The following is a 57,671-nucleotide window of genomic DNA, read 5'->3' on the forward strand; positions in this document are numbered from 1 at the left end:
CAGTGGCAAAATGAAATGGCTCCAGCGAAATCGTTGTTGTTGCCATTGCTTCTCACGTCGCGAAATCATCACTAATGCCACTAATGCAGGCGCGCCGCTCGCCAGCGATAAGCCCAGCGTAAGCCTGGAGGGATAGAATAGCGCCAGTAAGAAGGTGGTCTGCTCCCTTATTGCCAGTGCAAACACCAGAATTATCCAGTCTGCCAGACAAATCAGAAATACCAGATTCAGCCACATTGGTGGCTTTATCCGGCCTGCTTCATCGTAGCAGTGCAAGGGGAGTTTGAGGCGGTCTGATTTCATCGCGCAAATCTACCAGATTTACTCTGTGAATTCGATATGCCCATGCCCCTTAATGTCACTTAGTGTTTATAGCGAAGGTTATCCCACCGCCCACAGAAAAAGCCCTGACCTTATACTGCGAATTCGGTATACTTCGCATCCATTTTTACCCTATGTCTTACAGGCTTTGTACGTATGACCGTAAAAACCTTTTCACCTAACGCCACCACCACGCTGGAAACGCCGGTAAAAACACTGGAGGCACAGCGCGCACCGGTGAGCACCGGCAACGGCAACCGCATTGGCTTCGTTAGTCTGGGTTGCCCAAAAAACCTGGTTGACTCAGAACGGATCCTTACCCAGCTGCGCACCGAAGGTTACGACGTTGTCCCCACCTACGATGACGCCGATCTCGTAATCGTCAATACCTGCGGCTTTATCGATTCTGCGGTACAGGAGTCACTGGATACCATCGGGGAAGCGCTTCAGGAAAACGGTAAAGTAATAGTGACAGGGTGTCTTGGGGTTAAGGAAGATGAAATCCGTGAGGTTCACCCCAATGTGCTGGCGATAACCGGCCCCCACGCTTATGAAACAGTGGTGGAACAGGTGCATACCCACATGCCTGCGCCCCAGTATAATCCCTTTGAAAACCTGGTTCCGGACCATGGGGTCAAATTAACGCCCCGTCATTATGCGTACCTGAAAATATCCGAAGGCTGCAATCACCGCTGTACGTTCTGCATCATTCCCTCAATGCGGGGCGACTTAGTCAGCCGGCCGGTAGGCTCGGTACTCGATGAAGCTAAGCGGCTGAAGGCGGCAGGCGTCAATGAACTGTTGGTTATTTCTCAGGATACCAGCGCGTACGGCGTGGATGTTAAACACCGCACCGGCTTCTGGAACGGTATGCCGGTAAAAACCCACATGCAACAACTGTCAGAGCAGCTGGGTACCCTCGATATGTGGGTGAGACTTCATTATGTTTACCCCTACCCCCATGTGGATGAACTCATTGAGCTGATGAATGCAGGCCGGATCCTCCCCTACCTGGATATTCCGCTGCAACATGCGAACAAGCGCATTCTCCGGCTAATGAAACGTCCGGGCAGCGCCGAGCGCACGCTGGAGCGGATTAAAAAGTGGCGGCAACAGTGTCCTGAACTGATCCTGCGTTCAACCTTCATTGTCGGCTTCCCGGGTGAGACAGAAGACGAGTTCGAAGAGTTGCTCACATTCCTCAGAGAGGCGCAGCTAGACCGGGTGGGTTGCTTTATGTATTCCCCGGTGGAAGGTGCGACAGCCAATAATTTACCTGATCCAGTCCCGGAGGCGGTGAAGCAGGAACGTTTAGCGCGCTTCATGGAAGTTCAGGGCGAAATCAGTGCGGCCAGATTGCAGGCCCGTATCGGCAAAGAATATCAGGTTGTGATCGACCAGGTAGACAGCGAAGGCGCAGTAGGCCGCTCTTATGCAGAAGCCCCTGAAGTCGATGGGGTAATCCATCTCAACGGTGTATACGACGTGAAACCGGGTGAACGGGTCTGGGCCGAAATAATTCATGCCGATGAGCATGATTTGTGGGCCGTGTTATCTGAAGATCAGGACGATTGATACGCAAGCTACACTATGGGCGTCGTTAAGACGCCCACTGCTGACACTGCTTATTGCTTAACCGGTGACGGCAGGAAGAACTGACTGACCGTATTACGGGTATCTTTAGCACCCGCCTCGGCCGCCCCGCCGATTAACCAAATTTTGTCATCTTTGACTACTGAGCCCAGTCCATGACGAGGCAATGGCATCGTGCTGACTTCCTGCCAGGATTTCTTGCGCGGCGAGTAACGCCATACCTCCATAAACACGCCCCCGTCACCGGTGAAATATTCTCCCCCGAACACATAAATATTGCCCTGATAGGCACTGCAGGTGAGACCTGCCTGGGCCTGCGGCAAAGGTGGTAACGCCTGCCATTTACGGGTGGCAGGATTAAACATTTCATGGGTGGGAACATTACCCTCGGCCACTGTACGACCGCCAATCACATGCCAGTTGCCATTGAGTACTGTAGAACAGGCGCTGTTTCGCGGGGTAGGTAATGGCGGCGCTGTTGTCCAGATGCCCGACTGGGGATTGAAAACGCCGTGCCAGTCGGTATCTGTATTATCCAGCCACTGACCATTTTTTGAAGGTGTAGCTGTCCGCCCACCCGCAAGATGAATACCGTCTTTCAGCACTGCCGATACCGTCTCTGAAAGCATCACCGGAATGGCTTCCCGGGAGATCCAGGCTGCCCCGTTGTGGCCAAGAAACAATACACTATTGGTGTTAGTCCACTGCCCTTCGGCGCTTTCGACAAACCCACCGAATGCAAATGTGCCATCCCCGGTGCCCACCAGCATGGCATGATGACGGGCTTGGGGCAGATTAGGCAGTGACTGCCAGTGCTCAGCACCCGCTGTTAACGCCCACACCCGGTTGGTCATCAGCAATGCGCCGTCCTCGCCCAGATACAAGCCCCCGGCAACCAAAATACGATCGTCACTGACGGTAGGGTAAATTTCCTGTACGGGTTGTGGCAGTGAGGGGCCAAGTGCCCATTGGTAGGACTGCGCCTGCGCTATACCACCAACCAGCCACACGCCCGCGAGCCAGGCCCTCACCATGGCAGCGGATCACCATTTGAGTGCACGAAACTGCCGGTATTATCCAGCGACAGTTCCTCTATGCGCGCCAGCAAGCGCGCGGCCGCGGTGGCCGCATCAATGTCACCATTGTTATTGACCATTTCGGTCTGCACATAGCCTGGATGGAACAACCCAACAGCAATGCCCTTGGGTGCCAGATCCCGGGCCAGTGAAACCCCTGCCGCATTTAATGCCGCTTTCGACATTCTGTAACCATAGTAGCCACCTGAGCCGTTATCCTGCATAGACCCCATGCGGCTAGTGATCATAGCCACTTTAGCCTTGTTACTCAGCGCCGGAAGCAGGGTCTGGGTAACCAGTAGCGGGCCCAACGCGTTTACTCTGAACTGATAGTCGATAGTATTGGGATCCCAGTCTTCAAGGGTTTCCCGCCCCAACACCCCGGCGTTGTTAATCAGTAAGTCGATAGCCACGTCGCCGAGCGGAGCCAGTGCCTGAGGCAACGCATCAGGACGTGATACATCCACACCGGTGATGACTGTCGCGCCAGTGGCATTCAGATCATCGCAGCTATTACGACAGGTCGCATACACAGTATCACCACGGGTAATACACGCGTTTACTAACGCCAGACCAATACCACGATTTCCGCCTGTTATGACTACATTCATCGCTTCCTCCCGGGTTTCATGAGTTGCAGTTGTAATTACTTCAGTGAGTGTAGCAGAGCGGTTAAGTCTTCAGGTGTATCAATGCCAACCGGAGGCTCTGCCTCGGCAATATCACAATGGATAGCATCGCCGTACCAAAGTGCCCGTAGCTGTTCTAGCGACTCAATATGCTCCAGCGCGGACGGCGCATAACTTACATACTGTTTCACATAGCCTGCCCGGTACGCGTACAGACCGATATGCCGCAGGTATAGCGACGGATCCGATGGCGACCCGGACTGCATCATAGTACTACGCTCAAAAGGGATCACCGAGCGTGAAAAATACAGCGCAAACCCGGCCTGGTTAGTTACCACCTTTACCACATTCGGGTTACTGATGTCCTGCGCGTGCTGTATGTGAGTAGCCAGAGTGGCCATTGGCACAGTGCCACGCTGGCTCAGGTTTTTAGCCACCTGACGGATATTGGCCGCCGGTACGAAGGGCTCATCGCCTTGCACATTCACGACTATCGTATCGTCCTTAATGCCGCGCAGATTAAGCACTTCTGCAATTCGCTCCGTGCCCGACTGATGATGTGTGCCAGTCATACAGACATCGCTGAATGACGCCGCCACACTGGCAATACGATCATCGTCAGTAGCCACTATAACGGCTTCTGCGCCGGCTTCATTCGCCCGCTCCACCACATGCTGGATCATGGGTTTACCGTTGATATTAGCTAACGGCTTTCCGGGAAACCGACTCGATCCATAGCGGGCGGGGATCACTACTACAAAAGACATACCACTGCCCTATCGTGTAGCGTCAACATCATCAAGAGACAATGTATCGGCTTTTTCTTCTATTAGTACCGGAATGCCATCTTCCACCGGGAAGCGCAAACGATCAAAGCGGCATATCAGAGCCGACTGTTCAGGTAGCCACGCCAGCTTCCCCTTACACACCGGACAGGCCACAACTTCCAGCAATCGTTTATCAAACGCCATAATCTACCTTTCTATTTTTGGTTAAACTGTTTAAGACGCGCCCCGACCAGGGCATAAAAATCATTCGGCAACCGGGCATCTACAGGCAAATACCAACAGTCTTTGTGAGCGAGATGCTGTAGCTTTACCGCATCCTTTTCGGTCACAACCACTGTGCCTTCGGGTATATCGTCTGCCTGATAATGATAGTGATCGGGAAATCCTTTGGTGGTGTTCAGCATTAACCCCATTGCACGTAGTTGACTGAAAAAGCGTTCGGGAGCACCGATACCGGCAAACGCGGCCACCTTTCCAAAATCTTGTGGTTGCCGGGTAATATCCGGTGAGCATACATTTTTAAATGTGCCAGGCTGCAACATCATGGTGTACTGCTCAGGACCATTCATCGTCAATGCAGGCGCCGTGGCTTGCCCGTCATTATGAATAATGGCATCCACCTGCCCTAAACGCCAGTCGCCCTCCCGCAACGGACCCATTGGCATGAGGTGCCCGTTACCGACGCCCCGGCCATCCATCACCACAAGCTCCATATCCCGGTGCAGCGCGTAATGCTGCAGGCCGTCATCACAGATGATTACGTCACACCCAAGTTCTTCTGACAGATACTTTGCGCCTCGCGCCCGTACCGGATCGATGACCACCGGTAAGCCCGAACGTCCTGCTAACAGGCGGGGTTCGTCGCCTACTTGCCCGGCAGGATCATCGGCGTTAACACAACGGGGGTAGTAATCAGATTTGGCGCCGTAACCACGGCTCAGGATACCAGCGGAAATGCCCTGACCGCGCAGATGTTCGGCCAGTGCGAGCACCACCGGCGTCTTCCCGTTGCCGCCCACCGAAATATTGCCCACGACAATGACAAAAGCATTAACCCGCTGGGTACGGAACAGGCCCCACGCATACAAACGGCGACGGAGTGCCGTTATAGCACCAAACAACAATGCGAAAGGTAACAGCAACCACTGTAATGGGTGGCCCTGATACCACATGGTCTGCAGCGCCCGCATTTAGTCACCAAACTGTAGAGCATGCAGTTGGGCATAGTGGCCCTGCTTGTCCAGCAGCTCCTGATGTTTACCCATTTCAAGAATTTGCCCCTGTTCCACCACTATAATGGTGTCGGCATTCTCAATGGTAGAAAGGCGGTGAGCCACTACCACACTGGTGCAACGCTGTTGAAGTTTTTCGAGTGCGTCCTGAATTAAGCGCTCAGACTCCGTGTCCAGCGCGGAGGTGGCTTCATCCAGAATTAGGATGGGGGCATCAGTCAGGATCGCCCGCGCAATAGCAATACGCTGGCGCTGGCCACCAGACAACATCAGGCCGTTTTCGCCAATGATCGTATCCAGGCCTTCCGGTAGCTGCGGAAGAAACTCCGCCACATGCGCCACCCGCGCCGCTTCTTCAATTTGCTCGCGAGTGACCTTGTGCTGTGACCCATAGGCAATATTGTTGGCAATGGTGTCATTAAACAGCGTGACATGTTGGGAGACCAGCGCAAACTGGGAGCGCAGGCACTTAAGATCAATATCGTTAAGAGGAATATCGTCCAGCCGGATCTGTCCTGACTGAGGCGCATAAAAGCGTGTCATCAGTGCTGATATCGTTGACTTCCCACTGCCGGAACGGCCCACCAGGGCGATTGATTTACCGGGTTTAGCGGTAAAACTGATTTCCCGCAGCGCAGGTGTGGTTTTGCCCGGGTACGTAAAGGTCACATCGTCAAATTCCAGCTTGCCTTTAGCGCGGGTCAGTATCACATCACCGGAATCGTCTTCGTCTTTTCTGTCGAGGACTTCAAACACGCTACTGCAGGCAGCCATGCCTTTTTGAAACTCATTATTAATGGTGGTCAGCTGTTTCAGTGGCTTCAACAGCATTACCATACAGAACACCACATTGATGAAGACTCCGGCAGTGAGCTTTTCAAGCATGTCAGGCTGGCTGGCGATAAACAGCACCACGGCCAGCGCCACGGAGGCAATAACCTGTATAGAAGAAACACTCAGGATCTGGGTAACAGCCAGCTTCATGGTTTGCTGACGGTTGTGATTATTTTTCTTTTCAAAGCGCTGCTGTTCAATGTTCTGGCCACCAAACATTAACACCACTTTATGGCCTTTCACGGCTTGTTCTACTGCCGAGGTCAGATTACCCATAGCATGCTGGATACTGCGACTGACCACCCGGAACCGTTTGCTGACATACGACACAATCAGCGCCACTACCGGCCCGATGAGCAAAAATATCAGCGACAGTTGCCAGGAATACCAAAACATTACTCCTAACAGGCCAATCACCAGAGCGCCCTCTCTGACCAGTGTCAGCAAGGCTTTGCCGGCCGCATTGGCAACCTGTTCAGTATCGTAGGTAACCTTACTGATAAGCCCGCCCACCGCATGGTTATCGTGGAACTCCACCGGCAGATGAATATATTTATCAAACAATTGCTGGCGCATACGCATAACCACCCGCGACCCTATCCAGGTTAGCGTATAGGTGCCCATGAAATTAAAGAGCCCGCGCAATATAAATAGCGGCACAATGGCATAGGCCGCCAGACGCAGATAATCGTGGTTATTTTCGCCCAGTGACTCATCAATCATGGGCTGCAACTGTGCAAACACAAACGTGTCGACAGCGGAATAGCCAATCATTCCAATGATTGCCACCAGAAATGGCATCTTATATTCGCGTAAATATCGAAGAAAGCGACGCACCTGAGACGGTGAATACTCAGTTTGCTGCATGGATTACTATCACACCTTGTTTTAATTGCGCACTATTGTACAGGCTCACCGGCAAAACCCCTAATCGACTTACCTCAATAAGCCCCGCAAGTTACTAGTTTAGTGTTTAATTTCCCTCTTCCCGTGGTTAACGATTCATTGTTGTTCAGACAGTTCTTCGACGTTCGGTGGAATTTCCGCTAAGCGCCGCTTTCGGTACCACCGAGGGGCCATATCATCCCGAAAAGTGGTGACATTCACTGGCACATACGGCTGCAACTTAAAGCGCAAATATCCGGATGCGGCGGTACTGTACAGGCCGGTGCCGTGCTGTTGATACCGGCTCACCACGTCGGCAGCCGGAAACCCCCACCGATTCAGCCACCCCGTGGTGAATACCACATGTTTCGCTGCTACTTTCGTTATCCAGGCGCCGGTAGATGACGTTTTACTGCCATGATGCGGGGCGACCATAATATCTGCGGACACATCCGCATTGCGGGTGAGTAAACGGTACTCTGTGCTTCGCTCTATGTCACCGGGCAGTAGTACACGGTGAGATACACCCGACACAGTTACGACACATGAGTGCGCGTTGTCATTGTTGCTATTACCGGTATCCGGCCACAGGTAGGTAAGGTCAAGACCCTGCCAGTGCAACGTGCGGTCTGCAACACACCCGTTCACGGGCGAGTGCCAGAAGGTATCCGGATGAACCAGCGGGCTGTTTTCTAAGTGTGTCAGCCCGCCCGCGTGATCAGTATCGCTGTGACTGACGATAACGCCATCGATATTACGAATGCCCGCTTGCTGCAGTGCCGGTAAAACTTGTTGTTCCATGGCCATGGCACGCCCCTCAAATGCCGGACCGGTATCGACAACGATGGCTCTGCTCCCTCGGGTGATTGCCATAGCGCTACCCTGCCCTACGTCGAACACGTGCAGGTACCAGGCTTCAGCATGATTCGGTAAACCGCTTAACACCAGGGGGATCGTTAACAGGCTCAGCGTTAACCGTTTAAACGGAAATAAGGGCATGATGGCGAGCACAAAAATCAAAATCAGCAGCCCTGACAGCATCCCGCTTAAGGGCATATACCACACCCAGTCGAGCGACTGGTGCAGTGTTTCAAGTAACCTGATCAGCCCATGCAGCAGGGTAATACCTGCGTTAACACACCACCCAGCGCAGGCTGGTAACAGGAAACTGATAATAAATAAGACCAGGAGCACAGGTAATATCAGCATCACCAGGGGCACAACAATCAGATTCACTGGTAACGTACTGAGGCTCAGTACACCAAACCACATAACGGTTAGTGGCAGCAGCAACAGGGTGAGCCCTGCCTGCATGATAAGCTCACTTTGCCATGCCGGTCGGGATTGCAAACGATACCGCCAGATTAGCAACCAGATAGCCAGGACCGCCCCCACGCTTAACTGCATACCGGCAGCAAGTAGCTGTAAGGGGAATAACACGATACAACTGCTGACCATCACCACTGCAACCTGCCGCGCAGACCAGTGATGGCAGGCTGAACGCAATACCATAAATAGTGCCAGTAATACCCAGGCCCTGACGGCAGGCAACGCCGCGCCCGTTACGCCGACATACCCCGCGCACAGCATTAATACCCAGCAAGTGAGGAATGCCCGGCTATTGTAAACAGGCGCCCGGTATCCCCGCAAACGAAGTGCCAGCAAAAGGAGTAACCGCAATGCTACAACAGTACTGACAGCCACTACCCCTACGTGCATTCCCGATACGCTGAACAGGTGGGCAGTCCCGGTCTCCTGCAGCATTTGCCAGTCACCTGGTGTCAGTGCACTACGATCACCGAGCAACAGCGCCCGAAGCCAGCGTGGGTCGCTCTGGGCATGCTGTAGCAAATGGTTGGTGAGGGGTTGTCGCAGGTTGCCAATACCTGCTGACGGCGACAGTATGGTCATCTCTCGAATATAACCGCGAGCGGCGACTCCCTGACTGACGAGGTGGCGGTGATAATCAAAGCCACCAGGGTTGGCCAGCCCGTGCACAGGCTTAAGCCTTGCCACCATATTAACCCGCTGCCCCACCTGCAGACATTGTGAAGGCATCCGTTGCGATAACAGCAGGATGGGCTGGCGTACCAGGCGTGTCTGGCCTACGTGGGTCGCTGCCAGATAAACCCGTTGCCGGGTTTCGTCGCAGTGGGCGCGCTTAATCCAGCCAGTAACCGCAATATCCTCATGAATTTTCCCTGCTGGCAGTTGCCAAAGCGTATACCAATGCCCTACACTCGCCATCCAGATTACGCCAAGGAGCGTGCCCGCGGCGAGAGCGCCGATTCCAAATGGTGCCAGTGCGGACGAACTTTTTCCGCACCTACGCGGTAGAAAAGGAAGACGTATCAGCGACGGGGAGCAGACAACCAGATATGTACCACTCAGGTAAATCAGTGTGGTTACGCCTGGCAGTGCGTGCCACAGCAATGAGGACGCCGCGCCCAGGCAGAACCCAGAAAGATGGAGTGTAACTGAATGTCGCATTCTTTCGCGGGCCTTAGCAAAAGATCGTATAGCCGTTATGCCTAAAAATTTTATTAAGCGATTCCTGCCCGACCATCAAACTATTAAAAATCATCGGTTGCTGCGGGTATTTGGTTCTGTACTGCATGAACCAAACTTATGGCACCTGAACCGGCGCTCAGCCTCCGGTGCGTTTGGGATCGGCTTATTCTTCGCCTTCTGGCCGGTGCCTTTTCAAATGTGGCTGTCAGCGGGCATGGCTATCCCTTTCAGAGCTAATTTACCGTTGTCGGTTGCGACGGTCTGGATCACTAATCCTTTCACCATGCCCCCCATATTCTACGCAGCCTACAAGGTGGGCACGACTGTCCTTGGGACCAGAGCGCAACATTTTGAATTTCAGTTTAGCTGGCAGTGGGTGGTAGAGAGCCTGAGTACTATCGGGCCGGCATTTCTGGTGGGGTGTGCTATTTGTTCTGTATTTGCTGGCGCAGCCGGCTATCTGGGACTGAATTTCGCCTGGCGTTATCAGGTGAGACGAGCGTGGGAGCGCCGCCGGGCAAATCGCCAGCAGCGCTAACAGCAGGTTTGCGCCTGCTATTCGTTATACAAACCGTGCTGAGTCAGTACTTCAAGCAGGCGGTCTTCATCCCACACGGTGACCCCCAGATCCTGCGCTTTCGTCAGCTTAGACCCCGCCTTATCGCCCGCTACCAGGAAGTCCGTATTCGAGGAAACCGAACCGGCCACTTTTGCCCCCAACTGTTGTAGCAGTGCCTTGGCGTCATTACGTGCCATCGCAGTGAGGCTGCCGGTAAGAACGCACGTTTGTCCGTCTAGTGGCTGTTCATCGACCGTCTGACTTTCAACCTGAGGCCAGTGTACACCTTCGTCAAGCAGCGCCGTGACTATGTCGGTGTTATGCGGCTCATTGAAGAAGTTGAAGATATGCTGAGCAACGATGACGCCGATATCGCTTACCTCTTGCAATTGTTCTACGCTGGCCTTCGTGAGGGCCTCGAGGGTTTTAAAATGTAGCGCAAGGTTAGCCGCAGTTGCCTCGCCTACTTCCCGGATCCCCAGCGCATACAGAAAACGGGCAAACGTGGTTTGCTTTGATTTTTCCAGTGACGTCAACAGATTTGAGGCCGACTTCTCCGCCATCCGCTCCAGGCCAATTAAGTCTGATAACGACAGCCGGAAAAAGTCAGCCGGGCTCGCCACCAGCTCTGCATCAACCAGTTGCTCAACGAGTTTGTCTCCCAGACCATCAATATCCAGCGCTTTACGTGACGCGAAATGTTTGAGTGCCTGTTTTCGTTGCGCGGCGCAGATTAACCCGCCGGTACACCGCGCTACCGCCTCGTCTGCCAGCTTTTCCACCTGTGAGTCACACACCGGGCACTGGGTGGGAAACCGGATTGGCGTGACATCCGCTGGCCGGCGGTCGGCTATAACCGACACCACCTGAGGGATGACATCCCCGGCACGGCGGATCACTACATAATCCCCCACCTGTACACCCAGGCGCTCAATTTCATCCTGATTATGCAAGGTGGCATTCGACACCGTGACGCCACCTACAAACACCGGTTCGAGGCGCGCCACCGGAGTAATTGCGCCTGTACGCCCGACCTGAAACTCCACGTCCAGCAGGCGGGTAATTTCCTCCTGTGCCGGAAACTTATGCGCTATTGCCCAGCGCGGCGCTCTGGCAACGAAACCAAGCTGCTGCTGCTTTTCAATGCTGTCGACTTTAAAGACGACGCCGTCGATGTCGTAAGGCAGGCCGTCACGCCGCTCCAGAATTCGATGATAGTACGCCAGGCACCCCTTACCCCCTTGTGCCGTATCAATATCCGGGCACAAGGGAACGCCCCACTGCCTGAGTAAGGCCAGTCTTTCACTGTGCTGTGCGGGAAGCGAATAACTATCCGGTTTGACCACACCCAACGAGTAGGCGTAGAACATCAATGGTCTTTTAGCGGTGATCCGCGAGTCCAGTTGTCGCAAGCTACCGGCAGCCGCGTTACGAGGGTTTGCAAATACTTTGGCACCCGCTTTACGCTGGTTGTCATTGAGTTTTTCGAAGCCGGCTTTCGACATGAACACTTCGCCGCGAACTTCAATACGAGCTGGCAGGTCATCGCCACGTAAGCTCAGCGGGACGTTACCAATAGTTTTTACATTCTGAGTAATATTTTCGCCAACCTGACCATCGCCACGGGTTGCCGCCCGAACCAGTTTTCCGTTTTCATATAAAATACTGACTGCCAAGCCGTCCAGCTTTGGCTCACAGCTGAAGGTTAGCTGACTGGTATCTTTTAGCCGATCGGTAAGTCGCTTCTCAAACGCCAGCAAGGAGTCGGCATCAAATGCGTTATCCAGTGACAACATGGGCACTTCGTGAGCTACCTGCTCAAAGGCATCGAGGACGGCTCCCCCCACCTTTTGCGTGGGCGAGTCAGCGGATTGCAGCTCCGGGTGCGCGGCTTCCAGCTCCCGGAGTTCCTGCATTAACCGGTCATATTCGGCATCCGGCACACTCGGCGCATCGGCGACATAGTACTGGTAATTGTATTCATTAATATCAGCACGAAGCGCGTCAACACGTTCGCGGGTAGCGTCATTCACTGTGGTCATAGCAATCTCATAAAAACGGGCGCAATGATCATTGCGCCGACAGGAATCAATCGTGGCGCGAGATCATGCGCTGGCGTTCAAACTCGCGAATTTTCTCCAGGTACTGCTGCAAGCCCTGTTTGGTCAACACGCTACGACGACCGTCGAGAACCTGCGCATTAAACTCATCAGCAATTTTCCGTGCCGCATTGTGCATCATATTGAACACCTGATGGGGGTCGCCTTCGATAGGCAAAATCATAAACAACGATACCCCGTGGGTAGTGAATGTTTCCAGGTTATCAATATCGAAGACCCCCGGCTTAAACATGTTCGCCAGGCTGAACAACACCGGCCCTTTGCCATTTGAATTAACATGGCGGTGGAAAATGTCCTGTTCACCAAATTTAAACCCAAGGGTAAGTAGCATAGGCAACAGCGCGGCTCCACTGATCGGCTCATCTTCCGGCGCGCGTACGTTTAGTACCAGAACTTCCTGTTCTCCGGCAGGTGTCGCTTTCTCAGTGCGTTTCGGTGCCGGCTCATCGGCTTGTGGGGCCTGCGCTTCCGACTCATCGAAGTCGATCCGCATCTGGTCCTCACCGAAGCGAGGCTCCTGGCGACGTTTAGCCGTCGTCGCCTTGTGTTTCTTGCGACTGACAAAGCGTCGAGCCTGCTCACCTAAGCCCGCGCCTTCTTCTGTCTTTACCTCTTCTGCCGACTGGGGATCCAGACTAAAGTCGTCCACTTCCTGCGATGCGTTGGCGGCCGGCGTGTCTGCGGCGGCTGCCGATGTTTTTTCGTCAGAGGCAGATTGTTCTGTTTTTAACAGAAAGCCTGGCGGTTCAGGAATATCAGCCGGCTCATCACCACCCTCTGACCGTCCTGGTTGCAGATGGGGTTTCGGGTTGGTCACCACCGACCCGTACAGTTTTTCCGCCGGCTCAGCGCGTGGCGCCGCAGCACTGTTTTCATCACTGTCGTCTTCTGATGGCACGTCTGACGAATTATCCTCAGGCTCGTCATGCGCATTATGCATTTCCACCCCAGGCTTCGGCTCAGGCGTAGTCGCTTGCTCATCAGACTCTGACTGGCCGCTGGCTGCGTTACCACGCTCTACTACCCGAACTTTGCCGACACCAAAATCGTCATAGTCAGCGTGCTTGTCGTACTCATCGCCTACGTCCTGCTCATCCCAGGAGACATCGTCTCCGTCCAGCTCACCGGCGGATGGTTCCAGCGTGCCCGGTTCTACCCGTTCTCGCCGGGTTCCAGGCTTGTTTGCTTTGCGAATTTTCCAGATACCATGGGCGAGGACCGCCACTATGAAGAAGGTACCGGCAATGAGTAATGACAGACGTAATTCATCTTCCATTATGTTAGTCGCCCTTTGTTATGCTTCTGCGAAGGCCATTGCTTCATCAACATCTACTGCCACCATTCTGGATACTCCAGGCTCGGCCATGGTCACGCCCGTTAAATGGCTTGCCATTTCCATCGCAATCTTATTGTGGGTGATATAGATAAACTGCACGGTGCGGGACATTTCCGACACCAACTTACAAAACCGCCCGACGTTAGCGTCATCAAGCGGCGCGTCAACTTCATCCAGCAAACAAAATGGTGCCGGGTTCAGTCTGAATATTGCAAAAACCAATGATAAAGCGGTTAACGCTTTTTCTCCACCGCTAAGCAAGTGGATTGTACTATTTTTCTTACCCGGGGGCCTTGCCATAATCGTCACCCCGGTTTCCAGTAAGTCGTCATCGGTGAGGGCCAGATAGGCAGAGCCTCCGCCGAACACCTTGGGAAACAATTGCTTCAGATCATCGTTCACCTGCTCAAACGTTTGTGAAAACCGGCTACGGGTTTCTTTATCTATTTTGCGTATTGCCGATTGCAGGGTATCCAGCGCCTGCATCAGGTCGTCGTGTTGCGCGTCAAGATGTGCCTTGCGCTCAGACTGCGTCTCATACTCTTCTACTGCCGCCAGATTTACCGCGCCAAGCCGGCTAATCGCGTTACTGGTTTTTTCGAGTTCATTCTGCCAGTGCTGCTCGTCAGCATCTTCGGCCAGTGTGTCGAGTACAGCTTTTAGCGACTGGCCCGTTTCTTCTAACTGTTCAATCACCGCGGCGGCGCGCACCCGCCCGCCCTCTATTTCCAGATTGAGCGCATCAATCGCCGTCTGGCGCTGCTGTACCTGTCTGCTTATTCCCTGCTGATCCTGCTCCGCTTCTTTGAGCCATTGCTCAATATCTTGCAACTGCGCCTGCTGTTCGGCGCGCTCGGATTCCAGTGTCTGCTTTTCCGCTAACAGGGTCTGTAACTGTGCCTTTTGGGTTTCCTGGGGCTGGGCCAAAGCGGCCTGCTCTTCCCTCAGTCGCTCTTCTTGTCGGCTGTAGTCTGTCAGCTGAGATTCGTTACGCGTAACCTGCTCAGCGTACAGCGCCGACTGGCTTTGGCATTGCTGTAGTTTAAGCGCCATAGCATGCGTAGCCTGGGTTTCCGCTTCTGCAGTTCGCCGCTGATGGGCTACCTCCTGCTCCAGCGCATCTCGCTGAGCATGAACATCTTCCACATGTGTCTCATGCTCAAGGATTGCGACTTCAAGCGACTCTAACTGCTCTGCCAACACCTCAAGTTGTTGCTGTTCGGTCTCCAGCAACGTTTCCTGAGTGCGCAAATCCTGCAGTAGCTTTTCTGTGCGTGCGTTACTTTGTGTAAGCTGCATATCTACAACATCACGCTGATTTTCCAGCCCCTGGATAGCTGCTCGAACCTGGTCGCGATCTTGTTTGAACCGGTTAAGCGTCTCAGTTGCAGTTGCCAGACTGGCGGTGTGTTCATCAAGACGATGGCGGGTCTCATATACCCGCTCCTCTAACTGCTCTGCGTCCTGTGCTAACCGGGTAAGCTGTGCTGCGCGCTGTAGGGCCCCATCCTGTTCACCTGCAGTGCCATGTATTACGTACTGGTGACTCAACCATGGGCCGTTTTTCACCATCACACTTTGATGTGCTGCCAGTTGTTTTAGCAGTGTTACGGCTTCGGCGCTATTTTCAGCAATATAGATTTCATTAAAACCTGCCGGGAACGTCCCTGTTACTATACTAGCAGCCAAAGTTCCAGGGCGGGCCTCGCTCTGAGCCAGTTGCTGGTAATACACGGGGTGACCTTGTGGCAGGATATCAGCTGCTTCAGTCAGAAAAGCACGGTCATGAGTCTCGGTAACCAGCGGGTGATGCCAGGCAGCCAGCACCCGTTCGACTAACTGTTCAAACCCGCTTTTCACCGTCAGGCTCTGCCACAAGGGACTAATATCGTCTGCGATAGATTCCCCTGCACTACTGTGGGTATTTTGTAACGCCTCCAGCGCAGCGATTTTAGCCTGCACCTGATGCAGCTGGCCGTCTGCCTCTCTGAATTGCCCCCGGGCAGATTCAAGTTGCCGTTCTGCTGTATGCACTTCTTTTTGTGCATGACTGATATCGGTTTCACGGTCTTCGAACTGGTGTTGTGCTTCTTCCAGTCTGGCAGTTAATTCTGCCAATTGTTCCTGAAGTTGATCGCTGTTGAGGGTCTCACGTTCTTCTCTGAGCTCACTCACTCGCTGCGAGGTGCGTAGCTGCATGCTCATCGTTGACTGAATTTTACTGTGGCATGCCTGAACCTGCTGCTTGAGCTCATGATACTGCTGTTCATGCTCACGGCTGTCGCGGTTGAATGTCCGCAGCGCTTGTTCGGCTTCTTCACGGGCGTGTTGCGCCTGTTCCACCCGGGCTTCGGACATCGCCAGCTGGGGTTCAAGAGAGGTTTGCTGAGACTGCGCCTGTTCATAGGCCGCGCGGGCCTCCCGCAGTGATTCTGTCAATCCGGCTTTGCGGTCAGCCAGCTCACTGAGTTCACGGGTTATCTGCTGGCTACGCTGCTTACTGTGTAAGGCATTTTGTTCCAGCCGTGTTATCGACGTGGCCGTGGTAAACAGCTTTTGTTGCAGTGTTTCCAGTTCGTGCTTGCAGACGTCCCGCCGGGTCCGGTGTGCCGCAATACCAGCCTCATCACCGCGCTGGCGGTCAATTAACGCATCAAGCTCTTTTTGCTGAGCCTGGCGGTCACTCTCCAGTCGCGAGAGATGCTCTGAGTGGTTAAGCCAGCGAATAGCCGCCAGTTCTGATTTCAGTCGTCGCTCGGTCTGTTTGAGTGCCTTATACCGCTGGGCAGCAGCGGCCTGGCGCTGTAGCTTGTCCAGTTGCTGGCCCAGCTCCTGACGCACGTCTTCAAGGCGTTCAAGATTGTCCAGGGTATGGCGGATACGGTTCTCAGTCTCCCGCCGACGCTCTTTATAACGGGAAATACCAGCTGCTTCTTCAATGAACACCCGTAGTTCCTGGGGTTTGGACTCTATCAGCCGGGAGATCATCCCTTGCTCGATAATGGCATAACTACGCGGCCCCAGCCCCGTCCCCAGGAACAGATCCGTCACGTCACGGCGGCGACATTTAATCCCGTTCAAAAAGTACGTAGACGTAGCGTCCCGGGTTACCAGACGTTTTACCGCCAGTTCATTATAACTTGCGTACTCGCCGGCTATCCGGCCTGAACTGTTGTCAAAAACCAGTTCGACACTGCATTGTCCCACCGGTTTACGGGCACTGGAGCCATTAAATATCACGTCTGTCATGGCGTCACCCCGCAGATTCTTTGCAGAGCTTTCCCCCAGAACCCAGCGTACTGCATCAATGACATTTGACTTACCGCAGCCATTCGGCCCCACCACGGCCGTCATATCGCCGGGAAAGGGAATGGTCGTCGGATCGACAAACGATTTGAAACCTGCCAGTTTAATTTTCTTCAGGCGCACGGCGAAGCCTCACTGTATGTCACGGTGATGTCCATGCTGGTACCGGTGAAATGGAATTGGCTGTTGATTTGCTGACGTGAAAATTGGCGCAGCATGTAGCGTGCGTGCCTGTTGTTATTATTGTTGCCAGACTCTACCAAAACTCACACGCTGTAACAATTGCCATTTATTCCAGCCCCGCAAATGCTTTATAGTGCAAGCTGATGATTAATAAAGGGGAGCGTATAGTGACACGCAGCGGATTCAGTTATTTCACACAGGGTTTTCAGCTGATCAGAACCAAAGGACTAAAGCGGTTTGTATTTGTCCCCCTCGCCATCAATTTACTGTTGTTTGCCACCGCCTTTTATTTTCTGTACGGGGAAATTGAAGCCGGAATTGCTTTCCTGATCGACATGATCCCCCAATGGCTGGGCTGGGTTAAAACAGCCCTCAGCTTCATATTGTGGCCATTGGCAATCCTCAGCGTACTGCTTATATTCGCGCTTATTTTCGGTACCCTGGCAAACTGGATCGCGGCTCCTTTCAATGGGGTACTGGCAGAAAAAGTTGAACGTCATCTTACGGGCAAACCTTTAGGGGATGAAGGCGTGTTGTCACTGATCAAAGATATCCCCCGCACCCTGGGCCGGGAGCTGTCCAAACTGCTCTGGTATATCCCCAGAGCGATTGGCTTTCTACTGTTGTTTTTCTTTGTGCCGGTTATCGGCCAGGTGTTGTGGTTTATGTTTTCCGCCTGGATGATGGCTATCCAGTATTGTGACTACCCTTATGATAACCACAAAATTGCTTTCACCCGGATGCGCCTTCACCTGGGTGAGCACAAAAGCCGGGCGTTTTCATTTGGCATCATGGTGAACTTGTTTTCACTCATTCCCATTGTGAACTTTATTGTCATGCCGGTAGCAATTTGCGGTGCAACGGCGATGTGGGTGGCCGAACTGCGTGATGAAATGCTGGCCTACGAAGCAAACCAGTCACTAGGGCAGTGATACACCTGCTGTGGTCTTATTGCCTGGCTTGCGGTGTGCCTCATACCGTTTAAGCCAGATATCAGCCTCGGCAGATTGCTGATGGTGATGAAAGGCCTGGAACAGGTTCATATAAATTGGCCGGTGGCTGGTGTTATCTGCCAGTTGCCTGCGCCAGAGCTCCACATATAAGCGGGGGATGACCCCACTGTCATGGTGTTCCATAAAGGTTACCTGAGACGTGGGCTTGTAAGCCTGTGACCCTGTCGCATCGCAGGTTTTGGCGCGATAAATGCCACCGGGTTGCAACGCCTGCCACTGCTGCACACGCTCCACCGGCTGGTAAGTCAGCATTCCATCAAACACCAGATTGGGAATATCGCTGCGGCCACAATATTTTCTTGCTGCACCACGGCTAAGGGGATATTCGTCAGCAAAACCGGAAAAATGTGCCAGTTCATGGACAAACACCGAATATGCGTCGCTGATATCTAAAAACATTACGCCATTGTTGACGTTGGCCTTACCCTGTCTGGAAAGGATGACCGCATGGGTAAAGTCCCGCTGTTTGGCGGCTACTGCCAGTGGCCGGATGTCGCAGCCAAGCCGTCCCTTGCCCTGCCAGTCAGCATCACAGGGGAGCTCGTTTGCGGTCAGCCATACAGGCTTTTGCAGGCAGATGGGTAATGGCTGCAGACGACTGTCCCGTTGAAACTGGCGGTATAGCGCGTCAGCCCGATGAATAGTACTCAGCGACGTCGCAAACAGCTGAACCCGTTGTAAACACGCCTCGTCACTTTCCCAGCGCCCGGCATCGACCCGGGTTAACGGTATTGGCTGGTAGTCTGCAATGACGCTGGTGAACGCCTTGGCTAACTGATGACCCTTGTCCGCCGCCTGTTTGAGATAGTGGCCGCCCTGTTCCTGGTCACCGGATTCCCATAGTAACCGGCCATACTTAAAAGCGCTTTGTGCATCCAGGTCTGCGGTAGCCTTTAACCAGGGGCGCGCCTGCTCGTGCTGCTGATGCAACAGATACCAGTCCGCCAGAGCAGCCTGAGCCGGGACATAGCCCTGCTCTGCGGCTTTGATTAACCACCGCTCACGTACTTCAGGATCCTGGCTGTCCATCGCCATCGCCAGTTGTGCCTCGGGCACATTCCCGGCTGCGGCCAGGCGCATCAATTCATCAGCGTCTGCTTCTGGTCCAGCCATTTCATATAACACCCAGGCAGCATCCGCATTGCCAATATTAACCAACCGATGCAGCCAGTAGGTTTGTTGACGTGCCTTAGCGACGTTTATTAGCTTTTGTTGCGCTACCGGGCTGCCTTGCTGTGACGCTGCCCAAAGCAAAGAGGCAGGCTGGGGAGCCTGCGCTGCGTTCCTAAGCAATTGCGGGAGGTACCGGGAAACGTCGCTGGTAAGCAGCGCCAGCGCCAATATGGCTAAAGTCAGTCCACGCATACTGTTACTGGTCAGTCGTCTCGTGCTGGCGTCTCAGCCGCGACAATTCCATTCGTGCGTAGCGGTGTTCCACGTAATCAAACACATTGGTACTCAGAGCCAGTTTAAAATAGTTGGCGGCTATACCCCGATTACCTCGCATACTGTGCAGCTTACCCAAGTAAAAATACGCTTCACAGAGCCGGTCAGTGAGTTCTTTCTGACTCCCTACCCCATCGATAAGAGAACTCAGAACCTCATTTTCTGTTTTTACACCCAGAAATAAATCAATCAGATTAGTCGCCCAGTGACTGTTATCAAGTTCGCTGCGCACACTGGCGAGGTACTCGCTGCCCTGCTGCTCGCTGATTTCGTGATAAGCAAAGAATGCCCATAGTGCCCGGAACGGGTCACTGACATCTTTTGCCTGAAACGTATTGAGGTCACTCACCGCCAAGTCAGCTCGTCCACCGTAGTAGAGTGCAATGCCCCGGTTGAGGAAAGCGAAGTCGTAGTCAGGGTTAATCTCCAGCGTGGAATCAAATGCTTCGTACGCCTGCACGAACTCACGCTGCTGGATATAATGAATACCCATAGAGTTATACGCCTCGGCCAGGGTTGGGTTTAGCGTGATAGCCTGAGAATAATCAAATTGGGCTAGCCCGCCCAACCCAACACTGTCATACAGCATGCCACGCTGAAAATGCAGATCGGCTTTATCATCATCAGACAATTCGCCATTGCCGAGAATTTGGTTGTATCGGGCAATCGCCAACTGCGAACGCGGATTAACCGGCGCCGGCTCGGCCAGTAACAGGTTCCCCATTTGCGTGGTGTCCTGATTGCCTGAAGTTTGCGCACATCCGCCTAAAATAACGGCTGACAGGGTAAAAAAGAGAGGACGAACGAGTTTATGCATGGTAAAAATGAGGCCACCTAATAAGAACAGTCTGGCTCCCGCCTGAATTCAATGTCGGGCGACGATTGCCGCCAACCATGGCGCATTTGGCTTTTATTGTAAAGCGCAACCGGAGCAAAACGAGGCGAAAAATGAAAAAGACTACACTGACGACACTCATACAGGAAGCTGAGTCAGCACAAAAAAATGCGCATGCGCCCTATTCCGGGTTTAAGGTGGGTGCCGCCGTACTATCTACCAGCGGAACAGTTCATGCTGGCTGTAACGTAGAAAATACCGCTTATCCGCTTGGGCAGTGCGCCGAAGCAACGGCAATTGGCAATATGATCACCGAGGGTGGTTCGCGCCTGGACGCGGTTGTGATCCAGTCACCTACCAACGAGCCTTGCTATCCCTGCGGCGGGTGCCGCCAGAAAATTGCTGAATTTGCAGATGATTCTGTACCGGTAATTCTGGTTACCCGTAGTGGCACCACGCAACAGACTACAGTGGGCGAATTGTTACCCCATGCTTTTCGCTACACCCATCCCACCCAGAAAGCCGGTTAACGGCTAACAGCAATAATGGCAGCACACACCTGTGTGCTGCAAATCTACCAGCGCTGCTTTTATAACAGTTACTTGCGCTGCTGACGTTCGGCCAGCTTGTCCAGCTGTGCCTGTGTTGCCGGTAACTGGTGATTGGCTTTCCATTCCTGATACGGCATCTTGTAGATGACTTCACGGGCCGCTTCATAGTCGAGCTCCTCCCCTTCGTCTGCGGCCGCCGATACATACCATTTAGCAAGACAATTCCGGCAGAAATCAGCCAGTATCATTAAATCTATATTCTGGACATCTTTGTTAGCATCCAGGTGCTCAACCAAGCGCCGAAATACCGCGGCTTCCACTTCAGTTTGGGTTTGTTTATCCATCTTTTTCTCCCGATATGAAAAAAGGGAGCCAGGCTCCCTTTTATTGCTTATTTGCAGGCCCTCAGGCCGGCTGTGAAATAACCTTACTCGCCGTCGTCAGACTTAGGCGCAGGTTTTTCCAGCAGTTCTTTGATGCTCAGGCGAACACGATTCTGGCGATCAATTTCCATCACTTTCACGTCAATCATTTGGCCTTCTGACAGATAGTCACTGACCTTGTTCACGCGCTCGTGAGCGATTTGTGAAATGTGTACCAGACCTTCTTTGCCAGGCAGCACTTCAACAAACGCACCGAAATCAACAATACGTGTCACTTTACCGTGGTAGGTTTTGCCTACTTCGATTTCTGCTGTCACGTCTTCAATTTTGCCAATCGCGATATCCGCTTTAGCACGCTCAGTAGCGAAGATTTTAATGGTACCGTCATCTTCAATTTCGATGTTGGTATCAGACTCTTCGGTAATCTGGCGGATCATTGCACCACCTTTACCAATCACGTCGCGGATCTTGTCCTGATCGATTTTCATGGTATAGATGCGAGGAGCAAATTCACTTAGCTCGTCACGGTGACCACCAATCGCTTCGTCCATAACAGACAGGATATGCAGACGGGCTTCTTTCGCCTGCTTCAGTGCCTTCTGCATGATTTCTTTGGTGATACCTTCAATTTTGATATCCATCTGCAGCGCAGTGATACCGTCGGTAGTACCGGCAACTTTAAAGTCCATATCACCCAGGTGATCTTCATCACCCAGAATGTCAGACAGTACCACGAAGTTGTCGTCACTCTTCACCAGACCCATAGCAATACCTGCTACAGATGCCTTGATAGGTACACCCGCATCCATCAGCGCAAGTGAAGTACCGCACACAGATGCCATAGAAGACGAACCATTCGACTCGGTGATTTCAGAAACAACACGTACCACATACGGGAATTCTTCTTCGCTCGGCATAACGGCCTGGATACCGCGCTTAGCGAGACGACCGTGACCAATTTCACGACGCTTCGGTGAGCCCATCATGCCGGTTTCACCCACACAGTATGGAGGGAAGTTGTAATGCAGCATGAAGCGACTGTCACGTTTTCCGGCCAGCTCATCAATCATCTGAGCATCACGCTCTGTACCCAGTGTGGCAGCAACCAGGGCTTGTGTTTCACCACGGGTAAACAGCGCCGAACCGTGGGTGCGCGGCAATACGCCAGTGGCCACATTCAGTGCACGCACCATGGCCGGGTCACGTCCGTCGATACGCGGCTCGCCAGACAGAATGCGTGAGCGTACTACGTCGCTTTCCAGCTCATGCAGCAGGTCGAGTACTTCTTTCTCGTCTTGCTCTGGGTTCGCTTCCACGATTTGCGCCAGTGCTTTTTCGGTCACTGCGGTAACCGCGTCTTTACGCGCCATTTTGTCTGAAATTTGATAGGCCTCAGTCATACCTGACTCAGCAAGCGCCTTGATCTTGTCTTTCAGTTCAGTGTTTTCGGCTTCAGGCTGCCAATCCCACTTATCAATTTCTACTTCTGAGGCAAATTCTTTAACAGCATTTACCACTGTCTGCATTTGCTCATGGCCGTACATAACGGCGCCCAGCATGGTGTCTTCAGACAGCACGTTGGCTTCTGACTCAACCATCAGTACAGCACTTTCTGTACCGGCAACAACCAGGTCCAGTTCACTGTTTTCTTGCTCTGATGCACGGGTATTCAGCAGGTATTCACCGTTCGTGAAGCCAACACGCGCCGCACCAATTGGGCCATTGAACGGAATGCCAGAGATAGCCAGCGCCGCTGACGTACCAATCATCGATACGATGTCAGTAGGAATATCCGGGTTTGCAGAAACAACCGTGATAACAACCTGTACTTCGTTCTTGAAACCTTCCGGAAACAGCGGACGAATTGGACGGTCGATCAAACGGGCAGTCAGGGTTTCAGCCTCAGACGGGCGCCCTTCACGCTTGAAGAATCCGCCTGGGATTTTACCCGCGGCGTAGGTTTTTTCCTGATAGTTCACAGTCAGCGGGAAGAAGCTCTGGTCTGGCTTGGCTTCTTTTTTACCAACAACAGTAACCAGTACTGCGGTGTCGTCCATGCTGGCCATAACTGCAGCCGTTGCCTGGCGGGCGATTACGCCGGTTTCCAGGGTGACAGTATGCTGTCCATACTGAAATGATTTTGTAATAGGAGTCACTATATGTCCTTTAAATGTCAATCTTATTTATCGCTTTTAAACGCGGCGCATAGTATAGCGATGAAAAAGCACGAATACCATTAGCAAATGTAGCTGGTTGGCAAAGAAAATGGCCGCAACCGACCGTAGTATCCGGACGTACCGGGAATTACAGGAGTCCGAATAGCGGGCGCTTGGTACGATGGCGCGAGGCGACCTCTGCTGATACTCAATTACCTGTTTCAGGATGACTTTTTTTCGCAAAAAGTACAATTTTTCATCACTTTGTCATAAAAGTAGGTATGCTTAAGTTACACCGTCACGCAAAGTGAGTGTTTATGCTGGTATTACGATTAAATAAAGCTGGTATGCCGCAGGAGTGGATCCACCCTGAACATGCCGCGCGCTTATATTGCCAGGAAAAAGTGTTGTTTGAGCTAGGCTCCGACGCCTTCACCTTGCACGGCGGCTGGAACCGCGATGGCGTGCAAAGTACCCTGCGGCTGGCGTCTATCATTGCCTGTACCGGTAAAGTCACCGATGTGAATGGTAAAATCGCCCTGACCAACCGGTTTTTGTTCCGCCGCGACAACTACCTTTGTCTGTACTGTGGTCACCCTTTTCCGCCCTCTCAACTTACCCGAGATCATATCTTGCCACGTTCACGGGGGGGAAAGGATAGCTGGACTAACGTGGCTACTGCGTGTTCCCGGTGTAATCACGCTAAAGGCGCGCAAACGCCAGAGGAAGCGCATATGCCCCTATTGGCGGTTCCGTTCAGGCCAAATCTGTATGAACGCTTCTATCTCATGAACCGGCGTATACTGGCAGACCAAATGAGCTTTCTGGAAAGTCACTTCACACAACGCAGAGACTGGCACGTACTATAGCTGTGTTAGTCCCCAGCAGGGGGAGGCGGCGTTTCATCCAGCGTGCGCAAATGTTCTTCGTCTTCTTTAACTGCACGAAACCACAGGCTCATCCAGTCTGAACTTATTTTAGACTGCAACTCGAAAGCTTCGGTGGTAGGACAAAATATTGATACAAATACCACCACCTTCGCCAACTCGTTGGTTTCAATACCAATTTCAGGATCTATCTGAATAAATTCCTGCTCAAGGTGACGTTCTATCAAGCCTTTGTATCGTTCTGCCACATCCCGGAAGTACTCACAGTGAGCCTGCGCACGGGCAGAGAATGCCGGTAAAATTCGATAAGGGTTCACGGTGGGTTCATTGACAATTTCAAAGGTGTGAATTTTATAGCGACGGAGAAAATTCAGGTTACGCACGGTCTGCGTCACCAGCTGACTGTTAGGCACGTAAACGTGCTTACCGGTGTAATTAAAAGACTCGTGGTCGACCTCTAGCAATGCGGTTTTCGCCCAGTCCATTTCGACGACTTCGCCGACAATATTATTCATCTGGATCCAGTCACCTACCCGGAACGGGCGCGCGCCCAGATAATAAATAAAGCCCATAAAACACTGAATAAACTCCCGGGTGGCCAGCACGATGGCGACCATGAAAGCCGCGATAGAAATGGCCAGTGTCTGAATTTCAGATGACCATATCAGCATCAGGGCAACCAGAATGAAGGCGTTGCCAAGTTGTTCCAGTATGTTTATCTGATTACGACGATCTTCACCTTTCTTAGAACTTTGTTTTTTGATGACTCTGAGGATAAGGCGTTTAGTCAGATGCAAGACGATGACAGCAACCACAGACGTAAGCAGCTTGTAATCAAGCATAAAGGCGCTTACCTCTTGCCATAGCGCGTTGATGTCATAATTCATTAATGTTTATCCTCAGGTAACTTATGGTTTTACAAATAAAAACACCGGGCAAGTGCCCGGTGTTGGTATTATGGATCATGCGACCCTGAGGAACAATGCCGACCAGCTACGAACGGATCTGACCTTCCCCGTTTACCAGGTATTTCTCCGTGGTCAGAGACTCCAGCCCCATAGGTCCGTAAGCATGTAGCTTGGTGGTCGCTATACCAATTTCAGCGCCCAGGCCAAGCTGGCTACCGTCAGAGAAGCGCGATGACGCGTTAACCATCACCACAGCTGCATCGACGGTGCGCTGGAAGCGTTCTGCAGCGGCCGTATCCTGCGTGGAAATTACTTCGGTATGGAAACTACCAAACTGGTTAATGTGTTCCAACGCCATATCCATGTCATCTACCACGCGAATTGCGATTTCCAGACCCAGGTACTCTTCACCGTAACCGTCTTCACCAATTACGTCGGCACCATCAAAGTACGATGCGCCCGCTTCGTTGACGTGCACTTTAACGCCCTTTTCTTTAAAGGCTTCCGCTACCCGTGGCAGGAAGTCATCGGCCACGGCCTGGTGAACAATCAAGCCTTCAAGCGCATTACACACGCCGGTCCGTTGGGTCTTGCCGTTTAGCAACAACTCCATGGCGTTGTCGAGGTCAGCGTCTTTATCTACATACAGGTGACACACACCTTTAAAGTGCTGGATTACCGGCACCTTGGCGTTGTCAGTGACGTAATTAATCAGACCTTCGCCGCCACGAGGAATAATAACGTCGATGTAATCCCGCTGTTCCATAAGTTCCTGCATCAACGCACGATCCGGATTTGGAACCACGGTAATTAGCGCTTTCGGCAGGTCGTGCTTCACTAATACATCCTGTAACAAGCCGGCAATCGCCAGACTGGTATCCAGTGCTTCTTTACCGCCGCGTAGGATGACTGCGTTACCCGATTTGAAGCACAACGCACCCGCATCAGCGGTCACGTTGGGACGGGCTTCGTAAATCATGCACACTACGCCAAGCGGAATGCGCATTTTACGAATATCAATACCGTTCGGACGCTTGCCCAGTGAGCGGGTTTTACCTACCGGATCTTCCAGCTCAATGATGGTTTCAATACCCTGCGCCATGTCTTCAATGCGATCTGCATCCAGAATCAGGCGGTCAATCATGGCCGCGTCCAGGTTATTCTCTTTGGCGCGTGCTACTTCTTTGGTATTCACGTCGATAATGCCTTGCGTATGGCTGCGAATAGCTTCGGCCATGTCTTTCAAAACCGCATTTTTCTTCGCTTCATCAAGCACTGCCAGCGTTTTTGCTGCGGCTTTTGCTTCTCTTGATAAATCAGTTATTAAACTCATTCTTTCTCCAAATTTGCGATATGCTGTTCTGAAATAATTGGGCCGGTTTTTTCTTCAAACTCGGTCGCGAATTCTTCGCTGTCCTGTTTCGCAATGAAATTCAACAGACAGCTACTGTAATTCGATTTCGCTTTAACCAGTTTGGTTCCATCGTCTTTTCGAACCAAAATGGTATCGCCTACGGAGAACTCGCCCCGTACACCAATTATTTCGCTACTTGTTAGCTGCTCGGCATCGTTTTCCAGCGATGCCGCAAAATCACTCTCTACAATGACCTCACCCTGTGCGTTTGAGGTATGTCGCATCCAATGCACGTTTTCCTGCATTGGTTTGTCGTACGGCTGGAAATGCGTACCCGGATTCTTCCCGTCTAACAACATGTTAAACGACAGCTCAGTGAATCCATTAATAATGTACGTATCGATACCGTGCGAAATTGCCTTCTCAGCAGCTTCGATCTTGGTACGCATGCCGCCGGTACCTACGCCGTCGGCGGCTGCGCCACCGGCCATAGCGTAAATACTTTCATCAATACTGTTCACTTCTTTTAGCATTTCCGCATCATCATGCTCATGGGGGTTCTTATTGTAGAGCCCGTCGATGTCCGAACAGATGATCAATGCATCAGCTTCGGCGGCGGAAGCCACCATGGCTGACAAGTTGTCGTTATCACCTACTTTGAGCTTATCGGTTGTTACCGTGTCGTTCTCATTGATGATTGGCAATATTTCATGGTCTAACAGCGTGTCGATGGTCTCCCGCACACTCACATACCTTTCGCGATCACGCAGATCGGCGTGAGTAAGCAGGATCTGTGCAGAAGGGAAATCGAATAATCTATCCCATGTTGACATCATTTCTGTCTGACCCGCAGCAGCCATGGCTTTTTTAACTGCAATATTTGTTTTTTCTTCCTCATCGAACAGGTGCGCACCCGCGGCCACTGAACCAGAGGACACCAGGACCACCTGGGTGCCATTAGCCCGGCAGCGCACGATAAATTGCGCGATGCTCAGTAAATAATGACTGCTACAACCTTGTTTATTGGGAGCAATCAGTGCACTACCAACTTTAATTACTACCCGTTCCCAGTTTGGAAAACTCATATCTTTATATCACCTTACGCTTGTTGATTCGCTAGTTCTTCAGTGGCTTGCGTGAACGTGGCCTGCACGTCTTGTGACGGCGACCGGTCCCACGCAGATACCAGCCAAAGAGTGACTGAACTGACAATAAATCCTGGTACAATTTCGTAAATTACGCTGCTAAGCGTTTGCCCGTCTGCTAAAACAGGCGCATAAATCCATACCAGTACCGTTACAGCGCCACTAATAATTCCTGCCAGCGCGGCTTTGTGCGTCAAGTTCTTCTTATACAGACTAAACAGCACCAATGGACCAAAAGCTGCGCCAAATCCTGCCCATGCGTTGCTCACCAGCGACAGAATGGTATTTGACGAGTCCATTGCAAGCAGCAGTGCAACTACTGCCACACCTGCCACGCCAAACCGCCCGATGGTTACGGTTTTCTTTTCGTCAACTTCTTTATTTGAAACAACGCGGTAAATATCCTCAGTCAACGAACTGGCAGATACCAGCAGTTGAGAAGAAATCGTACTCATAATGGCGGCTAAAATTGCTGCCATGAGGAAACCGCTAATTAATGGATGAAACAGAAGTTGTGAGAACAAAATAAATATGGTCTCGGGATCATCCACTTGTAACCCAAATTGATTTGCATACGCTATGCCAACGAATCCCGTCCCCAGTGCACCTATGATGGTGACCAGCATCCATGACATACCAATGTTTCGCGCGGTACTAACCGCTTTCACCGAGCGGATAGCCATAAAACGCACAATAATGTGCGGCTGACCAAAATAGCCCAGCCCCCATGCGAGACTGGATAACAAGCCCACTATGCTAATGGCTTCCCACGACTCAAACAGCCCTGGCACCGACTCACCTGCCGCCGCGTTCATTTGCGACAAACTGTCAAACTCGGTAAACGCCACCACTGGCACCAATATGAGTGCCACAAACATAATGCAGCCCTGTACAAAGTCAGTCATGCTTACCGCAAGAAAACCACCTAACAGGGTGTATGACACAACCACGCCTAACGTAATGATGAGCCCCCACTGGTACTGAACAGAAAAGGCACTTTCAAATAGCTTGCCCCCTGCCACCAGACCTGCGGAAGTATAAAGCGTGAAGAACATCACAATAATTGCTGCCGACACCATTCTGACTGTCGCGCTGGCGTCGCCAAAACGTTTGGCGAAAAACTCAGGAACTGTTAACGAGTCGTCAGCCATTTCGGTATAAACCCGCAATTTTGGCGCGACCAGTAAATAGTTGGCTAAGGCACCTGCCAGTAAACCAATCGCAATATACATGGCGTCAAAACCGGTTAAATACATCGCCCCCGGCAACCCCATCAACATCCAGCCACTCATATCGGATGCCCCCGCGGACAGCGCAGTAACCTGCGGGCTGACCTGCCGACCACCTAAGATGTAGCCAGAAATATCACTGGTAGACTGACGGTAGGCAAATAACCCTATGCCCAGCATGGCCAGAAAATAAATCGCCAGTGAAATGTAACCTTCAATTTGCATGTATGTATGCACCCCTTTGCTAAGTTTGGCGGTTCAGTTTCCGTTCCGGAATACATAGACCGTTAATCATTAGAGCTCTAATTATATCGGGTTTCGTTTGGCTTTTTCAACCGCAAAACATACACAACATGAACTAATAAGATGTTTCAGAGCCTTTCTCCATAAACAGCCTAAAACAACCATTTTTGACAAAACGATTTTATAACCAACTGAAAATAATAGGCATTGAAATTATAAAAACACATCCTGAAAAAGACTTACACGTGCTAAGAGGGGCAGGAAAAGAGATAAAAACATCACTTATAATTAAATTAACTGAAGTTTTATTATTAACATTATTCAGAAGAAATTACTTGAGCAAGAAGCTTTTCAGTGGCGGCGATGGCACGATCATTCAGTGTATCTTCTGTAATCGAATTACGTACCTGCTGAAGCAGCCTGCCACGCTTATTTTCGCACTCTACGCCTTCATACAATTTCGGATGAAGGTAATATTGGCGGCAAACTGATGGCGTATTACCTAACATTTTCGCGACATGTCTGGTCAGAGTGGCAGGCCACTTGCGACGGCGGTTCGCGGCTAAGTGTTGCTCCAATGTAGGTAGGCTAAATAGTGCATACCGGCTGGCCGCCCAGGTGCGAAAATCCTTACAACTGAACTCATCACTCATATGTTCGTGAATAAAGGCGTTTACGTCGTCACTGTCAATATCGTGCCAGCGCCCTTGGGGATCGGTATAGCGGAATAACGCGTAACCGCGGGCTTCAGCACATTCTGACACCAGCTCTGCCAACCGGGGATCTTCTATAGAGACGTCGCGGGCTTTGTTATGTTTTCCCACAAATGTCAGCCGCACGGTGTCGTCATCTTCCACAAAGTGTTTGCGGCGAAGTGTGGTTAACCCATAGGTTTGGTTTTGCTGTGTGTACTGCCGGTTGCCTGCTCGCAAACCAGTGTGATCTAACAGTAAGCATACCAGTGCCAAACTGCGCTCCAACGACCAGTCACTGCCCTCTACCCAATGCCAGCACCGGTTCCTGAACTCGGGTAACAGCGCACCAAAGGCGGAAAGTTTGTTAAACTTTTCCTGCTGACGCTGACGATGCCAGTTTTCGTGGTACAGATATTGTTTACGGCCCTTGGCATCTACGCCGGTTGCTTGTAAATCTGCGGAGGGATCGCGAGCGATTTGGACAGCTTGCCAGTTGGGGGGAATAACCAATTTTTTAATCCTGCGGAGCACCCGCTCCGAGGTTATTTTATTGCCTGATTCATAGTAAAAAGCAAAGCCTCGGCCTGCTCTCTTGCGCGTAATTCCTAAAGAAGCCTGTGACATGGGGTTTAATCAGTAGTCAGGCTTCCATTGCTTGGCCATCTGACCCAGACGCTGGCCTTGTTGGAACGATGCTTCATGATTCAGACTGTTTGCGAGAGTAAAATCACCATGCTCAAGATCGCGACTACTGGCACCTAACGACGTTGCATAGTCAGTGTCCAAAGCCGGAACCCAAATCATATTGAACCGGGCGCTGAATAATGAAAACTCAAGCATTGCATTAAGCGCATGGCTATTCCATGACGAGGCCGTGAATCCGGTGGCTAATTTGTCGCGCCAGGCGCCACTGAGCGATTTGCTATAACATGCGCCCGCCAAAGACTGCATTGCCGAAATTACCGACTCATTCCCGGTAGCAGCGCCAAACGCCATGCCATCGAAACTGTCCAGAGCGTCAACATGATGTACGGCGTCCACGGTGCTAAAAACCTGCGTTTCTACACCCTGGCTGTGGATACCACTTACCAGTTGCGAGGTGGCACGATCAGTATTAACACCCTGGTCGTGATGGTAAATGATAGCTAGCGACGCTGTCATCCTCGTCTCCTTGTCAGTTGCTGTAAAAAACCTGGTAGTCTGACACAACACAGTTTTCAGTCTGTTTTAGACTAGTGCAAGGCTAAGGCCAACTATCGCCCCCTGCTAAATTTAATTAATCACTATATATTTCATAAGCATAGAGTCTTTTTCTGCTGAGGGTATATAAGCTCTCCGCGGTATTGGGAAATATTTTCAAGCTAACAAGAAATCTTTCCCTACTTTAACGACTTAATCGATACCGCTATCTCGTATGTAAAGCTAAAGATCATAAGAATCAGTATGTTGGCGGGACAGGTATAATTCTTGAACTTATTTAACCCAGACAGGTGTAATCGGCACCACCAATTCAGTAACAAAGTTATCGTAAGTATAGAACGATCTGGTGGAAGCGCCCGCTATTGGGCTACCAGAACAAAATGCATGACATAAAGTCGCGAGCGAAGGCTTGCGTGACAGGAGTTATTCAGACCATGACCGACCTTCATAATGACCGTGTGGCAATTATTTCTCCTCAACACACCCAGGTTGCCGCGGTATTTGACTCAGAAGACCAGGCGAATAAGTCAGTTCGCAAAGTAACCTCCGAAACCTCGGTTAACCGGGATCAAATAACCGTGGTTAATCCCAGCGACCAGAAGCTTAGCCGCAAACTGGAAGGGCCCAGTGCACCGATAGGAAAGTCGATGTGGCACGCGCACCTGTTGCTTGGCGGCGCCGGGCTGGTGATAGGCCTTATTGTTGCGTTTGTGCTGACCCAATTCGGACCAGCGCTTACCCAACAGAACCCGCTGTTTACCTATATTGCACTGATCAGCCCGGGGCTGTTCATCGGGTTGTTTATCGCGGGGCTTATCGGGCTCAGACCGGACAGAACAGAAATCATTAACACGGTACGCCATGCGGTGCGGGAGAAGCGCTTTGCTATTGTCGTAAATCTGCAAAAACACCAGTCTGTTAAAGACGTTGCGCGGGTGCTTGGAAAGTACAGTGGGAAAGTGGTGGAATCAGCAAAGTAAGCCCCCCGCTTACGCCGGGTAAATATCAGATAGCACAGAGTTTCCTGCCTGGCGCGCAAGCCAGACAGGTCAGCCTGGCACAGCTACCAGTTAATCACTTCCTTATCACGTATGAATTTACCGTTAGGGCCGCCTTTATCCTGAGTCGCTGCCCACACGATAGACTCGGCGCCCTTTTCGGGTGACCGTGGTGCGTCTTTGCCACCCATCCGGGTATGCACCCACCCCGGACAAACGCTGTTCACCGCCACATCTTCTTCTTCATCAAGGGTGCGGGCAACGTTAAGAGTAAGTGCATTCAGTGCCGCTTTGCTAACCGCGTAGGCCAGTGGCCCTTCCATCCCTTCGTAGAAAGAGCCCCAGCCAGACGACACATTGACTATGCGTCCAAAACCGCGCTTCCGCATCCCTGGCAAGACCTGTTTAATCAGAATCAGCGGCGCTTTTACGTTTACCTGGAACGCTGCATCGAAAGCGTCCAGCGACAGGTCATTCAGGTCACTGTCTTCCATCACACCGGCGTTATTGATCAGTATATCGACCGGACCGTACACTGCTTCAGCACGAACAAAGGGGTCAATTATCGCCTGTTCATTATTCAGAGCAATCTCCACAACGTGTACGTCGCCGCCGACGATGTCCTGCACCACTTCTTTGCCACTGTCCTCATCTCTGCATCCCAGCAACACCTTATGTCCTTCCTTAGCAAGGCCACGCACTACCTCCAGACCGATTCCCCGGTTTCCACCGGTTACAAATACAGTTTTCGTCATACATTTCTCCCTATTACGTTTTTGAGGACAACCTGTTAATCATCGCGGTAGATTCCACCCACTGACTCAGCCACACCGACAGCGGAAAAACGACCGCCCATACGGACGCCAGGATGAGCAGTGTGGTTGTTAATTCATACCCGAATGCAACAGCACCCAAACGAGCTCCTGCGGCATAACTTACCGGGCCGAATACTGCCCCGCCGAGAATGGCTAAAAGCCAGCGCGACCGAAAGTAGCGCAAACTATGGCGAAGCGTCGCCGCAAAAGCCGCCCATAATGCCACCAGCCACCAGGGTATAAGCAGCCCATATTCCGGCGCCGGAAACTCAAATACACCCGCGATGGTTAATACACTGTCAGTTGTCAGTCCCAGCAGCGCTAGCAAAATAACCAGCACGCCGTCCCGTCGCGGTTCATGACAAACCACAAAAAAAGCAAATAAGAGTAGTCCAACAACCCATAAGTACTCGTACTGAAAGAAGATTACGAGCAACCAAATGGTTTGAAACCAAATAAAGTTAACGAGTTGTCGGCAAGACGTGGCAGTCATTTCTGGCATAGTTGATCTGCTGGAACACAATGTAACTTTGGTACTAGTGAATATGCACATAAGTTCAGTTAACCGGGCAATCATCAATAAGGAGGTTGAATAAATGAAGATGGTAAAGTGGTATGTGCTGGGTGCGATTGCTGCAGGAATACTGACCTGGTTTATACCCTACTGGTTACTGAAGATCCTGTTCGGCTGGACGTGCTTCTCTCTCATCGCAGTAAGTAGTGCCTATCTGCTTAATTATCCGGAACTTTTCCGAAAGCGCGAAGACGGGTCTATACCTTTTTATGTACGCTGGGTATTTATACCTTTTTTACTCGGCGCGGGGGCATATAACAGTTGGGCGCGAAAGCATGACAAGGTGCCGGCCCTGCAAAAAATAGATGATCAGCTTTTTTTAGCATGCCGATTGTCTGGTAGTGACGTTGAAGCCCTCACTGACCAAGGCATATCCGCAATCCTCGATGTTACCGCTGAATTTGATGGCCTTGACTGGACAGCCTACCAGGGCGACTTTAACTACCTGAACATTCCAGTCCTTGACCACACCAGCCCTACACCCGAACAACTGAATACAGCCATCAACTGGATAGAGCAGCAAATTGACACAGGCAATAAGGTGGTGGTGCACTGTGCGCTGGGTCGGGGACGCTCTGTACTGGTCATGGCCGCGTATTTGCTGGCAAGGGACGAAACGCTGTCAGTGATGGATGCACTGAATCACATTCAGTCAATCCGTGAAACAGCACGGCTCAATAAACATCAACGCGCCGCACTCTCGCAGGTGAAAAAGGGGGGCCGGTTGCGCCTCACTAAACGGTTAACCCTAATCGCCAACCCTGTTGCGGGTGGCGGCAAATGGAAAGTTGAAAAGGACGATATTCTTGCCCAGCTTAACCCCCACTTCAAAGTAACCGTGCTGGAGACCACAGAGTCGGTGGGCGCCGATCAGCTTGCACACAAGGCGGTAAATCAGGGAGCCGACGTCGTGGTCGCCTGCGGTGGTGACGGCACAATTACCGAGGTGGCAAGAGCAATCGAAGGAACTCAGGCGACGCTCGGATTAATTCCTCTGGGCACGGCCAATGCCCTTAGTCAGGTTTTGCACGGTTACACCAGCAAAATTATGCCCGTGAGTATTGCATGCGACATAATTGTGGACAGCCATGTGACACGCATTGATACCGCCACCTGCAACAATAATCTGATGTTACTGGTAGCGGCGCTCGGCTTTGAGCAACAGATGATTGCCAGCGCCGACCGGGATGAAAAGAACGACGGGGGTCAGTTTGCCTACTTGCGGGGCCTTTGGGACGCCATCAGTAACAATGAAACGCAGCAGTTTCTTGTCAGCTTTGACGACGGCAAATTTGAAACATTGCACTCCCCCAGCCTGGTAATTGCCAATGCTGCGCCGTTAACCACAGCGCTCGCGCAAGGCGGTGATGTTCCTGATATTACCGACGGAAAGCTGGACATTACCTGGCTGGAACCTCAGGAAAGCTCAGATCTACAGTTCTTGTCATTGGCTGAGCTGGTCTTATTGCCCGGTGATGCCAAAAAGTCGTCAGATCGTATACGCCACAAACAGGCGGCAAAAATCCATGTAAAGCTGGAAAAAGAAATGGAGTATGCATTGGATGGTGAAATTCACCGTGCCGACGAACTAATCATTGATACCTGTCATAAAAATCTCAAAGTGCTGATAAGCGAGGACAGTGACGCCATTAGTGAATAAGTGATCGCGGCGCTTCTCGGTTAGGTATAAACGTCTGAATTTTAGAACAAACTTAAGGTAACTGTGACATGGCAGAAGACGCTCAGTACGATGCACTAATTTCATGGCTGGAAGCCTGCTACCCAAACGAGCCCGAATACTTACAGGCGGTAAAAGAAATCGTCAAAGACGTGCTGCCTGTCTACCAGGTGCATGACGATTTTAAGCGTTATGATGTATTGTCGCGGTTGTGCGTCCCCGAGCGCGTGATCCATTTCAATGTCACCTGGTTCAACGACGAAGATGAAGTAGAAATACATCAGGGCTGGCGGGTCCAGCATTCTGGGCTTATCGGTCCCTACAAAGGCGGCCTGCGCTTCCATCCTACTGTTAACGCCTCTATTTTGAAGTTTCTGGCCTTTGAGCAAACGTTTAAAAACGCGCTGACCGGATTGCCAATCGGTGGCGCCAAAGGAGGAAGTAACTTCAATCCGAAGGGCCGTTCTGATAATGAAATCATGCGGTTCTGTCAGGCATTTATGTTGGAGTTACACAGGCACATTGGCGCGAATACCGATGTTCCCGCCGGCGATATTAATGTGGGAGGCCGTGAGATTGGTTATTTATATGGCGCCTACCGCCGCTTAGAAAACCGTTTCGAAGGCGCGATAACGGGTAAAGAACTGGAATTCGGCGGCAGTCACGTACGCACCGAAGCCACAGGATACGGTCTCATCTTCTTCCTGCAATGTGTGTTGGCCACCCATGAAGATACCATGGCAGGAAAACGAGTCGTTATTTCCGGCGCCGGCAATGTGGCCCTTCACGCAGCACAAAAAGCTATTCAGCTGCAAGGACAAGTTCTTACGTTGTCGAATAGCCGCGGCTGTTACGTATACCAAGACGGGATCACAGAACAGATGATCCACTGGGCGATGCAGGAAGATGCTAACCACGAAAATATTCTCGAAGCCATGCAACAAGAATTTGGTGGCGAATGGCATCCGGACGCTGTGCCCTGGAACACCCCCTGCGATATCGCCCTGCCCTGCGCTACACAAAATGAACTGGACGCTGAACACGCAAAAACACTGCTGAAAAACGGCTGCAAGTATGTACTGGAAGGCGCCAACATGCCGTGTACGGAGGCAGCCCAGACAGTCTTCATCGACGCCCGGCTTCCTTATGTACCCGGCAAAGCGTCGAACGCGGGAGGCGTGGCACTGTCTAGTCTGGAAATGTCGCAAAATGCTAATTTCCGCCGTACCGCTTTTAGCACCCTTGAGCAGGATCTGAAGGACATTATGGAGTCCATTCATGAACAATGTGTAGAAGAAGGCCAGGATGATGGCTGGATTAATTACAGTCGCGGGGCAAACATTGCCGCGTTCCGACGTCTCGCGTCGGCCATGGTCTCCCAGGGGCTTTAGGGAAAAGCTACCCGTCATCCTGTAATTGCTACCGCCTGGTAGCAATTACAAAACTTTAATAAAGAATAACTTACGCTTTTTCAGCAAGTTAATAGTCGATGATAGTGGTACACATTTCGCAGTACTTTAAACAGTTAATTTTAACCCGTGGAGAGTCACAATGAAGATTTTTGAAGCACTACGTCAGGATCATGAAAAGCAACGCTTGTTGCTTAAGATACTGGCCGAGACGAGCGGCGATACCCAGGCTCGTCAGGAATATTATCAGGAGCTGAAAGACCAGCTGGAAAGTCATGCTGTGGCCGAGGAGCGGCATTTCTACTCCCCTCTGATGCATGAAGATGCCTCGGTAGAATTGTCCCGGCATGGAGTGGCTGAGCATCACGAGATTGATGAGCTATTAGAGAAACTCGACAACACAGATATGAGTTCGCCTGCGTGGTTACATCACCTTAAAGCGCTCAAAGAAAAAGTAGAGCACCACCTGGACGAAGAAGAACAGGAGTTTTTCCCGGTTGCCGGGCAGGTACTCAACGACAATGAAAAGGAAAAGCTGGCTGACGGCTACACGGACGAGATGAAGTCAGAGTTACAGTCATAACAGGTAGGCTACGGCTGCAGCTCTGTGTTGCAGCCACCAGGTAGCCGAGGAGAAAAGTCATGTTAACCTGGGCCATTGTGTTTTTAATTATTGCGATTATCGCGGCTATCTTCGGCTTCGGCGGGCCGGCAAGTGCGGCCACTGCAATCGCCCAATTTCTTTTTTACGTGTTTGCGATTTTACTGACACTATCACTCGCGTTGAGTTTCTTCCGTAGTATGCGGCGTAAACGGCGCTAGGGGAGACATTGAATACCCACGGACTTTCTAACCGCATACGGACCACATGGGAATCGCTGAGTACCAGCTACTGGTTTATTCCCTTATGCATGATGCTGTTCTCTGCCCTTTTGTGCGGCGCCTGTTTGTTTTTGTTACAGCGAACCACCCTTCCCGACTGGCTTCTCACATTCATCCCGCTGGTCACTCAGGAAGGCGCGCAGCAAGTACTGGGCACACTGGCATCATCTATCATCACTGTCACGAGTATCGCCTTTTCTATGACCATCGTGGCACTTACACTGGCTTCCTCACAGTTCGGCCCGCGCCTCATTCGTACCTTTATGGTGGATCGCGGTACCCAGGTCGTCCTTGGTATGCTGGTGTCGTCCTTTTTATTCTGCCTGCTTGCACTGCATTACATCAGCGCCGTGCAGGAAAATCAGGATGCCATGTCATTACTAACCGCACTGTCTGTTGTGCTTGGTGTGCTGAATATTGGCGTGATCATCTACTTTATCCACCACGTGGCCGCCTCGATTCAGGCAGACCAGGTTATTTACCGGTGTTTCAGAGAGCTATGCGGCGATATCGAAACTCTGCTGCCAGCACCGTCAGAAAACTCTTCCCTAAAACCTGTCGCGCCAGCACTTCTGAAGGATGGACCCTTCCGACACACACTTACGGCTGATCGTGAAGGCTATGTACAAACCATTGATTATGAAGCCCTGGCCACCCTCCGCAACGATATAGTCGCAGGGGTTGAAGTCATAGTCCGGGGTGGCGATCACGTTTTTCCTCGTGCGCCAATACTGGTAGTGCACAGCCACACCGAGGTAAACACATCGTTACTCAGGGCACTGTCTGCGAGCGTTATTGTCGGAAAAAACCGAACCCCGATACAGGATCCTGAATTTGCGCTTGGCCAACTGGTGGAAATCGCCTTGCGGGCACTCTCGCCAGGTATCAATGACCCGGCTACCGCTCTCACTTGTCTGGACCGGCTCACCTCAGCGTGTATTCTGATGTCGGAGCGCACCTTTCCGGCCCCAAGTGTGATTAACAGAGACACTAACTGCTGGATAAAACGGCGTGCGTTTACAATGGAAGGGGTAATAGACCGTGCGTTTGATCAAATCAGACAGGATGGTAAATCACACGTGGCGATCGCATTACATATCCTGCACTGTCTGTATGTGCTCAAGCAGCAGCTTGATCCCAACTACGCGGCATTGCTCGCCAGACACGCTAATGCAACTTATGCGTTGGCAATGACGGAGTCAGTAGTGGAAAAAGACAATGCAGCATTAGACGCTGCATTGTCGAGGCTGGTTTAGCGGCGGGCGATAATCCAAATTGCATGAATAATACCGGGAATATAACCCAGTAACGTCAGCAGTATATTTATCCAGAAATGTGCGCCCAGTCCAACTTGCAAAAATACGCCAAGTGGCGGCAGTAAAATTGACAATATTATGCGTAGAATGTCCATACAATGTCCCTCTATTTGTGAATATCAGAGTCATTGCTGCAAGACATCTGCCACCTTTCACTTGTACAGCATATCTTTGCGCATCGGGGCCAGTTCGGCGAGGATTCGGTTCTGATGACGGTGCGACACACCAGCTTTGTTCATCGCATTAATTAACAAGTCGACCGTCCGGTTGAAATGAGACTCAGTAATATTCATGCCGCCGTGCACCTGTGACATGCTGTCTCCGGTGTACTCGCACGGGCCGTTCGTCACCATACACAGTTGTTCACTGAGCTTTTGCTTAAAGCGCTCAATATCGCTGCCCGCAAAATATTCCAGAATAACCGGGTCATATTCAATTTCGTAAACGAAGTTCTCAGTGATTTCCTCTATCGTCTGCTCGCCACCAATTTGTTGATACAAACTTTCAGTAGTAGATGCGCAAGCCACCAGCGTGACAATGGCACAGATTACTGCTATGGCTCTGGCGAATTGCTTGGTTACCATAGTTGCCCTCCTACTGACAGATACAGGCCATTCTGGTCAGCTGCGCCGGCAATACTGCCAAGCTCAGCCCAGGCCAGAGTAACGTTAAAGTGTTTGGATGGAATATAAGTAACAAATACATCCCACCAGTTGTCTTCGCCAAGCCCGAGGTTATCAGGCTTCTGGCGGTACTCCACACCGGCAGCAAGGTGACGGCTAAAGAGCACGCCGAGGCTACCTTCCAGCATAATGTCCAGCCCGTCATCCTGTTGCTGACCGAACCCTAGCAACCCTAACTGATTGGCATTGGTTCCACGAGCGGTCAGGTTCCAAACCAGGTTATAGCCTGCGGCTGCGCCCAGGTGCACTTTCGTCGCGGCCAGGTAATAATCAGTTCCACGGTCGGAGTCCGCCCCCAACGCACGGGCAATGCCGGTATCCTGTAAAACCTTATGCTGTACGCCAGCACTAAGCTGTGGCCAGTCGGAATAGATCACATCGCCATATAACCGAACTTTCGCGCCATACACATTTTGCGCGATATCCCCACCCAGGGTGGTTAAATCAAAGGTATGACGAACCACCGAAAGCTCTACCCGGTCATACAGTGAGAGGCTGCCGCCCACTACGTGCAGACGATAGTCGTCTAAATTCACACGGGTAGCGAAAGCACTGACCGACATTTCATCGCGACTATCATAACCAGACAGCGTCGCCCATGGCACAATGCCACCGCCACCGGCCCCTTCTAGCTGATTTAACCCCGCGGTTGCAATGAGCTTGCCCTCGCCGGCAACTACACTGGTGGCGCAAAGCAGTAACGCGCCTCCGAAAAAGCCTGCTAGTTTCATGAAGTTCCTTGTTGAGGTTGGGTGTTATAGGGTGTGGAGTCCAGCCACTCTAACAGCACAGGTGCCGCCACAGGTTTACTGATGTAATACCCCTGGGCGATGTCGCAGCCCCAGTCAGCCAGTAGAGCCAGGGTGGTGTCATCTTCCACCCCTTCAGCGACCACACTGAGGCCGAATATATGTGCCAGGCTCAGCACTGTTTTAACTATTTGCTGATCATTTTTATCGGTGGCGAGCTTAAGGACAAAGCTCTTATCTATTTTGATGGTATGGACGGGTAAGTCTTTCAGGTACGCCAGAGACGAGTATCCGGTGCCGAAATCATCAATGGCAAAACGAAAGCCGGCTGAATTTAACTGGCGGATATTTTCAATGGCCACACTGGCGTCGGAGACCAGATCGCTTTCGGTAATTTCCAGTTCAAGATCACCGGGCTGCAACCCTGCCACATTAAGCAGTTCATGCATGCGATTAAGTAACTCCGCATTCTGAATATCCTGAGTGGATAAATTCATGGCCACAGTAAAGTCGTAACCTTGCGCCCTAAACGAGACAATATCCCGAATAGTCTGATTCATTACCCAGGAAGTCACCTGTTCAACCAAACCCGCCTGCTCAGCAATACCAATAAACTCATCTGGCGGGACAAACCCTAGCACCTTGCTATTCCAACGGATAAGAGCTTCCATGCTGCAAACCTGACGTTCCCGCAAGGCAACTTTAGGCTGGTACACCATAGATAGCTCAGACTGCTCAGACTGCAGGCAGTGCTTTAACTCTGTAATGATGGATAAGCGACGCAGATAGCGGTTTTCTAACTCCTGGTCATAACGCATTAACCAGTGGCCCGATTGGGTCTGTTCGTCCGTCACAATATTAATTTTACGGAATAACTCCTCGGCGGAATTGGCATCGGCGGGGCAATCAATCGTTGCGAAGGCCACTTTAACCGGGATGGCGACTAACTCCACCTCCACCGGCTGTTCCAGAATGTGCTGGAGCGTTTCAAGCTGAAGTGTGGTTAACGGTGCTTCAGCAATAAATAACACTTCGCCACCTGACAGCCGGGCTGCTACCCCCTGCCACCGGCACAGGCGTTCACTGACGACCTGCAACACTTTGTCACCATTGGCGTAGCCGTATAAGTCATTAATCGCTCTGAAACCGGGGATTGTGATACCCAATACCTGAAACGGCACCCCACCGGCCAGCCGGTCGGCAACCAGCTGCTCCATGTAATTGCGGTTATATAATCCGGTCAGCATATCGTGCTGAGCCTGAAAGCGAATACGTTCTTCACGGTTTTTCAGGCTGTGCTGCATGGTGGTAAATGCGCGGGATAAGTTTGCAATCTCAGTAAGACGACTATCATTGGGCAGGGTCTGATCGTACTCACCGTCCGCAATGCGGTTCACCGCTTTCATAAGGCGTGACACCGGGCGACTAACCCGGCGGGACAGGAACATAACAAACAACATCGACACCAGTATTGCCAGCAAACTGATGGTAACAATAGTGAGTAGCAGTTTAGCAAAGCCGTCATACTGCTCAGACACATCAATGGCCAGTGTAAGCTCTACGGGAAGTCCGTCCATTGCCATATCTTCAAGATTTAACCGGCGACTGACGAAGCTTCGCTGATTACCGGCAAGAAAGTCCAGCCAACTTAACTGAGAGCGACCTTCCTCCAGTATGCGCTGGGCATTGGATGGCGACAGACTGGTAGCAAGCGCTAACGGTTTGTCGGTAATGTCCTTCGTGGTGTGAACAATAATTTCACCCTGCGTTATGCCACTTAACGCTTTTAGGAAGCGATTGTTAATTGCAAAGCCGGACACACTATAGCCCACGGCTCTGGGCATCTTTACAGGCGCCACGACCACGTGAAACAAGGTGCCGTCCACAATCATAAAACCGCTGGTATAATCTTCAAAGGGTGACAGCAGCGCACGTCCGCGCTGCGGAAAATCACTACCATATTCCATGTAGTCAGGCACCGACGCTACAACCTTACCGGTTACGGTTACATAGGCTACCCAGTCGGCCCGGGTTCGGCCCTGCATAGATTCAAGAAAACTTTTGGTGGTCGCTACGCTTTCCTGACTTTGGTCACGGAGCATCTGGCTTATTGTATCGAAGTGGGTGGAAGACAAATTAACCACCGTACCCAGAATTTTAGCCCGCTCTTCTATCACGTTCCGGAACACACCTTTGGAGACGGTAATTTCTTTATCGAGGCTATTCTGGACCAGCGAGGTGGTGCCGTTCCATACACTTACCAAAATAAGTGATACGGTGATGACGATACCGCCCAGGAGTATGCGGAATAAACTATGTCGGAGCGATATCTGCACTGTCCTTATCCACCAAATTTACGGCTACCGAAGGTCTTCGGCGCGGGCCGTTCGGTCGCCATCAGGTTAAGAATCAGGGTCTCGCTGGTGGTTCCGGGGCTCAGTGATATGGTCTCGCGGCGCGCCTGAAGAATATCGAGATTTTTATGCCAGACGGTCACTGCCTCCACATTATCCGGTACCGTTAGTTCGCCGTTGTCGTCAGTCTTTCCCACGCCGTTGCCGTCGCTAACGTAAATATAACCGATCATTTGGTCATGAATATTACAGCCGAGGATCACCACGCCGGGGGTGTCGAACGACACTGGCTCGGTAGGTTTACCACTGTATAATTTTATTTCGAACGTTTTAGCCTCGGAAAAGCTGTAAACATGATGACGAATATTGTCACTGTTAGGAAAAAGTACTTCCGTTCCCTGCGGGACAACCAACACTTCGGGCAGAAACTGTTTACCTACCTGATCCATGATTGCGGGCTCAGATGGCGCCGCCTGGGCAGTGTCTGCTTGCCATGTGACCACGGCGTTCTCAAGCCGGTTCTGGAGCTGGTCTTGTATAACCAGTGTTTTGGCAGAGATAGCCGGCGACATACCGAGTATGCCCAGCAGTCCCAACGCACCTGCGCAATTAGATAAATACTTGATACAGCACCTCATCGAAAGTGGCTTAGCACGTTAAATCTACGCGACTTTATCTGGCTTAACAAGCTAACCGGCCCAATCGCGTATTACTGGAATTCTGAGCGATAACAATCCCCTAGTGCAAGGTTACTCGTCCTGATAGAAGACACGATGATACTGATAAATGCCTGAGGCATAAAAAAAGCCAGCTTAAAGCTGGCTTCTAAATATGGTGCGGAAGGCGGGACTTGAACCCGCACGAGCTATGCTCACCACCCCCTCAAGATGGCGTGTCTACCAATTCCACCACTTCCGCAAATTGTTTAGTTCGGGACGTCAGTTGTATTGTCTTCGTTGCTTACCGGTACATCGCCAGCCGGAGCTGGGGTATCAGTAACGGGTACATCACTGTCTGCTGGCACAGATTGCTCTGCTGCAGGCACGTCGATATCCCACTCGTCTGTGCCGCTATCGCGGTTGGCAGTGATATTGCCTAAAAACAAGCTGATCGCAAAAAATAACGTCGCCAGGATGCCAGTTGTCCGAGTCATAAAATTACCTGAGCCCGAAGAACCAAACACCGTATTAGAGCCGCCGGCACCAAATGATGCGCCCATGTCTGCGCCTTTGCCCTGTTGGATCAGCACAAAACCAATCAGTAACAGTGCGATAATCAGGTACGCAACCAATAGCACTTCGTATAACATAATTACCTCGTTACTTTGCCGCCTGGCAAATAGTCATAAAATCGTCGGCCTTGAGACTGGCTCCGCCAATCAAACCACCGTCAACATCAGGTTGACTGAACAATGCTTCGGCATTGTCGGCTTTAACACTGCCGCCGTATAAAATTCTCATTCCGTCTGCTACCGCCTCATCGGTTTCGGCTAACGTAGCGCGGATATACGCATGTACATTTTGAGCCTGTTCCGGAGAAGCGGTTTTACCGGTTCCGATAGCCCAAATAGGCTCATAGGCTATCACACATCCGGACAGGTCTTGCGGCGATAACTGTTTGGTTAACGCAGCCAGTTGCTTGCCCAGATACTCCTGCAATGCGCTCTCGCCTGCTTCTCTGACATCCAGTGGCTCGCCAATGCAAACGATAGGCGTCAGATTCGCTGACAGTACTCGTGCCGCTTTCTGTGCTACAAGCTCGCTGCTTTCACCATGATCCTGTCGGCGTTCTGAATGACCGACAATAACATAATCGCAACCGCATTCCGCGAGCATCCCGGTAGAAACATCTCCGGTATGTGCGCCATTATCTAATGCACTGACGTCCTGACCACCCAGCGCAAACGCTGAAGCTTCAAATGACGTCAGAAAAACGCTTGGCGGGCAGATGACAACATCAACACCTTCCACACTATTCGCATTAAGCGTGTCGGAAAACGTTCCGGCCAGTTCACGACTGCCATTCATTTTCCAGTTTCCTGCTACAAGCGGAGTTCTACTCATGGTGTTCACTTTTCAGACCTTAGCCCTGTCTCAAAGCGGGCGTGATATTAACGATTTCAATTAAAATATACAAGAACTAAACGTAAAATCTGCCAGCCAATCAATTAACTGGCGACTTTACGTACAGCATCAGCGATAAACTCTGCCCACTTTTCAGATGCAGCCTTATCATCCGACTCTACCATAACGCGGATCAGCGGTTCGGTACCACTCTTACGCAGCAATACCCGTCCCCGTTTACCCAGCGCAGATTCGGCTTCCCGGCTTGCCTGCTGAACGTCTTCTGCTTCAAGCGGATCGGCAGATGACTCGCTGTAACGCACATTAACCAGTACCTGCGGATACATTTCGAAGCCACTGGAAAGATCATGTAAATTCATGTGACTGCGCAGCATGGCAGCGATAACCTGCAAACCGGCAACGATCCCGTCACCTGTGGAGGCAATATTCAGATTCAGTACATGTCCTGAGTTTTCACCACCGATAGACCAGCCTTTCTGTTGTAACAGCTCCATCACGTACCGGTCGCCCACTTTACTGCGAGCAAAGGGGACGCCCAGTTTCGCCAGCGCATTTTCAAGACCGAGGTTACTCATCAGGGTACCGACTACTCCACCCTGCATCTTGCCGTTTTTTAATGCATCACGGGCAATAATGTATAAGATTTGATCGCCATCCAGAACATTGCCCAGGTGATCTACCATCATAATCCGGTCACCATCGCCATCCAGCGCGAAGCCAAGATCAGCGCCAACCTCTTTGACCCGGTTTACCACCGCACTCATAGAGGTAGCACCTACTTTGTCGTTGATGTTGAGGCCATCCGGTTGTGTACCGATCTCGACTACCTCAGCCCCCAGTTCTCTGAGTACATCAGGGGCGATGTGGTAGGTGGCGCCATGGGCGCAATCCACCACCACTTTTAAACCAGTGAGAGACAGTTCAGACGGGAATGTGCCTTTACAGAATTCGATGTAACGACCGGCGGCATCGTTAATGCGGGTAGCTTTGCCCAGCTTATCAGAAGCAACACAGGTCATTGGCTGCTCTAGCATTCGTTCAATCGCCAGCTCAATGTCATCGTCCAGCTTAAATCCATTGGCAGAAAAGAACTTGATGCCGTTATCATAAAATGGGTTGTGGGAAGCACTGATAACAATGCCCGCTTCAGAACGAAACGTTTTAGTCAGATACGCAATGGCCGGGGTGGGCATAGGTCCCAGTAACCCGATGTTGATACCAGCGGCGGACAGGCCGGCCTCCAGCGAGGACTCCAGCATATAACCACTGATACGGGTATCTTTGCCAATCAGGACTTTATTGGTGCCCCGTCCGGCGAGGACCTTACCGGCCGCCCAGCCTAATTTAGTGACAAACTCAGGATTAATGGCGCTCTCGCCTACTTTTCCGCGAATACCATCCGTGCCGAAATATTTCCGCTGTCCCATACTACTTTTCCTGTTTATTGCTGTTGCGCCCGGAGCATATTCACAATAGCGACCGCATCGGCGGTTTCCTGCACATCGTGAACCCTTAATATGTGTGCTCCCATATTGGCAGCAATTGTAGCGAGGGTTACGCTTCCCGCCAAGCGCTCATTAACCGGTCGGTTGATTACCTGACCAATCATTGATTTACGGGACATCCCCACCAGCAGAGGAAAACCCAGTCTCATCAATTCAGGCAGGCCATTCAGTAACTGATAGTTATGCGCCAGCGCTTTACCAAAGCCAAAGCCGGGGTCGAGAATAATTGAATTATCACTGATACCGGCATCCCGACAGGCGGCGACCCTGGCCATCAAAAAATCGCTGACATCGCGGGTCACATCCTTGTACTGCGGACTGTCCTGCATGGTACGGGGCTGCCCCTGCATGTGCATCAGGCATACAGGCACACCGGCCTTTGCCGCAGCACTCAGCGCCCCCGGTTCCTGTAAAGCACGAACATCATTAATCAGCGTTGCGCCGGCCGCGACCGCTTCGCGCATGACAACAGCTTTACTGGTATCAATAGAAATTACTGCATCAACATGACTACTCAATGCCTCAATAACCGGAATTACCCTGTCGAGTTCTTCCTGTTCACTGACCGCTGGTGCGCCGGGACGGGTGGATTCACCCCCTACGTCAATAAACGCAGCGCCCGCCGCAACCATAGATTCACCATGCGCGACGGCCGTGGCGACAGAATCATGCTGGCCCCCGTCAGAAAACGAGTCCGGCGTCACGTTGAGGATCCCCATCACACTGGGCGTAGTAAGTGGAATAGTTCGCGAGCAAAACTTCATAGGTAACACTTTTTATCAGGTTGCATTTGTGAGGCGATAATACCATAGGCACACAGCGTACCGCGGTTTTAGCGCTAATTCTGACTGCCTTTTCAATCGCCCCGCTGTAAAGTCAGCTTTCTGTCAGGCGACCAGCGCACGACTTCCCGGCAGACATAAAAAAAGCGCCACATAAGTGGCGCTTTTCAAAAGTGCTGGATTAACCTGGTAAATCACCGGGTTTACCGACTGATGGCTTGTCTACGCCATCATTTTTAATTTCACCTTCACGGGCTGGCTTACCGCCGCTGGGCTTATCACCATCTGACGGTGTGCGATCATCCCAGTCTGCAGGTGGACGCACTTCCCGACGGGCCATCAAATCATCAATCTGCTTGGCATCAATGGTTTCGTACTTCATCAGTGCATCTTTCATGGAATGCAGAATATCAATATTCTCTTCCAGGATAGTTTTAGCACGCTCGTAGTTTGAATCTATCAGCGCTTTGATTTCGCTGTCGATTGCACGGGCGGTGTCATCGGACATATTTGATGCCTTAGACATACTCTTACCTAAGAACACCTCGCCTTCTTCCTCGGCGTAAAGCATCGGTCCCATTTTGCTGGACAGACCCCACTGAGTCACCATCTTGCGGGCGATATCAGTGGCTCGCTCGATATCATTCGAGGCACCAGTGGTGACCTTATCGTCGCCGTAGATAATCTGCTCGGCAATCCGTCCACCGAAGAGGCTGGACAACATGCTTTCCAAATGCTGCTTAGAATGACTTACCCGGTCTCGTTCTGGCAGGTACATAGTGACACCCAATGCACGGCCACGAGGGATAATAGACACTTTGTATACCGGATCGTGTTCTGGTACCAGACGACCAACAATGGCGTGACCCGCTTCATGATAGGCCGTCATTTCTTTTTCTGACTCAGACATCACCATGGACTTACGCTCAGAGCCCATCATGATTTTGTCTTTGGCTTTCTCAAACTCTTCCATGGAAACAAGGCGCTTGTTCCCACGGGCAGCAAACAGCGCCGCTTCGTTCACCAGGTTTGCCAAATCGGCACCTGAAAAGCCTGGCGTACCCCGTGCTATTACTGCCGGTTCCACATCATCAGCCACCGGTACTTTACGCACGTGGACTTTCAGTATTTGCTCACGGCCTCGGATATCGGGCAGACCAACCACAACCTGACGGTCAAAACGACCAGGACGCAGCAAGGCCGGGTCCAATACATCAGGGCGGTTCGTTGCGGCGATGACAATAATGCCTTCGTGGCCTTCGAAACCGTCCATTTCTACTAACATCTGGTTAAGAGTTTGCTCACGCTCATCGTGACCGCCACCAAGACCGGCGCCACGCTGGCGACCTACCGCATCTATTTCGTCGATAAAGATAATGCATGGGGCGGCTTTTTTCGCTTGCTCGAACATGTCACGGACACGTGATGCACCTACACCCACGAACATTTCTACGAAGTCAGAGCCAGAAATGGTAAAGAAAGGCACCTTCGCCTCACCGGCAATGGCTTTCGCCAGCAAGGTTTTACCTGTTCCGGGCGGGCCTACCATCAGTACGCCTTTAGGGATCTTGCCACCTAATTTCTGGAACTTAGACGGGTCGCGCAGGAAATCCACCAGCTCGGCAACATCTTCTTTTGCTTCGTCACAGCCTGCCACATCCGCAAAAGTAGTTTTGATTTGATCTTCACCTAACAGACGGGCCTTGCTCTTGCCAAACGACATGGCGCCACGGCCACCGCCGCCCTGCATCTGCCGCATGAAGAAAATCCAGACAGCGATAAGCAGCAACATCGGGAACCAGGAAATAAAGATAGACGTCAGGATTGACGGCTCTTCAGGCGGTTCGCCCAACATCCGCACTTCATTTTTTGCCAAGTCTGAAATCAGCTTGTCATCGAAATAAGGAATGTAGGTGACAAACGATTCACCAGACCTTTTAGTGCCGCGGATTTCCCGGGAATCACCATCTATTCTGACTTCACGAATATTCCCCTGATTCACTTCTTTCAGGAATGTTGTGTAGTCGGTTTGCGCCCGCGTGGACTCTCCAGGCGAAAAGCTCTGGAACACCGACATCAACACAACGGCGATAACCAACCACAGAATTAAATTTTTTGCCATATCGCTCAATGCTACTAACCTCTAAAAAATTCAGCTTACAACAGCCATTTATGTGCAATTTCCTTACCACAGCCGGCTATTCTACGTTGTTCGCTGGGACGAAATTCGCTACCCCAAGGGTACTACACTTTATATCCGCTAGCTACCAGATACACTTCACTTCAACGCACCCGCAGTGAATCCGGTTTACGCGTTTTAATTTATTTGCACTTGTCACGGGGATTCTGAAATACGCACCGTTCCTTGATTCCGGAGAACCTTGCCAATAAAGCGGTTTTCGGAGTTTCGTCCGTCAACACGATTACCATCGCGCACTTTCACCAGAACATCGACTTCACTCAACTTTTACGGGTCTTCTGACAGTCATTAACAAGGTGACTTATCAGACCACAGAATGATTACGGTGTTCCCGGCTAATGTGTTCAAAAGCAATGTACGTCACGTACTTTATATTTACATCACTTTCGTCGTTCAGAGCGGGGGCGAACCTGGCTCCGCCATGTAACTACAGCCCCAACCAGATATTCCACCCAGACCGGCTAGCCGACCCTGGCCTAAGACAGCCGTATTGGTACGCCAAATGTTTCTTTTTGTCTTTCCGGCACATTGTCATTGGGATTGTTGAATAGATGGCGTTAGAATACGGCATTTCAAGTTGCAACAATCAGATTAATTGTAAGAAAACCTATTAATGAAATTATCAAACAAACAAAAGCAGTTTCTCAAAGGGCTCGCCCATCCTCTCAAACCCGTCGTACAGCTTGGAGCTAATGGCCTGACTGAAGGCGTGGTAGCGGAAATTGACAACGCGCTGACTCATCACGAGCTGATTAAAGTGAAAGTACCCACTGATGATCGGGAAGAGAAAGCGTTGATCATGGATGCCATTGTTCGCGAGACGGGCGCAGTGAAACTGCAGGTAATCGGTCATACACTGGTTATCTACCGCCCCTCTGACGAGCGTAAAATTCAGTTGCCAAAATAACTGAGTCCTGACACTTCCGTTTACTGGTTGCCATGGTGTTCAATTACAACTGTCAGTAGTATTAGTAACATTGTAATAACAACAACACAGGAAACACTATGGAACTTTCAGGCTCAACGGCCATTGTTACCGGCGGCTGTTCTGGCTTAGGCCACGCCACGGCCATCGCATTACGGGAAGCCGGTCTTAATGTCGCGTTATTCGACATGAACGACGAGGTGGGCAGTACCCGGGTAAACGAGCTTGGTGCCGAACATACCCTGTTTTGTCAGGTCGACGTGCGTGACGAAAAGCAGGTTCAGTCCGCAATTGATGAAGTCAAAGCGCGCTTTGGCGATATTCATTTGTGCGTCAACTGTGCTGGCATCGCGCCAGCGAAGCGTTTGCTGGATAAAGAAGGCAATGCAGCCCCGCTGGATGCGTTTCAGAACACCATCGACATTAACCTGGTAGGCAGCTTCAACGTAGCCCGCCTGGTTGCGCAGGCCATGGCTTCGCAACCCACTCAGGGTGAAGCCAATGAACGGGGACTGATAATCAATACAGCATCCGTGGCGGGCTATGAAGGGCAAATAGGCCAGACTGCTTATGCTGCCAGCAAGGGCGGCATAATTGGTTTAACGCTGCCTATGGCACGGGATTTAGCGCCGCTGGGCATACGCGTTAACACTATCGCCCCTGGCATTATGGGCACGCCTATGTTACTTGCTATGCCGGATAAGGTTCAGGATGCGCTGGTGAGTAATGTCCAGTTTCCGAAACGTCTCGGCCTACCGGAAGAATTCGGTAAACTGGTGAAGCATATGATGGACAATGCCTATCTGAACGGAGAAACCATTCGTCTGGATGGCGCCCTGCGAATGCCGCCAAAATAGCAGCCACCTCACTCTCAAAAGCCGGCACTGAGTTGCCGGCTTTTTTATGGAAAACCCGTCGATCGGTACGCCACAGAGTGATTAATCGGAGTCGCCACCATTGACCATTAGCGCAATATTATAGAGCCGGTTCACTGCATGATAATTAATAGACTGTTTCGGATAACGGCCACGGGTAGATAGCGCGCCGGCTTCTTTTTGCATCAGTAAAGCAAGCGCATCATCGACCGTTTCTACCGTATATATATGAAACTGCCCTCTTTTCACCGCATTAATTACCGCACTGTCGAGTACCAGATTTAGCTCATTGGACTTGGGAATAACTACGCCTTGTGTGCCCGTTAACCCCCGGTGCTGGCATAAATCAAAATACCCTTCAATTTTCTCATTCACGCCCCCCACTGCCTGGACCTCTCCATACTGATTAATGGAGCCTGTAACAGCCAGTGTTTGCAGTGCGGGAATATCCGTGAGAGCGGAAATCAGCGCCACGAGTTCGCCCAGTGACGCGCTGTCGCCATCGATATGGCCATAGGACTGCTCAAGGGCAATGTTCGCCGATAGTGTCAGCGGAAAATGCTGGGCATATTTGTTCCCCAGGTAACCGGTCAGCAGCATTACCCCTTTTGAGTGGATGGGCTGACCAAGTTCCACTTCTCGTTCAATATCCACTACCCCGCTGGCGCCAGCAAATACCGTCGCGGTAATCCGGGCCGGCGTACCGAACGCCGTACCGCCTATTTCCATCACGGTCAGCCCGTTGACTTTGCCGACTGCTTTGCCATCGGTGGCAATCAGCACGTGCCCTTCCTTTATATCATTGAGCAGGGTCTGGCTCACCCGGCCGGTGCGACGTTTTTTCGCATTCAATGCCGTCTCAAGGTGGCCCAGCTCCAGGGTTTTATCCGCCGCTTTTTTACAGAAGTAGTCTGCTTCGTTGATGAGTTCCAGCACTTCCGCAAAATGCGCCGAGAACTTCTCTTTGTGCTCAGCCATGCGCAGGGCATATTCAACCAGCCGATGCATCGCTTTGGCAGATATTCCGTCTAACCCTTTGGAGGCAACATGACGGCGAACGCGGCCGACAAAATCGAAAAGCGACTGTCTGGTGACCGGAATTTCCAGGTCAAAATCGACCAGTACCCGAAACAACTCATCAAACTCCGGATCGTAGTCCTGTAATGTATAGTAAAGATCCCGGGAGCCCAGCAGAATGATTTTCACCTGCAAATCAATTGACTGAGGCTGCAGAGTGATGGCATTAACCATGCCCACGTCCTGTTGTGGCAAGTCCATTTTGAGTTTGGCAAATTTGATTGCCTGCTTCAGGGAGTCCCATACATACGGCTGATCAATCAGTTGCTCTACATCCAGTAACAGGTAACCGCCGTTGGCTTTATGTAATGCGCCGGGGCGGATCATCCGGTAGTTGGTATAGACGCTGCCGTGAATGTTAGTGTATTCCACCTTTCCAAACAGGTTCTGGTAACTGGGGTGAGGCTCATAGATTACCGGCGCACCGTCTTCTAGCACATGTCCCACCACCACATTAGGCATAAACTGCTCTTCCAGATATAACCGGCGGTCCAGCTCGTCACCCTTATCTTCTTTGCGCTCCTCACAATACAGAGCGACAACTGTGTCAATCAAATGTGTACGGATTTGCTTTAAGTATTTAAGCACGCCCAGATCACCGTTATACTTGTGCTCCAGCGCTTTTAACAGCGGACGGATCCCCTGCTCCGCAGTTTCTTTGTCGAGTTCCCGCAATTTTTCACTGTGTTCCCGCTTCCAGACCGGCAAACCGAGCAGGCTCTCACTCAGACGATTTTCCAGCTCATCTATCAGGGTGTAGTAATATTGCCGCTTTTCATCGCTAAGCGTAGCAAACTCAGTATCGCTAATGGGTTTACCGTCGACTACGGGAGAGAAAGTAATCGTCCCGCCTTCCTCATAGAGGGCGACGCCATTCGCCTGCGCATACCGCTCTAGCGCGTCAATAGCCTGGTCGTATTTTTGCTCGTACGCACGGTTTATCGCAGTTCGCTTGCGTTGATTACCGGGGTGGTCGAACGCCGCGGGAAAGGTGGCGAGCAGATCGTCAATAAGACTCTGAATGTCTTTTTGCAGCGCTTTACCGCCGCCCGGATGCATTTTCAACACCACAGGCTCACGTTCATCTTCAAAATTGTTCAGGTAACACCAGTCATCTGGCGTTGGTAGCGCAGCAACATGTCGTTCAATGTAATCTTTAACCAGCGAAAAGCGGCCCGTGGACTGCTCCCCCATGACATACAAATTATAACCCTTCGTATTGATTCCCAATCCAAAGGTGAGTGCCTCGCGCGCGCGCTCCTGGCCAATGAAGGTCGCATTGAAAGCTTCATCGTCGGCAAGGGCAGCACTTATAATTCTGCGGTTGAATGACGGTGATAACGCGGAAGCCGCGAGGGGGGTGAAACTTGGCACACCTGACATACTTGTAATAACTTTCTCAATTTTTGTTAAGTGAAACGTGATTCGTCAGCGCTGTCAAACGCTTATGCTTGTATTTGCTCACCTTGCGTACTAGTCTCAAATTTATTTTTTACAGAACGCCATTCATGCATACTTTTCGTGTATCCCTCTTCGCCAGCTTTATTAGTGGACTGATTTTCACTACGGCGGTCACCGCCGAGGTCCGGCATGCCGCTGATGATGGCTTTGTCATCAGTAACAAAGCAATGACGAACGCCTCACCACAAGAAGTCTGGCAAGCGCTTACCGGGCAGGTGGATGAATGGTGGCCCAAAGATCATACCTGGTGGCGTGGCACCTTAAGTATAGATACTCAGGCCGGCGGTTGCTTCTGCGAACAGCATAATGACAATTCGGCCACCCATATGCATATTAGCCAGGTGGCACCGCCCCATAAGCTGGTCATGACCGGTGGTCTGGGGCCTTTACAGGCAATGGGCGTAAATGGCGCGCTGGTATGGTCAATTACTAAAAAAGAGGCCGGCACCGAGGTAGCGTTAACTTATCGCGTACATGGCTATGCCCCCCCGGATGGGCTGACCACGCTGGCGCCCGTTGTGGACCAGGTACAAGCACAGCAACTGGCCAGCCTTATCCACTTCGTTACCTCCGACAGTGGCGAATAATTCAACGTTTTAACGACTTTTTTTCATCAATCGGCCGGCGCCTATTGAGGCTTTCACCGGCGCTGAGGTATTCTATACAGCTTCATTTGTCGTGATGCACTGGCGTATCCACGCCAACGACAAACGTAAGTGTGCATCAGCCTTTAAACCAATCAACATTGCGGAAGCCCGATCTTCATGGCCGAAAAACAGTATAACCCCAAAGAAATAGAACAACAGGTGCAACAATACTGGCAGGACAATGCGTCTTTCAAAGCCGTTGAGCAGCCAGAAAAAGAAAAATTCTACTGTCTTTCCATGTTCCCCTACCCCAGCGGCCGTCTTCATATGGGTCACGTAAGGAACTACACCATTGGTGATGTGATCAGCCGCTTCCAACGGATGCAGGGCAAAAATGTGCTTCAGCCTATGGGATGGGACGCCTTTGGTCTGCCAGCTGAAAACGCAGCCATCAACAATAATACTGCACCTGCCAAGTGGACCTACGCCAATATTGATTACATGAAGTCACAGCTGAAATCGCTGGGCTTCGGTTATGACTGGGATCGGGAAGTGACTACCTGTACACCAGAGTACTATCGCTGGGAGCAGTGGTTCTTCACACGTTTGTACGAAAAAGGACTGGTGTACAAAAAGAATTCCACGGTTAACTGGGATCCGGTTGACCAGACCGTCTTGGCAAATGAACAGGTTATCGATGGTCGTGGCTGGCGTTCAGGTGCCCTGGTTGAGCAAAAAGAAATTCCGCAATGGTTCATTAAAATTACCGATTATGCCGAAGAACTGCTGGCAGATCTGGAACAACTGGAAGAATGGCCTGATCAGGTGCGTGCCATGCAGGCCAACTGGATTGGTCGCTCTGAAGGCGTAGACATTACCTTTGATCTTGAAGCAGCGGCCGGTGATGTGAATAACCTTACAGTCTACACCACCCGTCCGGACACGCTATACGGCGTGACCTATGTGGCCGTCGCTGCGCAACACCCGATTGCTGAATTCGCTGCCGCAAATAATCCGGACCTGGCCGCGTTTATTGATGAATGCCGGAATACCAAAGTCGCCGAAGCTGAACTGGCCACGATGGAGAAAAAAGGCTGCGCCACCGGCGTCTATGCACTGCATCCACTTACCGGCGAAAAACTGCCTGTCTGGGTGGCAAACTTTGTGCTGATGGATTACGGCTCCGGTGCGGTGATGTCAGTACCTGGCCACGACCAGCGTGACTGGGAATTTGCGACTAAATACCAGCTACCTATTCAACAGGTTGTCGCGCCGACGGAAAGTGCCCAGGGTTCTTGTGACCTCAGCCAGGCGGCTTATACCGAGAAAGGTGTGCTGGTTAATTCAGCTGAATTTGACGGCCTCAGTTTTGCTGACGCATTTGATGGCATTGCGAATAAACTGCAGTCCATGGGACGGGGTGAGCGTAAAGTGAACTACCGACTGCGCGACTGGGGGGTAAGCCGCCAGCGTTATTGGGGTACGCCCATCCCAATGCTCAATCTGGAAAACGGTGAGTCGGTTCCCGTGCCTGCGGAAGACTTACCGGTCGCGCTGCCTGAAGACGTGGAAATGAATGGCGTTATCTCGCCAATCAAAGCCGATCCCGAATGGGCGAAAGCACAGTATCAGGGGCAGCCTGCCACCCGCGAAACAGATACGTTCGATACATTCATGGAATCTTCCTGGTATTACGCCCGTTACGCTTGTGCGCAGAACCCGGACGCGATGCTGGACCCGAGTCAAGCCAATTACTGGCTGCCGGTGGATCAGTATATCGGCGGTATCGAACACGCCATTCTGCATCTGCTCTACTCACGTTTCTTCCATAAACTGCTACGGGATGAAGGACTGGTAGATTCCGATGAACCCTACAAGCGTCTGTTATGCCAGGGCATGGTATTAGCCGACTCTTTCTATCGTGAAGATGCCGCAGGTAAGAAAACCTGGTACTCCCCGGACGATGTAGAAACAGAAAAAGACAGTAAAGGCCGAATTGTGAAAGCCTGGCTGAAAGCGGATGGCAAGCCTGTGCTACATGGCGGCATGACTAAAATGTCGAAGTCTAAGAACAACGGCATTGACCCGCAGCAGGTAATTGACCAGTACGGCGCTGACACGGTGCGTTTATTTACCATGTTTGCCGCGCCACCAGAACAAACCCTGGAATGGGTAGATTCCGGGGTGGAAGGCGCGAACCGCTTTTTGCGTCGGGTCTGGAAACTGACTCAGGAGCATTTGCAGCACGGCGAGCCGGTACCACTGAATGTGGCTGCGCTGTCAAAAGACCAGCAAGCACTGCGTCGTGAAGTTCACAAAACCATTCAGAAAGTCACTGACGATCTGGGTCGCCGGCAAACGTTCAACACTGCCGTGGCGGCAGTGATGGAGCTGCTTAACCATCTGCAAAAAGCGCCGCAGGAGAGCGAACAGGATATCGCTCTGATGCGTGAAGCAGTGGAAAGTGTCCTGTTGCTGTTGAACCCGATTACCCCACACTTGTCGCACACGCTGTGGCATCAGCTGGGACACACTGAAGACGTTGAAACCGTGGCCTGGCCGGTGGCTGATGGAAAAGCCTTAATAGAAGACGAAAAACTGATCATTGTGCAGGTAAACGGTAAGGTGCGCGCGAAAATGACCGTAGCCGCCGATGCCGATAAGGCCACGGTAGAGAAGCAGGCACTGGCTCAGGCCAATGTTCAGCAATTTACCGAAGGTAAAACTGTTCGTAAGGTTATTGTGGTGCCCGGCAAACTTGTCAATATAGTGGCCAACTAAATATGCTCAAATTCGGACTGACTGCCTTACTGAGCCTGATGATAGCCGGTTGCGGCTTCCAGTTGCGGGGTGGGCAAACACTGCCCCCGGATATCAATCAGGTAGCGGTTGATGCAGTGCGCGTACATTCCCCCCTAGCCAGAACTTTGCTGGCCAGGCTGGATGTGTACGATATACAGCGTCTGCGCGCCAGCAAAGTAACTAACGCAGATCACACCGTGCTGGTGCGTATTCTGCCAGAGTCGCTGGAACGCCGGCTCCTGTCAGTCTACCCCTCGGGTCAGGTAGCCGAATACGAGCTCATATATGGCGTGAAGTATGTGGTGCAGTTTCCCGGTGCCGAGGCAGTAACGGCCTCATTCGAGGTATTGCGTGATTACCAGGATGATCCTGATCAGGTACTGGCAAAATCCCGCGAGTTGGACCTGGTACTCAAGGAAATGCGCGAGGAAGCGGCCGATCGCATTATCCGTCGATTGGCCAGCCAGGCCCCCCACCGCGCTACCGTGGTAGAGTAA

50 protein-coding genes and 1 tRNA gene (1 of these 51 only partly in view) are annotated in these 57,671 nt (G+C 51.5%); 16 read left to right on the plus strand and 35 right to left on the minus strand.

The window, feature by feature from the left end; genetic code table 11:
• Window positions 1–303, minus strand: the 5' portion of a protein-coding gene (locus tag OCL06_RS06695; RefSeq protein ID WP_262992958.1) for a DUF2919 domain-containing protein. 177 nt of this gene lie to the left of the window's left edge; only the first 303 of its 480 coding nucleotides appear in the window; its start codon is at window positions 301–303; its stop codon lies off the left edge, out of view.
• Between the two features lie 174 nt (window positions 304–477).
• Here OCL06_RS06695 and rimO point away from each other — a divergent pair, with 174 nt between their 5' ends.
• Window positions 478–1,896: a 30S ribosomal protein S12 methylthiotransferase RimO gene (gene rimO / locus OCL06_RS06700; protein ID WP_262992959.1), complete on the plus strand. Its 1,419-nt coding sequence runs from the start codon at window positions 478–480 to the stop codon at window positions 1,894–1,896.
• Between the two features lie 50 nt (window positions 1,897–1,946).
• Here rimO and OCL06_RS06705 read toward each other — a convergent pair whose 3' ends face one another.
• From OCL06_RS06705 to OCL06_RS06735, 7 genes are all read right to left on the minus strand, one after another.
• The gene (locus OCL06_RS06705) at window positions 1,947–2,948 is read right to left on the minus strand and encodes a Kelch repeat-containing protein (RefSeq protein WP_262992960.1); all 1,002 of its coding nucleotides are present in this window, start codon (window positions 2,946–2,948) and stop codon (window positions 1,947–1,949) included.
• On the minus strand, window positions 2,942–3,601 hold the full coding sequence (locus OCL06_RS06710) for an SDR family oxidoreductase (protein WP_262992961.1): 660 nt from the start codon (window positions 3,599–3,601) through the stop codon (window positions 2,942–2,944). Before OCL06_RS06710 ends, OCL06_RS06705 begins: the two co-directional genes overlap by 7 nt.
• Before the next feature lie 35 nt (window positions 3,602–3,636).
• The gene (kdsB, locus tag OCL06_RS06715) at window positions 3,637–4,386 is read right to left on the minus strand and encodes a 3-deoxy-manno-octulosonate cytidylyltransferase (protein ID WP_262992962.1); all 750 of its coding nucleotides are present in this window, start codon (window positions 4,384–4,386) and stop codon (window positions 3,637–3,639) included.
• A 9-nt stretch (window positions 4,387–4,395) separates the two neighbouring features.
• Entirely contained in the window at window positions 4,396–4,590 is a 195-nt protein-coding gene (locus tag OCL06_RS06720; protein ID WP_262992963.1) for a Trm112 family protein, read from the minus strand.
• Between the two features lie 11 nt (window positions 4,591–4,601).
• Window positions 4,602–5,597 (minus strand): tetraacyldisaccharide 4'-kinase, encoded by a 996-nt coding sequence (gene lpxK / locus OCL06_RS06725; RefSeq protein WP_262992964.1) that lies wholly within the window; start codon window positions 5,595–5,597, stop codon window positions 4,602–4,604.
• Window positions 5,598–7,340: a lipid A export permease/ATP-binding protein MsbA gene (msbA, locus tag OCL06_RS06730; protein ID WP_262992965.1), complete on the minus strand. Its 1,743-nt coding sequence runs from the start codon at window positions 7,338–7,340 to the stop codon at window positions 5,598–5,600.
• Between the two features lie 135 nt (window positions 7,341–7,475).
• The gene (locus OCL06_RS06735; protein ID WP_262992966.1) at window positions 7,476–9,848 is read right to left on the minus strand and encodes a DNA internalization-related competence protein ComEC/Rec2; all 2,373 of its coding nucleotides are present in this window, start codon (window positions 9,846–9,848) and stop codon (window positions 7,476–7,478) included.
• Window positions 9,849–9,885: 37 nt separating this feature from the next.
• On the opposite strand from OCL06_RS06735, the gene OCL06_RS06740 reads away from it, so the two are divergent.
• Window positions 9,886–10,407, plus strand: coding sequence for a DUF2062 domain-containing protein (locus OCL06_RS06740; protein WP_262992967.1), 522 nt, complete (start codon window positions 9,886–9,888; stop codon window positions 10,405–10,407).
• A gap of 17 nt (window positions 10,408–10,424) precedes the next feature.
• On the opposite strand, the gene ligA is transcribed toward OCL06_RS06740, so the two are convergent.
• Genes ligA through smc form a run of 3 tightly spaced genes read right to left on the minus strand, consistent with a single transcriptional unit; the run spans window position 10,425 to window position 17,313 of the window.
• Complete coding sequence (gene ligA, locus OCL06_RS06745) at window positions 10,425–12,470, minus strand: NAD-dependent DNA ligase LigA (RefSeq protein ID WP_262992968.1); 2,046 nt, start codon at window positions 12,468–12,470, stop codon at window positions 10,425–10,427.
• Between the two features lie 46 nt (window positions 12,471–12,516).
• The gene (gene zipA / locus OCL06_RS06750; protein ID WP_262992969.1) at window positions 12,517–13,824 is read right to left on the minus strand and encodes a cell division protein ZipA; all 1,308 of its coding nucleotides are present in this window, start codon (window positions 13,822–13,824) and stop codon (window positions 12,517–12,519) included.
• Between the two features lie 18 nt (window positions 13,825–13,842).
• Window positions 13,843–17,313 (minus strand): chromosome segregation protein SMC, encoded by a 3,471-nt coding sequence (smc, locus tag OCL06_RS06755; protein ID WP_262992970.1) that lies wholly within the window; start codon window positions 17,311–17,313, stop codon window positions 13,843–13,845.
• 203 nt (window positions 17,314–17,516) lie between these two features.
• Between smc and cysZ the strand changes: the two genes are divergently transcribed.
• Window positions 17,517–18,305 carry a sulfate transporter CysZ gene (gene cysZ / locus OCL06_RS06760; protein WP_262992971.1) on the plus strand — a complete coding sequence of 263 codons (789 nt, stop codon included), beginning with the start codon at window positions 17,517–17,519 and terminating at the stop codon, window positions 18,303–18,305.
• Here cysZ and OCL06_RS06765 read toward each other — a convergent pair.
• On the minus strand, window positions 18,294–19,751 hold the full coding sequence (locus OCL06_RS06765; RefSeq protein ID WP_262992972.1) for a tetratricopeptide repeat protein: 1,458 nt from the start codon (window positions 19,749–19,751) through the stop codon (window positions 18,294–18,296). The two genes, cysZ and OCL06_RS06765, sit on opposite strands and share 12 nt — an antisense overlap.
• Before the next feature lie 4 nt (window positions 19,752–19,755).
• Window positions 19,756–20,649: a lipoprotein NlpI gene (nlpI, locus tag OCL06_RS06770; RefSeq protein ID WP_262992973.1), complete on the minus strand. Its 894-nt coding sequence runs from the start codon at window positions 20,647–20,649 to the stop codon at window positions 19,756–19,758.
• Window positions 20,650–20,780: 131 nt separating this feature from the next.
• Between nlpI and OCL06_RS06775 the strand changes: the two genes are divergently transcribed.
• Entirely contained in the window at window positions 20,781–21,197 is a 417-nt protein-coding gene (locus OCL06_RS06775; RefSeq protein ID WP_373318449.1) for a cytidine deaminase, read from the plus strand.
• Between the two features lie 68 nt (window positions 21,198–21,265).
• Here the strand turns inward: OCL06_RS06775 and OCL06_RS06780 are convergent, their stop codons facing one another.
• Together OCL06_RS06780 and pnp are read right to left on the minus strand one after the other, a co-directional pair.
• Window positions 21,266–21,562: a DUF1244 domain-containing protein gene (locus OCL06_RS06780; protein WP_262992975.1), complete on the minus strand. Its 297-nt coding sequence runs from the start codon at window positions 21,560–21,562 to the stop codon at window positions 21,266–21,268.
• A gap of 83 nt (window positions 21,563–21,645) precedes the next feature.
• On the minus strand, window positions 21,646–23,757 hold the full coding sequence (pnp, locus tag OCL06_RS06785; RefSeq protein WP_262992976.1) for a polyribonucleotide nucleotidyltransferase: 2,112 nt from the start codon (window positions 23,755–23,757) through the stop codon (window positions 21,646–21,648).
• Between the two features lie 317 nt (window positions 23,758–24,074).
• Between pnp and OCL06_RS06790 the strand changes: the two genes are divergently transcribed.
• Window positions 24,075–24,626 (plus strand): HNH endonuclease, encoded by a 552-nt coding sequence (locus tag OCL06_RS06790; protein WP_262992977.1) that lies wholly within the window; start codon window positions 24,075–24,077, stop codon window positions 24,624–24,626.
• A 5-nt stretch (window positions 24,627–24,631) separates the two neighbouring features.
• Here the strand turns inward: OCL06_RS06790 and OCL06_RS06795 are convergent, their stop codons facing one another.
• From OCL06_RS06795 to OCL06_RS06820, 6 genes are all read right to left on the minus strand, one after another.
• Window positions 24,632–25,531, minus strand: a complete 900-nt coding sequence (locus OCL06_RS06795; RefSeq protein WP_262992978.1) for a mechanosensitive ion channel family protein — start codon at window positions 25,529–25,531, stop codon at window positions 24,632–24,634.
• Window positions 25,532–25,637: 106 nt separating this feature from the next.
• Window positions 25,638–26,885 (minus strand): glutamate-5-semialdehyde dehydrogenase, encoded by a 1,248-nt coding sequence (locus OCL06_RS06800; protein ID WP_262992979.1) that lies wholly within the window; start codon window positions 26,883–26,885, stop codon window positions 25,638–25,640.
• A complete protein-coding gene (gene proB / locus OCL06_RS06805) occupies window positions 26,882–27,991 on the minus strand; it encodes a glutamate 5-kinase (protein WP_262992980.1) in 1,110 nt (369 codons plus the stop codon). Before proB ends, OCL06_RS06800 begins: the two co-directional genes overlap by 4 nt.
• A 14-nt stretch (window positions 27,992–28,005) precedes the next feature.
• Entirely contained in the window at window positions 28,006–29,505 is a 1,500-nt protein-coding gene (putP, locus tag OCL06_RS06810) for a sodium/proline symporter PutP (RefSeq protein ID WP_262992981.1), read from the minus strand.
• Window positions 29,506–29,840: 335 nt separating this feature from the next.
• On the minus strand, window positions 29,841–30,842 hold the full coding sequence (locus tag OCL06_RS06815; protein WP_373318450.1) for a DNA topoisomerase IB: 1,002 nt from the start codon (window positions 30,840–30,842) through the stop codon (window positions 29,841–29,843).
• A gap of 9 nt (window positions 30,843–30,851) precedes the next feature.
• Complete coding sequence (locus OCL06_RS06820; protein ID WP_262992983.1) at window positions 30,852–31,379, minus strand: flavodoxin family protein; 528 nt, start codon at window positions 31,377–31,379, stop codon at window positions 30,852–30,854.
• A gap of 473 nt (window positions 31,380–31,852) precedes the next feature.
• On the opposite strand from OCL06_RS06820, the gene OCL06_RS06825 reads away from it, so the two are divergent.
• Window positions 31,853–32,398, plus strand: coding sequence for a hypothetical protein (locus OCL06_RS06825; RefSeq protein ID WP_262992984.1), 546 nt, complete (start codon window positions 31,853–31,855; stop codon window positions 32,396–32,398).
• 83 nt (window positions 32,399–32,481) lie between these two features.
• On the opposite strand, the gene OCL06_RS06830 is transcribed toward OCL06_RS06825, so the two are convergent.
• Window positions 32,482–33,171 (minus strand): SDR family NAD(P)-dependent oxidoreductase, encoded by a 690-nt coding sequence (locus tag OCL06_RS06830; protein WP_262992985.1) that lies wholly within the window; start codon window positions 33,169–33,171, stop codon window positions 32,482–32,484.
• 13 nt (window positions 33,172–33,184) lie between these two features.
• Entirely contained in the window at window positions 33,185–33,733 is a 549-nt protein-coding gene (locus OCL06_RS06835) for a DUF2878 domain-containing protein (protein ID WP_262992986.1), read from the minus strand.
• A gap of 94 nt (window positions 33,734–33,827) precedes the next feature.
• Here OCL06_RS06835 and OCL06_RS06840 point away from each other — a divergent pair, with 94 nt between their 5' ends.
• From OCL06_RS06840 to OCL06_RS06860, 5 genes are all read left to right on the plus strand, one after another.
• Window positions 33,828–35,465, plus strand: a complete 1,638-nt coding sequence (locus OCL06_RS06840; RefSeq protein WP_262992987.1) for a diacylglycerol kinase family protein — start codon at window positions 33,828–33,830, stop codon at window positions 35,463–35,465.
• 68 nt (window positions 35,466–35,533) lie between these two features.
• Window positions 35,534–36,874 (plus strand): NADP-specific glutamate dehydrogenase, encoded by a 1,341-nt coding sequence (gene gdhA / locus OCL06_RS06845; RefSeq protein WP_262992988.1) that lies wholly within the window; start codon window positions 35,534–35,536, stop codon window positions 36,872–36,874.
• A 160-nt stretch (window positions 36,875–37,034) separates the two neighbouring features.
• Window positions 37,035–37,475: a hemerythrin domain-containing protein gene (locus OCL06_RS06850; RefSeq protein ID WP_262992989.1), complete on the plus strand. Its 441-nt coding sequence runs from the start codon at window positions 37,035–37,037 to the stop codon at window positions 37,473–37,475.
• 59 nt (window positions 37,476–37,534) lie between these two features.
• Window positions 37,535–37,714: a DUF1328 family protein gene (locus OCL06_RS06855; protein ID WP_262992990.1), complete on the plus strand. Its 180-nt coding sequence runs from the start codon at window positions 37,535–37,537 to the stop codon at window positions 37,712–37,714.
• Window positions 37,715–37,722: 8 nt separating this feature from the next.
• Window positions 37,723–39,030 (plus strand): DUF2254 domain-containing protein, encoded by a 1,308-nt coding sequence (locus tag OCL06_RS06860; protein ID WP_262992991.1) that lies wholly within the window; start codon window positions 37,723–37,725, stop codon window positions 39,028–39,030.
• Here the strand turns inward: OCL06_RS06860 and OCL06_RS06865 are convergent.
• From OCL06_RS06865 to ftsH, 11 genes are all read right to left on the minus strand, one after another.
• Window positions 39,027–39,185, minus strand: coding sequence for a YqaE/Pmp3 family membrane protein (locus OCL06_RS06865; RefSeq protein WP_262992992.1), 159 nt, complete (start codon window positions 39,183–39,185; stop codon window positions 39,027–39,029). The genes OCL06_RS06860 and OCL06_RS06865 overlap by 4 nt on opposite strands.
• A gap of 57 nt (window positions 39,186–39,242) precedes the next feature.
• Window positions 39,243–39,674, minus strand: coding sequence for a group I truncated hemoglobin (locus tag OCL06_RS06870; RefSeq protein ID WP_262992993.1), 432 nt, complete (start codon window positions 39,672–39,674; stop codon window positions 39,243–39,245).
• Window positions 39,668–40,504 carry a DUF3034 family protein gene (locus tag OCL06_RS06875; protein WP_262992994.1) on the minus strand — a complete coding sequence of 279 codons (837 nt, stop codon included), beginning with the start codon at window positions 40,502–40,504 and terminating at the stop codon, window positions 39,668–39,670. The genes OCL06_RS06870 and OCL06_RS06875 overlap by 7 nt, the downstream gene beginning before the upstream one ends.
• Window positions 40,501–42,858, minus strand: a complete 2,358-nt coding sequence (locus OCL06_RS06880; protein WP_262992995.1) for a putative bifunctional diguanylate cyclase/phosphodiesterase — start codon at window positions 42,856–42,858, stop codon at window positions 40,501–40,503. Before OCL06_RS06880 ends, OCL06_RS06875 begins: the two co-directional genes overlap by 4 nt.
• A 5-nt stretch (window positions 42,859–42,863) precedes the next feature.
• On the minus strand, window positions 42,864–43,448 hold the full coding sequence (locus OCL06_RS06885) for a methylamine utilization protein (RefSeq protein WP_262992996.1): 585 nt from the start codon (window positions 43,446–43,448) through the stop codon (window positions 42,864–42,866).
• 260 nt (window positions 43,449–43,708) lie between these two features.
• Window positions 43,709–43,794, minus strand: a tRNA-Leu gene (locus OCL06_RS06890).
• Window positions 43,795–43,801: 7 nt separating this feature from the next.
• The gene (gene secG / locus OCL06_RS06895) at window positions 43,802–44,185 is read right to left on the minus strand and encodes a preprotein translocase subunit SecG (RefSeq protein ID WP_262992997.1); all 384 of its coding nucleotides are present in this window, start codon (window positions 44,183–44,185) and stop codon (window positions 43,802–43,804) included.
• Window positions 44,186–44,195: 10 nt separating this feature from the next.
• A complete protein-coding gene (tpiA, locus tag OCL06_RS06900) occupies window positions 44,196–44,948 on the minus strand; it encodes a triose-phosphate isomerase (protein WP_262992998.1) in 753 nt (250 codons plus the stop codon).
• A 95-nt stretch (window positions 44,949–45,043) separates the two neighbouring features.
• A complete protein-coding gene (gene glmM / locus OCL06_RS06905) occupies window positions 45,044–46,387 on the minus strand; it encodes a phosphoglucosamine mutase (protein ID WP_262992999.1) in 1,344 nt (447 codons plus the stop codon).
• A 14-nt stretch (window positions 46,388–46,401) separates the two neighbouring features.
• A complete protein-coding gene (gene folP / locus OCL06_RS06910) occupies window positions 46,402–47,229 on the minus strand; it encodes a dihydropteroate synthase (protein WP_262993000.1) in 828 nt (275 codons plus the stop codon).
• Between the two features lie 199 nt (window positions 47,230–47,428).
• Window positions 47,429–49,378: an ATP-dependent zinc metalloprotease FtsH gene (gene ftsH / locus OCL06_RS06915; protein ID WP_262993001.1), complete on the minus strand. Its 1,950-nt coding sequence runs from the start codon at window positions 49,376–49,378 to the stop codon at window positions 47,429–47,431.
• A 682-nt stretch (window positions 49,379–50,060) separates the two neighbouring features.
• Between ftsH and yhbY the strand changes: the two genes are divergently transcribed.
• Window positions 50,061–50,354: a ribosome assembly RNA-binding protein YhbY gene (gene yhbY / locus OCL06_RS06920; RefSeq protein ID WP_262993002.1), complete on the plus strand. Its 294-nt coding sequence runs from the start codon at window positions 50,061–50,063 to the stop codon at window positions 50,352–50,354.
• A 98-nt stretch (window positions 50,355–50,452) separates the two neighbouring features.
• Window positions 50,453–51,229 carry an SDR family NAD(P)-dependent oxidoreductase gene (locus tag OCL06_RS06925; RefSeq protein ID WP_262993003.1) on the plus strand — a complete coding sequence of 259 codons (777 nt, stop codon included), beginning with the start codon at window positions 50,453–50,455 and terminating at the stop codon, window positions 51,227–51,229.
• Between the two features lie 81 nt (window positions 51,230–51,310).
• Here the strand turns inward: OCL06_RS06925 and OCL06_RS06930 are convergent, their stop codons facing one another.
• Complete coding sequence (locus OCL06_RS06930; protein WP_373318451.1) at window positions 51,311–53,707, minus strand: Lon protease family protein; 2,397 nt, start codon at window positions 53,705–53,707, stop codon at window positions 51,311–51,313.
• Between the two features lie 125 nt (window positions 53,708–53,832).
• Between OCL06_RS06930 and OCL06_RS06935 the strand changes: the two genes are divergently transcribed.
• The 3 genes from OCL06_RS06935 to OCL06_RS06945 all read left to right on the plus strand — a co-directional run bounded on the left by OCL06_RS06935 (window position 53,833) and on the right by OCL06_RS06945 (window position 57,671).
• Window positions 53,833–54,372 (plus strand): SRPBCC domain-containing protein, encoded by a 540-nt coding sequence (locus tag OCL06_RS06935; RefSeq protein ID WP_262993005.1) that lies wholly within the window; start codon window positions 53,833–53,835, stop codon window positions 54,370–54,372.
• A 177-nt stretch (window positions 54,373–54,549) separates the two neighbouring features.
• A complete protein-coding gene (leuS, locus tag OCL06_RS06940) occupies window positions 54,550–57,153 on the plus strand; it encodes a leucine--tRNA ligase (RefSeq protein WP_262993006.1) in 2,604 nt (867 codons plus the stop codon).
• 2 nt (window positions 57,154–57,155) lie between these two features.
• Window positions 57,156–57,671: an LPS-assembly lipoprotein LptE gene (locus tag OCL06_RS06945; protein WP_262993007.1), complete on the plus strand. Its 516-nt coding sequence runs from the start codon at window positions 57,156–57,158 to the stop codon at window positions 57,669–57,671.

This window comes from Alteromonas salexigens (assembly GCF_025628895.1).
In the GTDB taxonomy this organism is placed as follows: Bacteria; Pseudomonadota; Gammaproteobacteria; order Enterobacterales; family Alteromonadaceae; genus Alteromonas; species Alteromonas salexigens.

Coding starts and splice junctions, on each gene's coding strand:
- kdsB (WP_262992962.1), bottom strand. CDS start 4,386: ATGTCTTTTGTAGTAGTGATCCCCGCCCGCTATGGATCGAGTCGGTTT.
- OCL06_RS06820 (WP_262992983.1), bottom strand. CDS start 31,379: ATGACAGCGTCGCTAGCTATCATTTACCATCACGACCAGGGTGTTAAT.
- OCL06_RS06710 (WP_262992961.1), bottom strand. CDS start 3,601: ATGAATGTAGTCATAACAGGCGGAAATCGTGGTATTGGTCTGGCGTTA.
- OCL06_RS06765 (WP_262992972.1), bottom strand. CDS start 19,751: ATGCGTGGACTGACTTTAGCCATATTGGCGCTGGCGCTGCTTACCAGC.
- OCL06_RS06825 (WP_262992984.1), top strand. CDS start 31,853: ATGACCGACCTTCATAATGACCGTGTGGCAATTATTTCTCCTCAACAC.
- OCL06_RS06705 (WP_262992960.1), bottom strand. CDS start 2,948: ATGGTGAGGGCCTGGCTCGCGGGCGTGTGGCTGGTTGGTGGTATAGCG.
- OCL06_RS06855 (WP_262992990.1), top strand. CDS start 37,535: ATGTTAACCTGGGCCATTGTGTTTTTAATTATTGCGATTATCGCGGCT.
- OCL06_RS06850 (WP_262992989.1), top strand. CDS start 37,035: ATGAAGATTTTTGAAGCACTACGTCAGGATCATGAAAAGCAACGCTTG.
- OCL06_RS06885 (WP_262992996.1), bottom strand. CDS start 43,448: ATGTCGCCGGCTATCTCTGCCAAAACACTGGTTATACAAGACCAGCTC.
- proB (WP_262992980.1), bottom strand. CDS start 27,991: ATGAGTTTTCCAAACTGGGAACGGGTAGTAATTAAAGTTGGTAGTGCA.
- secG (WP_262992997.1), bottom strand. CDS start 44,185: ATGTTATACGAAGTGCTATTGGTTGCGTACCTGATTATCGCACTGTTA.
- OCL06_RS06780 (WP_262992975.1), bottom strand. CDS start 21,562: ATGGATAAACAAACCCAAACTGAAGTGGAAGCCGCGGTATTTCGGCGC.
- yhbY (WP_262993002.1), top strand. CDS start 50,061: ATGAAATTATCAAACAAACAAAAGCAGTTTCTCAAAGGGCTCGCCCAT.
- OCL06_RS06865 (WP_262992992.1), bottom strand. CDS start 39,185: ATGGACATTCTACGCATAATATTGTCAATTTTACTGCCGCCACTTGGC.
- nlpI (WP_262992973.1), bottom strand. CDS start 20,649: ATGCATAAACTCGTTCGTCCTCTCTTTTTTACCCTGTCAGCCGTTATT.
- OCL06_RS06830 (WP_262992985.1), bottom strand. CDS start 33,171: ATGACGAAAACTGTATTTGTAACCGGTGGAAACCGGGGAATCGGTCTG.
- OCL06_RS06870 (WP_262992993.1), bottom strand. CDS start 39,674: ATGGTAACCAAGCAATTCGCCAGAGCCATAGCAGTAATCTGTGCCATT.
- OCL06_RS06815 (WP_373318450.1), bottom strand. CDS start 30,842: ATGTCACAGGCTTCTTTAGGAATTACGCGCAAGAGAGCAGGCCGAGGC.
- OCL06_RS06925 (WP_262993003.1), top strand. CDS start 50,453: ATGGAACTTTCAGGCTCAACGGCCATTGTTACCGGCGGCTGTTCTGGC.
- OCL06_RS06795 (WP_262992978.1), bottom strand. CDS start 25,531: ATGAATTATGACATCAACGCGCTATGGCAAGAGGTAAGCGCCTTTATG.
- ligA (WP_262992968.1), bottom strand. CDS start 12,470: ATGACCACAGTGAATGACGCTACCCGCGAACGTGTTGACGCGCTTCGT.
- cysZ (WP_262992971.1), top strand. CDS start 17,517: ATGATTAATAAAGGGGAGCGTATAGTGACACGCAGCGGATTCAGTTAT.
- OCL06_RS06835 (WP_262992986.1), bottom strand. CDS start 33,733: ATGCCAGAAATGACTGCCACGTCTTGCCGACAACTCGTTAACTTTATT.
- OCL06_RS06930 (WP_373318451.1), bottom strand. CDS start 53,707: ATGTCAGGTGTGCCAAGTTTCACCCCCCTCGCGGCTTCCGCGTTATCA.
- OCL06_RS06800 (WP_262992979.1), bottom strand. CDS start 26,885: ATGAGTTTAATAACTGATTTATCAAGAGAAGCAAAAGCCGCAGCAAAA.
- OCL06_RS06735 (WP_262992966.1), bottom strand. CDS start 9,848: ATGCGACATTCAGTTACACTCCATCTTTCTGGGTTCTGCCTGGGCGCG.
- OCL06_RS06840 (WP_262992987.1), top strand. CDS start 33,828: ATGAAGATGGTAAAGTGGTATGTGCTGGGTGCGATTGCTGCAGGAATA.
- putP (WP_262992981.1), bottom strand. CDS start 29,505: ATGCAAATTGAAGGTTACATTTCACTGGCGATTTATTTTCTGGCCATG.
- rimO (WP_262992959.1), top strand. CDS start 478: ATGACCGTAAAAACCTTTTCACCTAACGCCACCACCACGCTGGAAACG.
- folP (WP_262993000.1), bottom strand. CDS start 47,229: ATGAAGTTTTGCTCGCGAACTATTCCACTTACTACGCCCAGTGTGATG.
- OCL06_RS06720 (WP_262992963.1), bottom strand. CDS start 4,590: ATGGCGTTTGATAAACGATTGCTGGAAGTTGTGGCCTGTCCGGTGTGT.
- lpxK (WP_262992964.1), bottom strand. CDS start 5,597: ATGCGGGCGCTGCAGACCATGTGGTATCAGGGCCACCCATTACAGTGG.
- msbA (WP_262992965.1), bottom strand. CDS start 7,340: ATGCAGCAAACTGAGTATTCACCGTCTCAGGTGCGTCGCTTTCTTCGA.
- OCL06_RS06790 (WP_262992977.1), top strand. CDS start 24,075: ATGCTGGTATTACGATTAAATAAAGCTGGTATGCCGCAGGAGTGGATC.
- OCL06_RS06775 (WP_373318449.1), top strand. CDS start 20,781: ATGAAAAAGACTACACTGACGACACTCATACAGGAAGCTGAGTCAGCA.
- OCL06_RS06935 (WP_262993005.1), top strand. CDS start 53,833: ATGCATACTTTTCGTGTATCCCTCTTCGCCAGCTTTATTAGTGGACTG.
- zipA (WP_262992969.1), bottom strand. CDS start 13,824: ATGGAAGATGAATTACGTCTGTCATTACTCATTGCCGGTACCTTCTTC.
- gdhA (WP_262992988.1), top strand. CDS start 35,534: ATGGCAGAAGACGCTCAGTACGATGCACTAATTTCATGGCTGGAAGCC.
- leuS (WP_262993006.1), top strand. CDS start 54,550: ATGGCCGAAAAACAGTATAACCCCAAAGAAATAGAACAACAGGTGCAA.
- OCL06_RS06945 (WP_262993007.1), top strand. CDS start 57,156: ATGCTCAAATTCGGACTGACTGCCTTACTGAGCCTGATGATAGCCGGT.
- OCL06_RS06875 (WP_262992994.1), bottom strand. CDS start 40,504: ATGAAACTAGCAGGCTTTTTCGGAGGCGCGTTACTGCTTTGCGCCACC.
- glmM (WP_262992999.1), bottom strand. CDS start 46,387: ATGGGACAGCGGAAATATTTCGGCACGGATGGTATTCGCGGAAAAGTA.
- OCL06_RS06740 (WP_262992967.1), top strand. CDS start 9,886: ATGCCTAAAAATTTTATTAAGCGATTCCTGCCCGACCATCAAACTATT.